Genomic DNA, 43,691 nt, shown 5'->3' with positions numbered 1-43,691 from the left:
ACGCCGGTTTAGCCGCGCCGGGCCATGGATGGCCCGTCGCGGCGGCCCGCGGAGTAATGCCGGAGTGAGGGCACACCGAGCCTAGGCGAGGTGCCGAGTGGTGGGGCAAGAGCGTTTTGGTTACTTTTGCGCTTTTCAAAAGTGACCCGCTGTAAGAGCGGAACCCATAGTCGCCATTACAAAAATAACGGATATGCCCCCGATTCATCGCGCCCACCCCGGCCTGCGCTTCTGCACAAACGCCTGAGTCCCCTCAACCCCTTCCTCACCACAAACCGCCTCGGCAAACCACTCGGCAGCCTGGTCCAACAACGGCCCCAACGCCAGCTCACCACTGGCCAGCAGCAACGCCTTGGTCCGCGCATTAGCCCCCGGAGCACACCGCAAAACCTGCCCCAACACCTCATCCAGCCGCTCCGCCAACGCCTGCGGATCGTGCTCCACAAAATGCACCAACCCCAACCGCAGCGCCTCAACCCCATCAAACCGCGCCGCCGTCAAAGCCAGCCGCCGCGCCTGGGTCAGCCCGATACGCTTCACCACGAACGGGGCAATCTGCGCCGGCAATAACCCAAGGCCGGTCTCCGGCAACCCAAACTGCGCCTGATGATCCGCAATCGCTACATCACTGACACACACCAACCCAAACCCACCGCCCAACACGGCACCCTCAAGCACCACAATCACCACCTGCGGCAGCGCCTCCACTTCCTGCAACAGCGTACCGAACGCCCGGTTCAACGCCTGCAAGCCACCCGCGGCTCCCGCGCGAGCCATGTCCTTCACATCGCCACCGGCCGAAAAATGCCCACCCGCGCCGCTGATAACCAACGCCCGCACGCTCTTGTCCCCAGCCACATCGGCCAGTACCGCACGCAGTTCGTTGACCATTTCCAGGCTCATGGCATTGCGGCTGTCCGGCCGATTGAGGGTCACATGCAGCACCCCGTTATGCGGTTCCAGCAACAACGTGTTCACGACTTCTTCCCCGGCAGGGTGCCCATCAATTTGCAGATGATCCCCAGCATGATCTCGTCCGCCCCACCACCAATCGACACCAGCCGCACATCGCGATAAGCCCGGGCCACCGGGTTGTCCCACATGAACCCCATGCCGCCCCAATATTGCAGGCAACTGTCGCTGACTTCCCGGCCCAGGCGGCCGGCCTTGAGCTTGGCCATGGAGGCCAGGCGCGTCACGTCCTGGCCCTTGATGTACTGCTCGGTGGCCTGGTACACCAGCGCCCGCAGGCATTCGATTTCGGTGGACAGTTCGGCCAGACGGAAGTGGATCACCTGGTTGTCGATCAGCGCCTTGCCGAAGGTCTTGCGTTCCTTGCAGTACTCGATGGTGCTGTCGATGCAGTACTCCAGGCCCTTGACCATATTGGCCGCGCCGAACAGCCGCTCTTCCTGGAACTGCAGCATCTGCATCATGAATCCCGCACCTTCATGGCCGATGCGGTTGCGCTGGGGGATGCGCACGTCGTCGAAAAACACCTGGGCGGTTTCCGAGCTGTGCATGCCGAGCTTTTCCAGGGGCGGGCTGACGCTGATGCCGGGGGTGTTCATCGGCACCATGATCAGCGACTTGTTGATGTGCGGCTTGTCGTCCGAGGTGTTGGCCAGCAGGCAGATGAAGTCGGCGCTCGGTGAGTTGGTGATCCACATCTTGCTGCCGTTGATCACGTAGTCAGTGCCGTCCTTGCGGGCATGGGTTTTCAGCCCGGCCACGTCGGAGCCGGCGCCGGTTTCCGAGACGCCGATGCAGCCCACCTGTTCGCCGCTGATGGCCGGGCGCAGGAATTCTTCGCGCAATTCATCGGAGCCGAAGCGGGCGAGGGCCGGGGTGCACATGTCGGTCTGCACGCCGATGGACATCGGGATGCCGCCGCAGCGAATGCTGCCGAACTCTTCGGCGGCGACGATCGAGTAGCTGTAGTCGAGGCCCATGCCACCGAATTTTTCCGGCTTGGAAATACCCAGCAAACCGAGGTCGCCGGCCTTGCGGAAGATCTCGTGGATCGGAAAGCGTCCGGCCTTTTCCCACTCATCCACATGCGGGTTGATCTCGCGCTCGACAAAGCTACGGACGGTGCGACGCAGTGCTTCGTGTTCCTGGGTGAAGATCATTTTTATTGTTCTCCCTATGGGGACGCGGGGCGTCCCGGGCTGCATTCCCACGCGGGGCGTGGGAACGATCATCAAAACCGCGCTGCACCAAAGCTGTTGGGCTGTAGTTGCCGCACCTCGGCCTCGTGGCAGATGTCCAGCAGAAACCCGAGCAAGGTCCGTGTATCCCGTGGGTCAATCAGCCCGTCGTCCCACAGGTTTGCGCTGCCATAGAGGGCGGTGGACTGGCTGTCGAGTTTCTGTGCGGTGACCTGTTCGAGCATGTCGAGCACCTTGGGGTCGGGCACCAGGCCGTCTTTCAGTTGCTTGGCTTCGGTGACGATCCGCAGCACCTTGCCCGCCTGGGCGCCGCCCATCACGGCGGTGCGGCTATTGGGCCAGGCGAAGATGAAACGCGGGTCGAGCCCACGGCCGCACATCGCATAGTTGCCGGCACCGTAGGAGCCGCCGACGACGATGGTCAGTTTCGGCACCCGGGCATTGGCCACCGCCTGGATCATCTTCGCGCCGTGCTTGATCACGCCTTGCTGTTCCGACTCGGTGCCCACCATGAAGCCGGTGGTGTTGTGGAAGAACAGCAGCGGTGTCTGGCTCTGGTCGCACAGCTGGATAAATTGCGCGGCCTTGCTCGCCCCCTTCGGGGTGATTGGCCCGTTGTTGCCGATAAAGCCGCAGGCCCGGCCCTGGATATGCAAGTGGCCGCAGACGGTGTGCGGGTCGAACTCGCCCTTGAATTCGAGGAAGTTGGAAGCGTCCGCCAACCGCGCGAGGATTTCGCGCACGTCGTAGGGCTTTTTCGGATCGTCGGGGATCAGCCCCAACAGCTCGTCAATCGGGTACAGCGGCTCGCTGTAAGCGCGCTTTGGCACAGGCGGCAAGCGGTCATCCCACGGCAACAGGCTGACAATCTCACGCACGATGCGCACGCCGTCAGCGTCGTTTTCCGCCAGGTATTCAGCGGTGCCGGCGGTTTGCGCATGCATCTCGGCGCCGCCCAGTTCTTCATCGGTGGCGACTTCGCCGGTGGCGGCCTTGAGCAGCGGCGGGCCGGCCAGGAACAGCTTGGCCTTGCCACGCACCACCACCACGTAATCCGAAAGACCCGGCTGATAAGCGCCGCCCGCCGTGGCCGAGCCATGCACCACGGTGATCTGCGGCAGGCCCATGGCCGACATCCGCGCCTGGTTGGCGAAGCTGCGGGCGCCTTCGACGAAAATCTCGGCGGCGTAGTTGAGGTTGGCGCCGCCGCTTTCTGCCAGCGTCACCACCGGCAGTTTGTTTTCCATGGCGATCTGTTGCAGGCGCAGGGATTTTTTCAGGCCCGAGGGGGAAATGGTCCCGCCCTTGATCGCGCTGTTGTTGGCCACCACCAGCATCCGCACGCCGCTGACGTAGCCGATGCCGGCGATCAACCCGCCCCCAGCGGCGCTGCCGTCTTTGTCATCGTGCAGTTTGTAGCCGGCCAGGCTCGCCAGTTCGAGGAACGGCGCGCCGGGGTCGAGCAATAAATTCAGGCGTTCCCGTGGCAGCAGTTGCCCGCGCTTGTCGAACCTGGCCTTGGCTTCGGCGGCCTTGCCCAGCAGGTTTTGCTCCAGCTGGCGCAATTGATTGACGCCCGTGAGCATCGCTTCGCGGTTCTGCGCGAATTGCGGGCTGTGGGCGTCGAGTTGCGAGTCGATCACCGGCATGGCTTATTTCTCCTCCTTGAGCACGTCCGGCAAGTAAGCCCGGTGGAAACCATTAAAGGACACGCTCGGCGGTTGCGCCTTGTGCAGCGGCCAGGCGCGGCTGCCCAGGCTGGCGGCGCCGTCGATGCGCAAGGTGCTGCCGCTGACGAACGCGGCGGCGGGGCTGAGCAAGAACACAATCGCCGCGCTGACTTCCGATTCGGTGCCGATGCGCTTGAGCGGAACATGCTCGCGCAAGGTCGGGATCACCGCCTTGAATGCGCCTTCGTAGGTGTCCATGCCGCTGGAGGCAATCCAGCCCGGCGCCACGGCGTTGACCCGCACCCCCGCGTAACCCCATTCAAAGGCGGCGGTCTTGGTGAAGTTGTCCATGCCCGAACGTGCCGCACCGGAGTGCCCCATGCCAGGCATGCCGCCCCACATGTCGGCGAGCATGTTGACGATGGATCCGCCGTGCTTGCTCATGCTCTGGTTGAACACTTCCCGGGCCATCAGGAAACCGCCCACCAGGTTGGTGCGCAACACGGTTTCAAAGCCCTTCTGGTTGATCGACGCGAGCGGCGAGGGGTACTGGCCACCGGCGTTGTTCACCAGGCCATGAATCGGGCCGTGCTCCTGCAGGACCTGGCCGACCAGCGCCTTGACCGCGTCTTCATCACGAATATCGCAGGCCTGCCAGCTGGCGCGACCGCCGTCCTCACTGATCTCCGCGGCTACCGTTTGCAGTTTTTCCGGCTTGCGCCCCACCAGGATCACATGGGCGCCGAGGGCTGCCAGCTCGTGGGCGGTGCAACGGCCAATGCCACTGCCGCCGCCGGTAACGATGATGGTCTGCCCCTGGAACAGGTCGGCTTTGAAGATCGAGTCGAAGGCCACGGCGCGGGTCCTTTAAGTGAATTGATCGGCAATGTGCTGCGGCACGGCAATCGGGATTTCCAGCAGTTGCTGGGCGAAGGCCTTGCCTTGGGGATCGATGCGCAGGCTGGCAATCCCGCCGCCACCCAGGGCGTTTTCCAGCAGGAAGTTCAGGCTGTGGCTGCCGGGCAAATACCAGCGCTCGACGCGGCCGTGGATCGGGTCGAGCACGTGGCTCATCCAGTCGACGATCACTTCGGGCGTCAGTGCCTCGGCGATCCACGGCAGGTACTCGGGCTCGCGGGCGATCACCCCGATGTTGCTGTGGTTGCCCTTGTCGCCGGATCGGGCCACGGCCAGCTTGACCAGCGGCACGTTGGCGTCGGCGCGGCCTTGGGGTTTGGGCGGGTCGATCAATGCGATCGAGGTGTTCAGCGGTTTGGTGACGGGCAATTCGCAGGCATGCCGTTCGCCAAGGAAGTCGACCTGCAATTGGCAGGCGCTTTTATCGATCAGGAATGAAAACAACCGAATCAGCGGGTACACCGTGGGTCGCCCGCCGACGATCCCGGTGAGCCCCGGCGCCATGCCGGTGGCCGCCTGGGCAATCTCCCGGGCGAACAGCACCAGCGCCTGTTTGCTGGGGTGACGCACCGCCAGTTTCACCACCACTTCGCGGCAGTCCTGGCGTTGGGCATGGGGGCCGTAGGTGGCTTCGCTGCCCAGCAGTTCGATGTTGATGTCGGTGTAGGGCGCCCAGCCGCGCTGGCTGAACAGCTCTGAGGTCTTGTTGATGATCGCCTGGCTGACCCGTTCGGCCTTGGCCACCGCGTCGATCCCGGCGATCAGGCAACTGGCGGTGCAGCGAAAACCATCCGGGTAGGTGGCGCTGATCTTGTACTGGTCGGTGGGCGGCAGGCCTTTGGCGCCGTGCAGGTGCACGCGGTTTTTGCCTTGTTGCCGGAGCTTGACCTGGCTGAAGTCGCAGATCACGTCGGGCAACAGGTAGGCGCGCGGGTCGCCGATTTCATACAGCAGTTGCTCGGCGACGCTCAGTTCGCTGATCAGTCCGCCGGTGCCCTCGACCTTGCTGACGGTGAACTGGCCGTCGGCACTGACCTCCACAATCGGGAAACCGATGTGTTCGTAGTCCGGCACCTCCCGCCAATCGGTGAAGTTGCCGCCGGTGCACTGCGCGCCGCATTCGATGATATGCCCGGCCAATGCCGCCTGGGCCAGACGGTCGTAGTCCTGCCAGGACCAGTTGAATTCATGCACCAGCGCTGCGCTGACCACTGCGCTGTCGACCACACGGCCGGTGATGACGATATCGGCGCCCAGCTTCAACGCCTGCACGATACCGGGCGCGCCGAGGTAGGCGTTGGTGGATACGCACATCGGCGGCAAGGGCGCGCCGCTGAACATGTCGGTGACGCCGTGCAGTTGCTTGAACTGCGGTTGCAGGTCATCCCCCAGCAGTACGGCGATCTTCAACGGGATTCGGGCCTGGTCGCAGGCCGCCTGCAGCGCGGCGGCGCAGGCCTGGGGGTTGATCCCGCCGGCGTTGCTGATCACGCGGATGCCCTGGCGCTGGATATCCGCCAGCAGCGGCGTCAGCACCTCGACGAAATCCGTGGCATAGCCGGCCTGGGGGTCTTTCATTCGCGCTCCGGCGAGGATCGACAGGGTGACTTCCGCCAGGTAGTCGAACACCAGGTAATCCAGCGTGCCGCCGTGCACCAACTGCGCAGCGGCGGTGCAGGTGTCGCCCCAGAAGGCGCTGGCGCAGCCGATGCGTACCGTCTTGTTCATGGGGCGTCCTTCCTCTGCTTTGCTGGCACCCACACTACCAAGCAAGCGCTTGGTTTGTAAACTCTGGTCATAACTTTGCCCCAAGCGCTTGCTTGGTTGGCTGCCACGGCCTAAATTGCCGCCCAAGACGTAACCAGAAGTTAAGGAGAGCAGCATGGATGAGCAAAAAGCCCTGCGGGTGATGCGCACCATGGTCGACGCCGGCCAATTGACCGACCCCGACAGTGCCCGTGGCAAGCTGCTGCAAACCGCGGCCCACCTGTTTCGCAACAAGGGTTTTGAGCGCACCACCGTGCGTGACCTGGCCGGCGCGGTCGGGATCCAGTCCGGCAGCATCTTTCATCACTTCAAGAGCAAGGACGAAATCCTGCGGGCGGTGATGGAGGAAACCATCCACTACAACACCGCCCTGATGCGCGCTTCCCTGGCCGAGGCGAGCAACGTGCGCGAGCGGGTGCTGGCGCTGATTCGTTGCGAATTGCAGTCGATCATGGGCGGCAGTGGCGAGGCCATGGCGGTGCTGGTGTATGAATGGCGTTCCCTGTCGGCCGAGGGCCAGGCCCAGGTGCTGGCCTTGCGCGATATCTACGAAGAGATCTGGTTGCAGGTGCTGGGGGAGGCGAAAAACGCCGGTTACATCAAGGGCGATGTGTTTATCACGCGGCGTTTCCTGACGGGCGCCTTGTCCTGGACCACCACCTGGTTTCGCGCCCAGGGCAGCATGACCCTGGAGCAACTGGCCGACGAAGCCTTGCTGATGGTGTTGAAAGCTGACTAGCCCTTTCGCGCAAGCTATTAATTGTGTGGCAGAAAGTTGTCTCGATAGACAAAAACGCCTAGCTTAGCGGGATCAAAGTTTTCGACGGTGTGTGCCTTGATGTTTTCGCCTTGGCGATTGGCTGCAGGACTCTCAATATGGGCACTTGGCGCACTGTGGCTGATGCCTGCCTCGGCCGCCCAACTGGTGAGGGTCGGTGCTGCGCATTTCCCGCCATACACCGTGCGCCCGGAGCAGGGCGCCGACACCGGGTTGCTGCCGCAACTGGTGGAAGCCTTGAACGCCCTGCAAACCGACTACCAGTTTGTGCTGGTACCCACCTCGATTCCCCGGCGTTTTCGCGACTTCCAGCAAGGTCGGGTGGACATGGCGATCTTCGAAAACCCCAAGTGGGGCTGGCAGGATATTGCCCACACCGATGTCGACATGGGCCTGGAGGATGCGGAAATCTTCGTGGCCCAGCAGGAGCCCGGTCGCGACCAATCGTATTTCGCCGACCTGACCGGCAAGCGCCTGGCGGTGTTCAGCGGTTATCACTACGCGTTCGCCAACTTCAACCCCGATCCCAAGTACATGGCGGAGCACTTCAACGCCACCTTGACCTATTCCCACGACAGCAACCTGCTGATGGTCGCCCGGGGCCGGGCCGACATCGCCCTGGTGACACGTTCCTACCTCAGTGATTTCCTGGTGCGCAATGCCGATACGGCGGCGCAGTTCCTGGTGTCCGAGCGGATCGACCAGGTGTACCACCACTATGCGTTGCTGCGGCCCAAGGCGCCGATCTCGGGGCCGGCGTTCGCCGGGCTGCTCAAGCAGCTGAGGGACAACGGCCAGTTGCTGAAGATCTTCGAGCCTTACCGCATCGATGTAATGCCGGTACCGTGATCGTCTAAATTTTTGCCCTCGGCTCACGTCACTTGTTGAACTGTCGACGATTCGTGAGCCCATCCCATGTCCTATCTGAATGACCTGTCAGTGCTGCCCTTGCCGGCGGGACCCGCCCTGAATGCTGATGAAACTGATAGCCGCCTGAGCCTCACCCTTGAGGGCCAGCCGCTGATTCGCCTGCGCCTTGAGCGGGGTGATGAGGTGCAGGTGCATTTGCAAGAGCCCGCCAGTGTGCCGGCTGCCCGTGCCTTGTGGGCGGCGTGTTATTGGCTGTTTGCCAGGGAGCCCGGGCGTCAGCGACTGGTCTGGTGTCTTGAGCATGCGCCGGAAGATGCCTTGCGCAGTGGGTTGCTGGTGGCGACCGGGGTTGCCGGGCAGTTTCATTGCGAGCGCACGTTGTTCTGGCAGTTGCCGCAACCGTGGCTGGGGCAATCTCTCACGGGGACTTATCCGCAGCAGATGATCATCAGCGGTGGCAAGCGTCATCCTGCCCGTGCGCCGAAGCCGCGGGGCGAGGTGTATCGACGGTTTGATGCGCGACTGGGGGCGTGGATTTCACTGCGTACGGTGGAGATTGATGTTGATCTGGCGCGCTTCAATCGTTGGCAGAACAGTGCGCGGGTGGCGAATTTCTGGCAGGAAACTGGCAGCCTGGAACAGCATCGGGAGTATCTGGACAAGCTGGAAGCGGATCCCCATGCGTTGACGTTGATTGGCTGTTTCGATGATGAGCCGTTTGCTTATTTCGAGGCGTATTGGGCGAAGGAGGATCGGATTGCGCCGTTTTATGATGCGGCGGATTACGATCGCGGGATTCATATGCTGGTGGGCGAAGAGCACCACCGTGGTCCGCACAAGGTAGCGAGCTGGTTGTCGGCGCTGGTGCATTACTTGTTTCTCGATGATCCGCGTACGCAGCGTGTGGTGGCTGAGCCTCGGGCGGATAACGGGAAGATGATTGGGCATATGCAGAATCAGTGTTTCCACTGTGAGAAGGAGTTTGATTTTCCTCATAAGCGGGCGGCGTTGATGATTCTGGGGCGGGAGCGGTTTTTTGAGCGGTGTGGGTTGGTTTGACTGAGCAAAAAATCTGAGTGCACGAAGATCAAATGTGGGAGCGGGCTTGCTCGCGAAAGCGCAGTGTCAGTCAATGCATGTGTGACTGATCCACCGCTTTCGCGAGCAAGCCCGCTCCCACATGGGATGTGTGGCGCGTCAGGCCCGCCGCGCAAACGTGTCGCTATGGGTCCCGGAAACCTTCCGGCAATGCACCAGCGCATCGCGAATCATAAAGTTCACCAACGTCGGTGAAACCCCCAGCTCCTTGGCAATATCCTTCTGCGGCACCCCGTGCAGCCGGTACATCTCAAACGCATAACGCGTGCGCTGAGGCAACTCGGTCAAGGCGTCGGCAATGTTCTCCAGCGTCGAAAAGTTGATGTGCGAGGTCTCAGGTGAAGCGCCGTGAATAACCACATTCAAGCCTTCCTCTTCCGTGCCGGAATATTTCAGCTCCAGCGCCTGCTTGCGGTAGTGATCAATAGCCAGGTTGCGCACGATCTGGAACAGGTAACTGAGCTGCGCCTTGAACGATGACGTGATGGTGGGGGCCGATTGCAACCGGAAGTAGGCGTCTTGCACCACGTCTTCGGCGCGGGATCGGCAGCCGGTAATACGCGCTGCGATCTTGACCAGGATCAGTCGATTGTCGACGAAGGCCTGGAGTAGGGGTGAGTCGCACCTGCCTGTGGATACTTGTTCCGTCATGGAAATCACCTTGTTGCAAGAGAAGGTTGGGGGAGGGCGTCCTTGCTGAGGCCTCCTACACATCGGGCAACAAATTATGCTTAATGATAATGATTGTCAAATGAGAAGACGAACTAATCTTATGCTTTATCGAGAGGTGTGAACGGCGTCTCGCTGACTAATTATTTCCCGGTGCCATCCGTTCTCATGGGTGAAAGGCCAGTTAACAAACCGGCCAAGGATCAGCGCCTGGAGGAGGACAAAATGGGTTTTTATCGTGTGAGCGGGAGTGGTCTGAAATGAACACGCCGGCTCGATTACGCCTGTTTTGCCTGCCTTACTCCGGCGCCAGCGCCATGGTCTACAGCCGCTGGCGACGGGCGCTGCCGGAGTGGTTGCAGGTGCGGCCGCTGGAGTTGCCGGGGCGCGGCATGCGCATGGACGAGCCGTTGCAGCGCGATATCAAAAAACTGGCCGGGCAACTGGCTGATGAGATCCGCGCCGAGCTGGACGGCCCCTACGCCTTGTTCGGCCACAGCCTCGGCGGCCTGCTGGCCTTCGAGCTGGCCCATGCCCTGCGCGAACGGGGTGCGCCGCCGCCATTGGCGCTGTTTGCCTCGGGTACCGCCGGCCCGGCCTGTCGCGATGTCAGCGAATACGCCATCGAGAAAAACGACGAGCAACTGATCGCCCGCCTGCGGGAACTCAAGGGCACGGGCGAAGACGTGCTGGCCAACGCCGAACTGATGCAGTTGATGCTGCCGATCCTGCGGGCCGACTTCCTGCTGTGCGGCAGTTTCGAATACGGCGAGCGTGAGCCGCTGAGCCTGCCCATCCATGTATTCGGCGGCAAGCAGGACACGGTGCGCGCCGATCAACTGCTGGACTGGCAGCAAGACACCGCCAGCGGTTTCTCCCTCGACATGTTCGACGGTCACCACTTCTTCCTGGTGCAGCACGAGAGTTCCGTACTGCGCTGTGTGCGGCGTTACGCCGACGAACACCTGGCCCGCTGGCGCAACGACGCCGCGCGGCAGATGGCCCGGGCGACCGGCTGAACAAGCCCCCGGCCACACATTCCCCGATTTCCCAGTAAGCCGATTTCAGGCAGGAACCCCATGATGGACGCCTTCGAACTTCCCCGCACCCTGGTTCAGTCCCTTCAACGCCGCGCCGCGCAAACCCCGGATCGACTGGCGTTGCGCTTCCTTGCCGAGACGGCCGAACAGAGCGTTGTCCTCAGTTACCGCGACCTCGACCTGCGCGCCCGCACCATTGCCGCCGCCTTACAGGCCGACGCCGGGCTGGGCGATCGTGCGGTGCTGCTGTTCCCCAGCGGGCCGGATTACGTCGCGGCGTTCTTTGGTTGCCTGTACGCCGGGGTTATCGCGGTGCCGGCCTACCCGCCGGAGTCCGCCCGCCGTCATCATCAGGAGCGGCTGCTGTCGATCATTGCAGACGCCGAGCCGCGGTTGCTGCTGACCACGTCTAGCCTCGGTGATTCGCTGGCGCAACTCGAAGGCGCGCCGCAGTTGCTGTGCGTCGACAGCCTCAATGCCGAAATCGCGAGCCATTGGGTTGCGCCCAACTTGCAAGACGATGACATCGCCTTCCTGCAGTACACCTCCGGCTCCACTGCGTTGCCCAAGGGCGTGCAAGTGACCCACGGCAACCTGGTGGCCAACGAGCTGCTGATTCGCCGGGGCTTCGGCATCGACCTGAACCCCGACGACGTGATCGTCAGCTGGTTGCCGCTGTACCACGACATGGGCCTGATCGGCGGGCTGCTGCAGCCGATCTTCAGCGGTGTGCCGTGCGTATTGATGTCGCCGGCGTACTTCCTTGGCCGGCCATTGCGCTGGCTCGAAGCGATCAGCGAATACGGCGGCACCATCAGCGGCGGGCCGGACTTCGCCTATCGCTTGTGCAGCGAGCGAGTCAGCGAATCGGCATTGGATCGCCTGGACCTGAGCAAATGGCGCGTGGCGTATTCCGGCTCCGAGCCGATCCGCCTCGACACCCTCGAACGCTTCGCCGAGAAGTTCGCCGCCTGCGGTTTTACCCCGAACAATTTCTTCGCCTCCTACGGCTTGGCGGAGGCCACCTTGTTCGTTGCCGGCGGCACTCGTGGCAAGGGCATCCCGGCCCTGCGCCTGGACGAACAGGCCCTCGCCGCCAACCGCGCCGAGCCCGGGCAGGGCGCGGCGATCATGAGTTGCGGCACCAGCCAGCCCGAGCACGCGGTGCTGATTGCCGACCCCGCCACCCTGGCGACGCTCCCCGACAATGCCGTCGGTGAAATCTGGGCCACCGGCCCGAGCATCGCCCACGGCTACTGGCGCAACCCTGAAGCCACCGCCAAAACTTTCGTTCAGCACGAAGGCCGTACCTGGCTGCGGACCGGCGACCTCGGGTTTATCCGCGAAGGTGAAGTGTTCATCACCGGCCGGCTGAAAGACCTGCTGATCGTGCGGGGCCACAACCTGTATCCCCAGGACATCGAGCAAGCCATCGAGCGCGAAGTGGAAGTGGTGCGCAAGGGCCGGGTCGCCGCGTTCGCGGTGAATGACCAGGGCCTGGAAGGCATTGGCATCGCCGCCGAAATCAGCCGCAGCGTGCAGAAAATCCTGCCGCCGGAAGCACTGATCAAGGCGATTCGCCAGGCGGTGGCCGAAGCCTGCCAGGAAGCGCCGAGCGTGGTGGTGCTGCTCAACCCCGGTGGCTTGCCGAAAACGTCCAGCGGCAAGGTGCAGCGCTCGGCCTGCCGCACACGGTTGGCGGATGGCAGCCTCGACAGTTATGCGCAGTTCCCCGGCGTGCAAGCGCAGGCGGGTGATGCGGTGCTGGCGTCCGAGCTGCAAAGCCGGATTGCCGCGATCTGGTGCGAGCAATTGCAGGTGACGCAGGTCGCCGCCGACGATCACTTCTTCCTGCTGGGGGGCAACTCCATCAGCGCCACCCAGGTCGTCGCCCGGCTGCGGGAAACCCTCGGCCTGGAACTGAACCTGCGCCTGTTGTTCGAAGCGCCCACCCTGGCTGCCTTCGCCACCAGCGTCGGGCAATTGCAGCAGGACGGCGGCGTGGCCCAAGGCGCAATCCATGGGTTGTCGCGCCAGGAAGACCTGCCGCAATCCCTCGCGCAAAACCGTCTGTGGATCACCTGGCAACTCGACCCGCACAGCAGCGCCTACACCATTCCCGGCGCCTTGCGGTTGCGCGGCGAGCTGGATGAAGACGCGGTGCGCTCAAGCTTCCAGCAATTGATCCAGCGCCACGAAGCCCTGCGCACGCGCTTCTTCGAGCGCGATGGCCAGGCCTTCCAGCGCGTCGACGCCAAGGCTGATTTCGACCTGCAAGTCATCGACCTCAGCGATTTGCCTGCCGCCGAGCGGGAAGCCCGTGCCAAGCGGATTCGTGAAGACGAAGCCCGCACCCAGTTCGACCTGGAGAAAGGCCCGCTGCTGTGGGTAACGCTGGTACGCCTGGATGACGAAGACCACCAATTGCTGGTGACGATGCACCACATCATCGCGGACGGCTGGTCGCTGAACGTGTTGATCGACGAATTCTCGCGACTGTACGCCGCTGCGTCCCAGGGCCAACCCCTGGAGCTGCCAGCGCTGGCCCTGCAATACGCCGACTACGGAAGTTGGCAGCGCCAGTGGCTGGCCGAAGGCGAGGGCCAGCGACAACTGGCTTACTGGAAACAACAACTGGGCGACGAGCACCCAACCCTGAGCCTGGCCACCGATCACCCGCGTTCGGCGCAGCACCTGCGCAGTGCCTCGCGTCACAGTGTGCGTGTGAGCGCGAGCCTCGGCGAAGCCATTCGCAAGACTGCCCAAAGCCACGAATCCACGCCGTTCATGCTGTTGCTCGCGGCGTTCCAGAGCCTGCTCTATCGCTACAGCGGCCAGCGCGATATCCGCATCGGTGTGCCCAACGCCAACCGTCCGCGCCAGGAAACCCAAGGCCTGATCGGGTTCTTTATCAACACCCTCGTACTGCGCGCCGAACTGGATGGGCGCCTGCCCTTCGCCGAGTTGCTGACGGCAACCCGCACCGCAGCGCTGGGCGCCCAGGCCCATCAGGACCTGCCTTTCGAACAGCTGCTGGAAGCCTTCCCCCAAGCCCGGGAACAAGGCCTGTTCCAGGTGATGTTCAACCACCAGCAACGTGACCTCGGCGCCTTGCGCCGCTTGCCGGGCCTGCTTGCCGACGAGCTGGCATGGCACAGCCGCGAAGCCAAGTTCGACCTGCAACTGCACACTGAAGAAGACCGCAACGGGCGCCTGAGCCTGTCCTTCGACTACGCCGATGAGCTGTTCGACGCCGCCACCATCGAACGCCTGGCCGGGCACTTCATCAACCTGCTGCAAGCCATTTGCGAGCAACCACAACAGGCCATCGGCGACCTGAAGCTGTTGCACGTCGACGAGCAGCGCCAACAACAGCAGTGGAGCGCTGCGCCGTGCACACCGGCGCAGCGCTGGCTGCCGGAACACCTCAACCAACACGTCTCGGAACGCACCGCAGTGGTGTGGCAGGACGGCAGCCTGACCTTCGCGCAATTGCACACCCAGGCCAACCGCCTGGCCCATTACCTGCGGGACAAGGGCGTGGGCCCGGACGTGTGCGTGGCCATCGCCGCCGAGCGTTCGCCGCAACTGCTGATCGGCCTGCTGGCAATCATCAAGGCCGGCGGCGCCTATGTGCCGCTGGACCCGGATTATCCCGCCGAACGCCTGGCCTACATGCTCAAGGACAGCGGCGTGCAACTGCTGCTGACCCAGACTTCACTGCTGGAACAACTGCCCACGGCGCAAGGCGTGTGCGTCATCGCCATGGACAGCCTCAAGCTCGACAGTTGGCCGACCCACGCGCCGGGTTTGCACCTCAATGGCGACAACCTCGCCTATGTGATCTACACCTCCGGCTCCACCGGCCAGCCCAAGGGCGTGGGCAACACCCATGCCGCGCTGGCCGAGCGCTTGCAGTGGATGCAAGCCACCTACCAATTGGATGAAACCGATGTGCTGATGCAAAAGGCGCCCATCAGTTTCGACGTGTCGGTGTGGGAGTGTTTCTGGCCGCTGATCACCGGTTGCCGCCTGGTGCTGGCCGGACCCGGCGAGCATCGCGATCCCCATCGCATCGCGCAGTTGGTGCAGGAGCACGGCGTGACCACCCTGCACTTTGTGCCGCCGCTGTTGCAGCTGTTTGTCGACGAACCGTTGGCTGCCGAATGCACCAGCCTGCGTCGCCTGTTCTCCGGCGGTGAAGCGCTGCCTGCCGAGTTGCGCAACCGGGTGCTGGCGCAGTTGCCGGCGGTGCAGTTGCACAATCGGTATGGCCCCACCGAAACCGCGATCAACGTGACGCACTGGCATTGCCAGGCCGAGGACGGCGAGCGTTCGCCGATTGGCCGGCCGCTGGGCAATGTGATTTGCCGGGTGCTGGATGATCAGTTCAAGCCGCTGCCGGCGGGTGTGCCGGGTGAGTTGTGCATCGGCGGCATCGGCCTGGCCCGGGGTTACCTCGGGCGGGCGGGGCTGACCGCCGAACGCTTTGTCGCCGACCCGCTGGGCGAGGCGGGCGCACGCCTGTATCGCACCGGTGACCGCGTGCGCTGGAGCACCGACGGTGTGCTGGAATACCTCGGGCGCCTGGATCAGCAGGTCAAACTGCGTGGCTTCCGTGTCGAGCCTGAAGAAATCGAAGCCCGCCTGCTGGCTCTCGACGGCATCGCCCAAGCGGTGGTGCTGGTGCGGGAAACCGCAGCCGGTGCGCAGTTGATCGGTTACTACACCGCCAGCGAACCGTTGGATGAACAGGACGTAAAAACCGCCCTGGCCGCCGAGCTGCCGGAGTACATGGTCCCGGCGCAGTTGATGCGCCTGGACGCGATGCCCCTGAGCCCAAGCGGCAAACTGGATCGCCGCGCCTTGCCGGAACCGGTGTGGCAGGTACGTGAGCACGTCGAACCTGAAACAGCGCTGGAACAGCAAATCGCCGCGATCTGGCGTGAAGTCCTGGCGCTGCCACGCATCGGCCTGCGGGACGACTTCTTCGCCCTTGGCGGCCATTCGTTGCTGGCCACGCAAATCATCTCCCGCACCCGCCAGGCCTGTGACGTCGAACTGCCGTTGCGCACGCTGTTCGACGCCAGCGAGCTGGGGGCTTTCGCCGAGCAGGTCCGGCTGATCCAGGCCGCCGGGCAACGTAACCAACAGCTGGCCATCGGCAAGGTCGACCGCAGCCAACCGGTGCCACTGTCCTATTCCCAGCAGCGCATGTGGTTCCTCTGGCAGATGGAGCCCGACAGCCCGGCGTATAACGTCGGCGGCATGGCGCGCTTTCGCGGGGTGCTGGACGTGGGCCGTTTCGAGGCGGCGTTGCAGGCCTTGATCATGCGTCATGAAACCCTGCGCACGACTTTCCCGAGCATCAATGGCGTGGCGCAACAGAAGGTTGCGGCGCAAACCGGCGTGCGCATGGATTGGCAGGATTTCTCGGCGTTCAGTGAGGCCGAGCGGCAACGGCGTGTGCAACAACTGGCCGACCATGAAGCCCACTCGCCGTTCAATCTGGAAACCGGCCCACTGCTGCGCGCCTGCCTGGTCAAGGCCGGCGAGCAGGAACATTACCTGGTGCTGACCCTGCACCATATCGTCACCGAAGGCTGGGCCATGGACATCTTTGCCCGTGAACTCAGCGCGCTGTACGAAGCCTTTATCGACGACCGCGAATCGCCACTGGCGCCACTGCCGGTGCAGTACCTCGACTACAGCGTGTGGCAGCGCCAGTGGCTGGAGGCCGGCGAACGCCAGCGCCAACTGGATTACTGGACCGCGCAACTGGGCACCGAACACCCGCTGCTGGAACTGCCGGGCGACCGGCCGCGTCCGCCGGTGCAAAGTCACCAGGGCGAGCTGTACCGTTTCGATTTGAGCGATGACCTCGCCGCCCGCGTGCGTGCCTTCAACGCCGAACGCGGCCTGACCCTGTTCATGACCATGACCGCCACCCTCGCGGTATTGCTCTACCGTTACAGCGGCCAGACCGACCTGCGCATCGGTGCGCCGGTGGCCAACCGGATTCGCCCGGAAAGCGAAGGGCTGATCGGCGCATTCCTCAACACCCAAGTGCTGCGTTGCCAGCTCAACGGGCAGATGAGTGTCGGCGAACTGTTTGACCAGGTTCGCCACACCGTGATCGAAGGCCAGTCCCATCAGGACCTGCCGTTCGACCATCTGGTGGAGGCCCTGCAACCACCCCGCAGCGCGGCGTACAACCCGCTGTTCCAGGTGATGTGCAACGTGCAGCGCTGGGAATTCCAGCAGAGCCGCACCCTGGCCGGGATGACCGTCGAATACCTGGCTAACGACGCCCGCGCCACCAAGTTCGACCTCAACCTGGAAGTCACTGACCTCGATCATCGCCTGGGTTGCTGCCTGACCTACAGCACCGACCTGTTCGACGAGCCGCGCATTGCGCGCATGGCGGCGCATTGGCAAAACCTGCTGGAAGCCTTGCTTGCCGATCCGCAACAGCGCCTGAGTGAGTTGCCGTTGCTGGAGGCTGGCGAACAGCGCGCCCTGCAAGACAGCCTCGGTATTGAAGCCGGCGAGCATCGCCTCGACCAGTGCATCCATCACCTGTTCAGCGAGCAGGCCCTGGCCCGTGCCGATGCACCGGCGTTGACCTTTGCCGGGCAGACCCTGAGCTACAGCGAACTCGACAGCCGTGCCAATCGCCTGGCCTGGATGCTCCGCGAGCGCGGCGTGGGCCCGCAGGTGCGGGTCGGCCTGGCGTTGCCGCGTTCGCTGGAAATGGTCGTCGGCCTGCTGGCAATCCTCAAGGCCGGTGGCGCCTATGTGCCGCTGGACCCGGAATACCCGCTGGACCGCCTGCACTACATGATCGAAGACAGTGGCATCGGCCTGTTGCTCAGCGATGCTGCGATGTTCGACGCATTGGGCGAACTGCCTGAGAGTGTCGGCCGCTGGTGCCTGGAAGATGACCTGCCGACCCTGGCGGACTACCCGGCGAGCGAGTTGCCTTTCATCAGCCTGCCGCAACATCAGGCCTACTTGATCTACACCTCCGGTTCTACCGGCAAGCCCAAGGGCGTGGTGGTGTCCCACGGCGAAATCGCCATGCATTGCCAGGCGGTGATCGAGCGCTTCGGCATGCGCCCGGATGACTGCGAGCTGCACTTCTATTCCATCAACTTTGACGCTGCCACCGAGCGTCTGCTGGTGCCGTTGCTCAGTGGTGCCCAGGTTGTGTTGCGGGCCCAGGGCCAGTGGGACGCGGAAGAAATCTGCGGGCTGATTCGTCGGCACCGCATCAATATCCTGGGCTTCACCCCAAGCTATGGCAGCCAGTTGGCGCAATGGCTGGCCACGCAAGACCAGACCCTGGCGGTGCGCATGTGCATCACCGGCGGTGAGGCCCTGACCGGCGAACACTTGCAGCGCATTCGCGCGGCATTCAAGCCGGCGCTGTTTTTCAACGCCTATGGTCCGACTGAAACCGTGGTGATGCCGTTGGCCAGCCTGGCCCCGGAAGCCTTGGAAGAGGGCGCCGGCAGCGTGCCGATCGGCAGCATCATCGGCGCGCGTGTGGCCTACATTCTGGATGCGGATCTGGCGCTGGTGCCGCAAGGCGCGACGGGTGAGTTGTACGTCGGCGGTGCCGGCCTGGCCCAGGGGTATCACCAGCGTCCGGGGATGACGGCGGAGCGGTTTGTCGCGGATCCGTTTGCCACGAACGGCGGTCGCCTGTATCGCACCGGCGACCTGGTGCGCCAGCGTGCCGATGGCCTGGTGGAATACCTCGGTCGTATCGACCATCAAGTGAAGATTCGCGGGTTCCGCATCGAGCTGGGGGAAATTGAAACCCGCCTGCTGGAACACCAGGCGGTGCGTGAAGCAGTGGTGTTGGCGCTGGATTCCCCGAGCGGCAAACAGTTGGTGGCCTACCTGATCAGCGACGAAGAGCACGGTGCACTGCGTGAATCCCTCAAGGCGCATTTGAAAGCGCAGCTGCCGGACTACATGGTGCCCGCGCACCTGATCTTCCTCGACAGCATGCCGCTGACCGCCAACGGCAAACTCGACCGCCGCGCCTTGCCGCAGCCGGACCCCGAGGCGAATCGTCAACAGTACGTGGCGCCGCGCAACGAGCTGGAGCAAACCCTGGCGGCCATCTGGTGCGCGGTACTGAACGTGCAACAGGTAGGCCTTGACGACAACTTCTTCGAGTTGGGCGGCGACTCGATCCTGTCGATCCAGGTGGTCAGCCGGGCCCGGCAGGCAGGGATTCATTTCAGCCCGCGTGATTTGTTCCAGCACCAGACCGTGCAAACCCTGGCCGCCGTGGCGACCCGCAGCGAGCAGGTCAGCGCCGAACAAGGCGTGTTGACCGGCGCGTCCGGGCTGACGCCGATCCAGCACTGGTTCTTCGACACCGACATCCCGGAGCGCCAACACTGGAACCAGGCATTGCTGCTGGAGCCGGTTCAGGCCCTGGAACCTCATCGCCTGGAGCAAGCGTTGCTGGCGGTGCTGGAACATCACGACGCCCTGCGCCTGAGCTTCACCCAGCGCGACGCCCAATGGCACGCCGAACACTTGGCGGTGCCGGAAGGCGGCCTGCTGTTGCAAGCCCAGGTAGCGGACATGGAGCAGTGCAGCGCGCTGTTCACCGACACCCAGCGCAGCCTCAACCTCGCCCATGGCCCGTTGTTGCGCGCGTTACTGGTGGACGGCCCGCAAGGCCAGCGCCGGCTGCTGATCGCGATCCATCACCTGGTGGTGGACGGCGTTTCCTGGCGGGTATTGCTCGAAGATTTGCAAACCGTGTATCGCCAGTTGAGCGACGGCCAGCCGGTCAACCTGCCGGCCAAGACCAGCGCCTTGCGCGACTGGGCGGCGCGGTTGCAGGCGTATGCCGGCAGCGAATCCCTGCGTGAGGAGCTGCACGTGTGGCAGCAACAGTTGGCCGGCCCTGCCGTTGAGTTGCCGGTGGATCGCCCACAGGGTTCGCTGCGCAATCGCGACGCCGATACCGTCAGCGTGCGCCTGGACGCCGAGCGCACCCGCCAGTTGTTGCAGCAGGCGCCAAGTGCCTACCGCACCCAGGTCAACGATTTGCTGCTGACCGCCCTGGCCCGTGTGCTGTGCCGCTGGAGTGGCCATGAATCGGCATTGATCCAGCTGGAAGGCCACGGCCGCGAACCGCTATTCGACGAGATCGACCTGACCCGCAGCGTCGGCTGGTTCACCAGCGCCTACCCGCTGCGCCTGACCCCGCTGCATATCGAAGAGGCCGCCGGGCAGGGCGCCTCGATCAAGGCGATCAAGGAGCAACTGCGCGGCGTGCCCCACAAAGGGTTGGGTTATGGCGTGCTGCGCTACCTGGCCGACGACCTGTGCCGCCAGACCATGGCCGCGTTGCCGACCGCCAGTATCACCTTCAACTACCTCGGCCAGTTCGATCAGAGCTTTGGCGCCGACGCACTGTTCCACCCGCTGGACGAGTCCGCCGGAATCGCCCACGACCCGGAGGCGCCGTTGCCCAACGCGCTGAGTGTCGACAGCCAGGTGTACGGCGGTGAGCTGGTGCTGCGCTGGACCTTCAGCCGCGAGCGTCACCACAGCCAGACCATCGCTGAACTGGCGGACGCTTACCTGGCGGAACTGCAAAGCCTGATCGAACATTGCCTCAAGGCAGACGCGGGTGGCCTTACGCCGTCGGACTTCCCGCTGGCGCACCTGACCCAGGGGCAACTCGATGCGCTGCCGGTGCCGGCCAATGCCATCGAAGACGTGTACCCGCTGACCCCGATGCAGGAAGGCTTGCTGCTGCACACCCTGCTGGAACCGGGCACCGGCCTCTACTACATGCAGGACCGCTACCGCATCAACAGCACCCTGGACCCCGAGCGTTTCGCCCAGGCCTGGCAGGCGGTGATCGCCCGTCATGAAGCCTTGCGCGCCTCGTTCTGCTGGAACGTCGGCGAAGACATGTTGCAGGTTATCCACAAGCCCGGCAGCACGCCGATCGAGTACCTCGACTGGAGCCAGGAGCCGGAAAGCGAGCAGGAACCGCGCCTGCAAGCGTTGCTGAAAAGCGAGCGTGAAGCCGGTTTCGATCTGCTTAACCAGGCGCCCTTCCACCTGCGGCTGATCCGCGTAGGCGAAGCCCGCTACTGGTTCATGATGAGCAACCACCACATCCTGATCGATGCGTGGTGCCGCTCGCTGCTGATGAACGATTTCTTCGACATCTACATGGCCCTCGGCGAAGGTCGCGAAGCGCAACTGGCGACGCCACCGCGTTACCGCGATTACATCGCCTGGCTGCAACGCCAGAACCTCGCCGAGGCGCGCCAGTGGTGGCAGCAGAACCTGCAAGGGTTCGAGCGCACCACACCGATTCCGAGCGACCGGCCGTTCCTGCGCGAGCATGCCGGCCACAGCGGCGGCATGGTGGTAGGCGACTGCTACACCCGCCTGGATGTGCGCGACGGCGCGCAATTGCGCGAGCTGGCCCAGGCTCATCAATTGACGGTGAACACCTTCGCCCAGGCGGCATGGGCCCTGGTGCTGCGGCGCTTGAGTGGCGATCGCGACGTGCTGTTCGGCGTCACCGTGGCCGGGCGCCCGGTAGAAATGCCCGAGATGCAGCGCACTGTCGGGCTGTTTATCAACAGTATCGCCTTGCGGGTCAAGCTGCCGGAGGACGATCAGCAGTGCAGCGTGCGCCAATGGTTGAGCGGCCTGCTCGACAGCAATATGCAACTGCGCGAGTACGAGTACCTGCCGCTGGTGACCATCCAGGAGCACAGCGAACTGCCGAAAGGCCAGCCGCTGTTCGACAGCCTGTTCGTGTTCGAGAACGCCCCGGTGGAAGTCTCGGTACTGGACCGTGCGCAAAGCCTGAATGCCACCTCGGATTCCGGTCGCACCCACACCAACTTCCCGCTGACGGCCGTGTGCTACCCGGGCGATGACCTGGGCTTGCACCTGTCCTACGACCAGCGTTATTTCGATGAAACCACCGTGCAAGGCATGCTCGCTGAATTCAAGCGGCTGCTGCTGGCGCTGGTGCAGGGCTTCCATGGCGACATGGCCGACTTGCCGCTGATTGGCGAGCAGGAGCGTGAGTTCCTGGTGGACGGCTGCAACCAGAGCGAGCATGAGTATCCGCTGGAGCGCAGTTACATCGAGCTGTTCGAAGCCCAGGTGGCACAGCATCCACAGCGGATTGCCGCCAGTTGCCTGGATCAGCAATGGACCTACTCTGAGCTGAACCGGCGCAGTAACCGCCTGGGTCATGCGCTGATTGCCGCGGGTGTCGGGCTGGACCAACCGGTGGCGTTGCTGGCTGAACGTAATCTGGATTTGCTGGGCATGATCATCGGCAGCTTCAAGGCCGGCGCGGGTTACTTGCCGCTGGATCCGGGGCTGCCGACCCAGCGCTTGAGCCGGATCATCGACCTCAGTCGTACGCCGTTGCTGGTGTGCACCGAGGCTTGTCGGGAACAGGCGGATCTGTTGCTGGAAGAGTTTGCCTGTGGCTCGCGACCGAGGCTGCTGGTGTGGGAGGAGCTGGTGGGTTCAGAGCAGAACCCGGGCATCTACAGTGCGCCGGATAACCTGGCCTACGTGATCTACACCTCGGGCTCCACTGGCCTGCCCAAGGGCGTGATGGTCGAACAGCGCGGCATGCTCAATAACCAGTTGAGCAAGGTGCCGTATCTGCAACTGACTGAGCACGATGTGATCGCCCAGACCGCCTCGCAAAGTTTCGATATCTCGGTGTGGCAGTTCCTCGCGGCGCCGCTGTTCGGGGCGCGGGTGGACATTGTGCCGAATACCATTGCCCATGATCCGCAAGGCTTGCTCGCTCACGTCCAGGCCCAGGGCATTACCGTGCTGGAAAGCGTGCCGTCACTGATCCAGGGCATGCTCGCCCAGGAGCGCATGAGCCTGGATGGCTTGCGCTGGATGCTGCCGACGGGTGAAGCGATGCCGCCGGAACTGGCGCACCAGTGGTTGCTGCGTTATCCGCAGATTGGCCTGGTCAACGCGTATGGCCCGGCGGAATGTTCGGACGACGTGGCGTTCTTCCGCGTCGACCTGGCGTCGACCCGTGGCACTTATCTGCCGATTGGTACGCCGACCGACAATAACCGGTTGTACCTGCTGGACGGTGCGCTGGAACTGGTGCCTCAAGGCGCCGTCGGCGAGTTGTGCGTGGCCGGGACGGGCGTGGGGCGTGGTTATGTCAGCGATCCGCTGCGCACGGCGCAAGCGTTTGTGCCGAATCCATTGGGTGCGGACCGGTTGTATCGAACAGGGGATTTGGCCCGCCGTCGCAGCGACGGTGTGTTGGAGTACGTCGGGCGCATCGACCATCAGGTGAAGATTCGCGGTTACCGGATCGAGCTGGGTGAAATCGAAGCGCGCCTGCATGAGCAGCCTGAAGTGCGGGATGCGGCGGTGGGCGTGCAGGAGGGCGTCAACGGCAAGCATCTGGTGGGCTACCTGGTGGCGGCGGATGCGCAGCTCAACCCGGGTGAGCGCCTCGATCGCATCAAGCAACGCCTGCGGGCCGAGCTGCCGGAATACATGGTGCCGTTGCATTGGTTGTGGCTCGACCGGTTGCCGCTGAACGCCAACGGCAAGCTGGACCGCAAGGCCTTGCCGGCACTGGAGATCGGCCAGTTGCACAGCCAGGAATATCTGGCGCCGCGCAATGAGCTGGAGCAGACGCTGGCCGGGATCTGGGCCGAGGTGCTCAAGGTCGAGCGCGTCGGCGTGCAGGACAACTTCTTCGAACTGGGCGGGCATTCGTTGCTGGCCACGCAGATAGCTTCACGGGTGCAGAAGACGCTGCAGCGGGATGTGCCGTTGCGGGCGATGTTCGAGTGCAGCACGGTGGAGGCGTTGGCGGGGTATATCGACGGGCTGGCGGCGAATGAGATCAGCGCCGAGAAGGTGGATCGGTTGAGTGATTTGATGGCGGAGCTGGAGGGTTTTTAACTCGGAGCGCAACGCGCCACTCGTCGGGTGGCGCGGTTGTTAAGGTTCGAACTGTGAATTCTGACAGTAGGCAAGGGGGGCATTTCGGCGTGTGATGGGCAACACCATCACTCGTTGAAATGGAGTTCTATCATGCCCAAGTCATCACCGTTGACCCTTGACCTGCCCAAGCCACAGTTGGTCGAAGCCGAGGGAGAGCCCCGGGTTGACCCGCTCCAGTTGCTGGAGGGGGCTACTGTCCGGGTGTTCTACGAAGGGATGCTCAGCACCGACAGTATTGTGTTGCGCTGGGAGTCGACACCGGGGGAATACGCGCCGATTGCCTCCCTGGATGGCGTCGAAGCGGGCTCGGTCGAGTTCCACGTACCCCCGTATTACGTAGGGCTGCGCATTGATAACTTCGCGCTGTTTTCCTATGTCGTTACCCGCGATGGCGAGGAACATCCTTCCCCCGTTGCCGACGTGTTCATCAAGTTGCCGTCCAATTTGCCGCAACTGCAGATCTTTCAAGCCTCAGGCGGTGTTCTGGACCTGTCCTTGTTGTGCGGTGAAGACCCGGTTCTGCATGTCGACGCCTGGCCGTTCATCGACCCGGTTCAAGTGGCTCAGGTCTATATCGGGGGGATTTACCCTGATGGGTCCAAGGCCAGTCTCTACCCTTATGAAGATGCACCGGTAACAGAGGAGGACGTGCGCCACGGCTGGACCCGAAAGTTGTCCCGTGCCGAGCTGGCCACGCTCAAGCACGACAGTGAGCTTTATATTGCGTTCTACGTTGAGTTTTTGCCGCGTGCGGATTCCAGGCCGGTGTATCGGCTGATTTCTGGTTTGGTGTTGACGTTGCTCATCGAGCCTCATTTGGATCTCGTAGCGCCCACGGTGGTGGAAGCCACGCAAATCACACCTGAAAATCTCGTATTGAATCCGGTCAATACCCGGGACGGTGCGACCATCCGGGTCAGCTATGAGCATATGTGCCCTTGCGACTGGGTTTGCGCCTTCTGGGAAGGGACTGCCGGGGCAGGCACTCCGGTACTCGAGTGCAAGCAGGCCGACAATCGGGACGTTGTTGATTTTAATGTGCCGGCGTCAGCCATCAGCGCCAATTTCAATAAGCAGGTGTCGGTCCGCTACACCGTCCGACGGGAAGGGCAAACCTGGTCGGCGCTGCCGCGACCGGTAAAAATCCTGAATATCTCCGGCCTGCCCAAGCCGCAGGTGGAACAGGCCACGGGCAGTACGCTGGACCTCAATACGTTCCAGGGGGACGCGCAACTGACGGTGGCGGCCTATGCCTACGGCGCCTTGGGGCAGCCCTGCTGGATGTGGGTAACCGGTGAGCGGGAAGATGGCGCGCCTTATCGCTTCGATGTGCTGGACGGCGAGCCGCTCTCCGAGGAATGGCTGCAGGAGGGCGTCAGTACGCTGCTGTCCCGCCGCGATCTGCAAAAGCTGGCCGATTGCAGCCGCTTTGACGTGCATTTTGCGGTGAACTTCGATGGCCGGTCCGACAGGGCCAGCGCCGAGCCGTTTCCTGTGCTGCACCTGGATATTCATCAGGAAGACCTGGTACTGAAACCCTTGACCATTCGGGAGGCCGTGGGCTCGCAGTTGACGGTATGGAATGGCCGTGATGGCGTGACGGCACGGGTGGAATATGACCACATCAGTGCTCATGACGAGATCAGCGTGTGTTGGACACAATCGGACGGTAGTTGCCTGCCGTTGCCACCCAAGCCGGGTAACACTGATCCGAAGTACGTTGACTTCACCATTCCCCGCGAGGCTGTAATCGCTGGAAGCGGCAAAACAGTGCCCGTCAGTTACAGCGTCGCGAGCGCATGCAAGCGCGTCACGTCAGCTGACCTGGAGCTACAGATCAGTGTCCCGCAGCGTTTGCCTGCGCCAGAGGTGCCGCAGGCCACTCAATTGCCCGGTGGCCAGGGGACACTGGACTTGCGCACCTTTACCGGGGATGCCGAGATTACGCTGCAAGCCTGGTGGTTCATCCTGGCGGGGCAAAAGGGCTGGCTGGAATGTACGGGAACCTTGCTCGACGGGTCGTCCCATACCCTCAAGCTGCTGGTCAATGAGCCGATCACGCAAGAGCAGGCAAACCATGGGTTGTCGCACGTTCTGCCTCGTGAGGAACTGGAAAAGTTTCGCCACAGGTCCGTATTGAACATCGTGTTCAAGGTTACGGCGGACGGCAGCTCCCATGTGAGCGAAGCAATTGTGTTCCCTGTGCTGATGCTGCTGTTGCGCAAGCAGTACAGAGACCTGACGGATTTCAACGATCAGACCTTGGGTTTATGGACCGTAGGGTCAGGCGCACCCGATGCCAGGGATATCAGCATTGAATATATGGGGACGGGACCTGACGGCAAGCCCGATTACGCAGTCAGGAATTTCACATTTACCAATAACAGTTTCGGCCCGATCCTGCAGCGGCGCTTCTTGGATTTGGAGAGCGGTTTTACTTACCGGTTTTCCGTACGGGTTCGACGGTACAGCGTTGCGTTCGCGACGCCCAAGTTATCGTTGCGCAAAGACTCCATTCAACAAACACCGGTGGAGGAGTTGGTTGATCTGAACTGGCACACACTGAGCTTCACCTTTACGCCAACCATCGCTCCCGTGCTGCTGGAAATCTATAGCCATGAAGGCGCTACGAGCGGCAACGATTGGTACATGGATGATTTCCTGGTCGAGGGGATTTAATCCGCGCTGAAAAGACAATGCCCGCTTCGATGCGGGCATTGTCTTTACAGGCTAGGGCTGATTATTTCGGACCGAGAATCTTCACCAGCTTATCCGGCGACGGCGCTCCTTGCTGTTGCTGCAATCCACCCTTGTCATCCAGATAGAAAATTGCCGGCGTGGCCGACAACTCCAGCTCGTCCATCAGCTTCATATTCGAATCAAGCTTGGCCTGGATATCCGCCGGGATCTTTTCCAGCGCCTGCAACTTGCTGCCTTTACCGGCCGACTCATGGGCTTCCAAGGCCTGTTGCGGGTCCTTGGCGGCAAACAGCGCGGCCGACTTGCCCGGGCTGTCTTCACGGATAATCCCCACCATGATGTGCCGCAACTGTACCTTGCCCGACTTCACCCACGGCCGTGCCTGTTCCCAGAACATGTTGCAGTACGGGCAGTTCGGGTCGCTGAACAGGTACACGATGCGCGGCGCGTCCTTGTTGCCGTCCTGGATCCAGTTGCTGTGTTCCATCTTGGCCCAGACTTCCTTGGCCATCGGCGCATACACCAGTTTCTCCAGCGGCGCGGTGCTCAGGTCATTGCCATCGGCGTCGTACAGGTTGCCGGCGATCACGCTTTTGCCGTCTGCGGTCAGGTACAGCGCCATGCCACGGTTCTGGTATTGCGCCGCGTAACCTGTGAGGCCGCTGGGCGCATCGAACTTGCCGATGATCTTGGCACCCTTGGCTTCGATGTTCTTGATCGGCGCCGGCCAGTCTTCGGCGTGGACCAGGCTGGCGGCCAGGGTCAGGGGCAGGAGTGTCAGCAGGTGGCGGAGGCGGAGCATGGCGAATTCCTTGTGGTGGCCGGCAAGGCCGGTTTGGCGGGGGTCGGCTCGAAGCGCTCCATGGCGCGGGCCAGGCTGGCCTGTGAGAGTTCGCCCAGGTGGCTGTTGATCAGGCGACCATCAGGTTGGTAGAAGAGGGTGGTGGGCAAGGCCATGGAGCCGACGGCCTGGCCGAGGCGGCCGCTGGCGTCGAACAGCACGTTGTCCAGGTTCAGGCCCTGGGTCGCCAGATAGGTGGCGACGCTTTGCATGCTTTCGGCCTGGTTGACGAACAGGAAGGTCACGTCCGGGCGCTGGCGCTGGGCACTTTCCAGTACCGGCATTTCGCGCCGGCACGGCGGGCACCAGGTGGCCCACAGGTTGATCACCAGCGGGCCGCCCTTGTAGTCGGCCAGTTGCACGGTTTCGCCATTGGCGTTGCGCAGGGCAATGTCCGGCAGGTGCGTGCCTTTTTCGTAGAGGGTCAGGGACAGGCTGGTCAAGGCCCAGAACGCCAGGCCGGTGATCACGCCGGCGCTCAGTGGCTTGCGCAGCAGCGGGCGGCGCCAGCCGTAGATCAGCGCGCCGATGATCAGCACGATCACGCCGGGCCAGGCGAGAAAACCGCCGTCGCGCAGGTCGACGATTTGCAGCGGGTCATTCTGGTAGTACGACCAGTACATCAGCACGAAGCTGACGCGTGCGGCGAGCATGCCCAGCAGAAACAGGGTGAACAGCACCGACTCGGGGTTCTCGCCGCCGCGCTTGGCCACCCGCCAGCCCACCAGGGTGGCGAGGATCAACGCCGTGATCAGCAGCAAGTGATTCAGGGCGATGGCGAAGGTGCCGATGGTCAGTGTCAGCATCAGAGGGCTTCCCGGGCTTGGGTCCAGCGTTGCAGGAAGGCGGCGGCGTCGACTTCGCCGGTGATGCGCTGGGCGCGGCGCTCTTCACCGTCGGGGCCGATCCAGACGAAGCTCGGCGGGCCGGGGACCTTGTAGCGGCCCAGCAGCTCGCGGCTGGCGGCGTTGTCGGCGGTGACGTCGAGGCGCAGCAGGCGCACATCCTTGAGGGCGTCCAGTACCTCGGGTTTGCCGAACACCTGTTTTTCCATGATCTTGCACGACACGCACCAGTCGGCGTAGTAGTCCACCAGCACCCATTGGCCCTGGGCCTTGGCACTGTCGAGCTGGCTTTGCAGTACGGCCGGGTCGTTGATGGTCATGAAGGCTTCGTGGGCGGTGGGAGCGCCAGCTGCCCGCGAGCCACTGTAGACCTTCAGCGGTTGCCACAGGTCGTCGCTGCCGCCGGCCGCGCCGATCACCAATACGCTGCCCCAGAGGCCCAGCACCAGCGAACCGGCACCGAACAGCATGGCGGTACGCCCGAAATCGTGGGCCAGGCGCCAGCCGCAGTAGGCCATGACCAGCGCCAGCACACCCCACAAGCCGAGCCACAGGGTTTCACCGACCACCGGGCGAATCATCAGCACGGCGGTGGCGAGGAACAGGAAGCCGAAGATGCCCTTGAGGATATTCATCCAGGTGCCAGGCTTGGGCAGGAAGCGGTTGCCCACGGTCACCAGCAGCAACAGTGGCACACCGATGCCGATGCCCATGGCAAACAGGATCAAGCCGCCGTGCAAGGCGTTGCCGCTTTGGGCGATGTAGAGCAGCGCGCCGGCCAGGGGCGCGGTCATGCACGGGCCCACCAGCAAGCCGGACAGGGCGCCGAGCACGCCGGCGCCTACCAGGCTGCCGCCGCTTTGGTTGCGGCTGACGTTGTCCAGGCGATCGCGCAGGAAGGCCGGCAGTTGCAGTTCAAAGAAGCCGAACATCGGCAGGGCGAGAATCACAAACAACGCAGCGAAGCTGCCGAGGATCCACGGGGTTTGCAGCAGGGCGGCGAGGTTGCCGCCGAGCAGCGCAGCCAATACACCGAGCGCGGCATACACCAGCGCCATGCACACCACGTAGCTGGCGGCCAGGGCAAAGCCGCGCCGTGGGCTGGCGCCGCTGCCGACCACAAGGCCGGCGAGGATCGGCAACATCGGCAGGGAACACGGGGCGAAGGCCAGCAGCAGGCCCAGGCCGAAGAACACCAGCAGGCTCCAGCCCAGGCTGCGTTGTTGCAGGCCGCTGGCCAGGCTTTGGTCCTGGGCCTGGCCGGTGGCGGCGACGGCAGGGTTGCCGCCCAGATCCACGGTGATCGATTGCGGCGGGTAGCACAGGCCGGCATCGGCGCAGCCTTGCCAGCCGAGCTTGACCTGGCCGGTGGCGCCAGCGGGAATCTTCACTTCCAGGCCCTGACGATAGACTTGCTGCTCGCCAAAGAACTCGTCGCTGTGGGCTTCGCCCTGGGGCAACGTCGGCTTTTCGGCCAGGCCATCGAATTTCATGCGCTGCTGGTACAGGTAGTAACCGTCGGCAATCTGCCAATACAACTGGGTTTCGCCGGAGGCCAGACGCTCGGAGGTAAAGGTGAAGGCTTTGCCCACCGGGAGGAAGTCGGGTTTGGTCTCGAATGGATTGTTGCCAGGCGCGGCCTGGGCGAATCCAGCAAACACTACCAGCAGAAAGATAAACAGATGCCGCATGATCAAGCCTTAGTTCGAAGCAAGTGGGACACACAATGTGTGGCGTTGATTAACCGATGATTAACCGGGCTATCCTAGAAAGAAGCGATTATCCGGGATTCTTGGCGTTGGCGGCATAATGCACGCTTAATCCACTGCCTTTTTAATCACCCTCACATTTTGCAAAGGGTTCACCATGCACGTACTGGTCTGTGAAGACGACGAGCTGATCGCCAGCGGCATTGTTGCCGGGCTCAGCGCCCAGGGCCTGACGGTCGAGCGCGTCGGCACGGCTGCGGCTGCCCGGGCGATGCTCAAGGTGGCGGAATTCGACGTGATGGTACTCGACCTCGGCCTGCCGGATGAAGACGGCTTGAAGCTGTTGCAGCAACTGCGCAGCCAGGGCCTGGAGATTCCAGTGCTGATCCTGACCGCACGGGATTCGGTGACCAACCGCGTCGACGGCCTGCAGGCCGGTGCCGACGACTACCTGCTCAAACCCTTCGACCTGCGCGAACTCGCCGCACGCCTGCACACCCTGTTGCGCCGGGTGGCTGGGCGCAGCGTCAACCTGATCGAGCACGGGCGCCTGACCTACAACCCCAGCAGCCGCGAAACGTTGCTGGGCGGTGAGTCGGTGGACCTGTCCCGCCGCGAGCAGGCGCTGTTACAGGCCCTGTTGCAGAACCGCGGCCGGGTGCTCTCCAGCGAGCAACTCAAGGACAGCGTCTACGGCCTGAACGACGAACTGGAAAGCAACGCCCTCAACGTGCACATCCACCACCTGCGGCGCAAACTCGGCAACGGCATCGTCGAAACCGTGCGCGGCCTGGGCTATCGCCTGGGCCCGGCTGACGGTGGAGAGGACGCTTCGTGATGAGCCTGCGCCTGCGGCTGACCTTCAAGCTCGGCGCAGCTTTCGTGCTGATCTGGGTCCTGGCCGCCGCGTGGATGCTCAACGACCTGCGCAACCAGATGATGTTTTCCCTCGACCAGCGCCTGGTGGCGTCGGCACGCATGGTGGCGGGCCTGATGGAGCAAATGCCCGGCCTCTCCAGCACGGGGGAGGGGGCGCACTTCAGCGCCGAACAATTGAATGTGCCAGGCGGTATGGCGTGCCAGGTCAGTTCCTTGCGCGGCGTGGTTTTGGCCCGCAGCCACACCACGCCGGACCAGGGCCTGGAGTCGCGCAAGAGCGGCTTTCGCGACCAGATGATTGATGGCGTGGGCTGGCGCAGCTTTACCCTGTCCCGTGGCGATTTGTTTATCACCACCGCCGACCGGCAGGTGGAGCGTGAAGCGTTGAACCTGTCGATCCTGCTGGCCGCCTCGGTGCCGGTGGGCGTGGCATTGTTGGGCTGCCTGTGCCTGTTGTGGCTGGGGATCGGCCAGAGCCTGTTGCCGCTCAACCGCATGCGTGACGCCTTGATGCGCCGCAGTGCCGACTCCCTCGAACCGTTGCAGATCAGCCCGCTGCCCAGCGAACTCAAGCCACTGCTCGACACCCAGAACCAGTTGCTGCAACGCATCGCCAAGACCATCGAACGCGAACGCCGCTTGACCGGTGACGCGGCCCACGAACTGCGCAGCCCGTTGACTGCGATCAAGACCCACCTGCAAGTGGCGCGCATGACCGAAGGCGCCGCCCGTGACCAGTCCCTGGCCCACGCTGAAGAGGGCGCCGACCGCTTGCACCGCACCCTTGAGCAGTTACTGCTGCTGGCGCGGGTCGAAGGCAGCCTGTCGTTTGATGACGGCCTGCAATCGAGTGCCGAGCAAGTTGCGCAACTGGCGATCCAGGATGCCAACGGCGGCGACAATCAGCGTATTGACCTGATCCTGGCAGACGGTTTGTCCGAAAAACCTTTGGAAATGCCGGTGGGCCTGGCCGTCGCCGCCCTGCGCAACCTGCTGGACAACGCGTTGCGCCACACCCCGGCCGATACCCGGGTGGAGCTGAGTGTGTCCAGCGCTGGCGACAATGTGGTGTTCCGGGTGCGTGACCATGGCGCGCCGATTTCCAGCGAAGACTTGCAACACTTGACCCAGCGCTTCTGGCGCAACGGCAATAGCCCGGGTTGCGGCCTGGGGTTGGCGATCGTCCAGGCCATCGTGCAGCGCTGCTCGTGCTCCCTGAAATTCGACAGCCAGGCCGATGGCATGCGCGTCGACCTGGGCATGCCGTTGCGGCGCTGAAACCTTCTTTTCACAGCACACATAGCTACCGCCATCCTCAAGCGCAACGCTTCAGGATGGCGGTCATTTTTTTGTGTTTGAACCGGCTGAATGACTCGGCCTGTGTTGAAAAGGACAGCCCCTATGTTGGTTATCGATTCCACGTATCCCGCAAACGACTTCAATGAGCGCAATGGCCAAGCCGTGCGCCAGGTGATTGTGCATTACACCGCCGCGCCCTTTGCCTCGTCATTGCGTGCACTGACCCGCGACGGTTTCAGTGCCCACTACCTGTTGGCCGACCCCCATGACGCCAGCTACCGCGCCGCCGGCTATGACGAGTTGCGGGTATTTCGCCTGGTGGACGAAGCGCAACGCGCCTGGCACGCCGGCACCAGCCACTGGGCCGGGCGCGATAACCTCAACAGCCGCTCCATCGGCATTGAGATCGTCAACCAGGCCCGGGATGACGCCGGTGTGTTGACCTTCCCGGCCTATGGCGCAGAGCAGATTGACGTGTTGATCGCCTTGATTCGTGACATTCAGGTGCGTTACCCGGCGATCGGTCCTACCGACATCCTCGGGCATTCCGACATTGCCTATTGGCGCAAGAGCGACCCCGGCCCCCGCTTGCCATGGCGCTGCCTGTTCGAGGCGGGCGTGGGGGCCTGGTATGAAGAGGTGGCCAAGATGGCCTATCAACGTCGGTTCGACATCGGCCTGCCGCCAGAGGTTGAGGTGGAGCGGGCGTTCCAGCGCTACGGTTATGCCCCGGCGAAAAATCGCCTGGGTTTCCAGCAACGTGTCCGTGCGTTCCAGATGCATTTTCGGCCCTCTGACTACAGTGGGCGGCTGGATGCGCAGACCTGCGCGATCCTGTATGCGTTGAATGAAAAATACACCGGGGTGGCCGGGTAAATCCGCTAAAGCTGTTTTTAACGACCACAGGTGTAAATCCTCCCTTCGCTGATGCGTTTCCAGAACAGGAAATCCGTGCGCGGCCCTTGGGCCTGGCGCCAACGGGTGGGCAGTTTGGTCACCATCATCAGCGTATTGAGGGATCGAGAGATGTCAGTCGCTACCAGCCGTATCGAAGAGACCCAGGCGGTCCCTGCGGAAACGCTTTACCAGTTCGATGAAACCCCGCTGCTGGCCCGCCAGCGCCAGCAGGAATCCAATGCCCGCAGCTACCCACGGCGCATTCCCCTGGCGCTCAAGCGCGCCCGAGGGATCTATGTCGAGGACGTCGAAGGCCGCAGCTTTATCGATTGCCTGGCCGGTGCCGGCACCCTGGCGCTGGGGCACAACCACCCGGTGGTGATCGATGCCATTCGCCAGGTGCTGAGCGATGAATTGCCGTTGCACACCCTGGACCTGACCACGCCGGTCAAGGACCAATTCGTGCAGGACCTGTTCGGCCTGCTGCCGCCGGCGCTGGCGCAGGAAGCCAAGATCCAGTTCTGCGGCCCCACCGGCACCGATGCGGTGGAGGCCGCGCTGAAACTGGTGCGCACCGCCACCGGGCGGAGCACGGTGTTGTCATTCCAGGGCGGTTATCACGGCATGAGCCAAGGCGCCCTGAGCCTGATGGGCAGCCTGGGGCCGAAGAAACCACTGGGCGCGTTGCTCGGCAATGGCGTGCAATTCCTGCCATTCCCGTACGACTACCGTTGCCCGTTCGGGCTGGGCGGCGCGGAAGGGGTGAAGGTCAACCTGCATTATCTGGAAAACCTGCTCAACGATCCCGAGGCCGGTGTATTGCTGCCGGCGGCGGTGATCGTCGAGGTGGTGCAAGGCGAGGGCGGCGTGATCCCGGCTGATCTCGACTGGCTGCGCGGCCTGCGGCGCATTACCGAGCAGGCTGGTGTGGCGTTGATTGTCGACGAAATCCAGAGCGGCTTTGGTCGCACCGGCAAGATGTTTGCCTTCGAACATGCCGGCATTGTCCCGGACGTGGTCGTGCTGTCCAAAGCCATCGGCGGCAGCCTGCCGCTGGCGGTGGTGGTGTATCGCGACTGGCTCGACACCTGGTTGCCGGGCGCCCATGCCGGGACCTTCCGCGGTAATCAGATGGCCATGGCGGCCGGCTCGGCGGTGATGCGTTACCTCAAGGACCACGACATTCCCGCCCACGCGGCCGCCATGGGCGAGCGCCTCGGCGAACACCTGCGCATCCTGCAGCGCGACTTCCCGCAGTTGGGAGACATTCGTGGCCGTGGGCTGATGCTCGGTGTGGAACTGGTGGACCCCGCCGGTGCGCCTGATGCCCAGGGCCACCCGCCGGTGCATCGCCAACTGGCGCCGCTGGTGCAGCGTGAATGCCTCAAGCGCGGCTTGATTCTCGAACTGGGCGGGCGACACGGCAGCGTCGTGCGTTTCCTGCCACCGCTGGTGATTACTGCCGCAGAAATCGACCGTGTGGCCGAGATTTTTGGTCGCGCCCTGGCGGCGTCGGTCACCAGCCTCTAATTTTTTATCGGGCTGGCACGTTCCTTCTTACATCAGCTGTGCGTGGTGCGCAGCCAGCCTTACCCCACGGAGAACAGCAATGACCTCAGTATTCGACCGCGAAGACATCCTGTTTCAGGTAGTGGTCAACCATGAAGAACAATATTCCATCTGGCCCGACTACAAGGCCGTGCCGGAAGGCTGGCGCACCGTGGGCAAGAGCGGGATGAAGAAAGAGTGCCTGGCCTACATCGAAGAAGTGTGGACCGACATGCGTCCGCTGAGCTTGCGCCAGAAGATGGATAGCCAGGCACTTGCCGGCTGACCCGGACCTCGGGCATAACACCGACTCAAATGTGGGAGCGGGCTTGCTCGCGAAGGCGTTGTTTCAGTCACCGTATGTGTTGACTGTCACACCGCATTCGCGAGCAAGCCCGCTCCCACATTTACTGTGTTTCGCCGGTGAGAGGCGCGTTACAGCGCCTTGATCACCTGATCCACATTGCCTTCCAGTTCCGCCACCGGGTCGGCGCCATCGGTGCCCAGCACCAGCAACTTCGCCCCGCCCGCCGTGACCGCCGCCTGCACTGCATCGCTTGGCTTGCGGTGATGCAGCACCACGGCCACCTCATTCTCCTTCAAGCCTTCGCTCAGTTGCTGCAACGCCTCGGGTGTCCACTCGGTATCCGCCCTTGCATCGGTGCTGACCAGTTCCAGGTTCAAGCCACTGACGAGATAACCAAAGTGATCGCTCAAGCTGGCCACCGTCAGGTTATCGGCCTTGGCCAGTCGCGCTTCGCTGTCGGCGGTGAGCTTGAGCAGGCGTTGCTTGAGCGCGGCCAGGTTGGCTTCGATCTGCGGCTTGGCCTCGGGCGCCAGGCGGCTCAGGTCGGCGGCCATCACATCGGCCATGCGCCCCATGTTGTTGCTGGCTTGCCACGGCTGGCTGTTCAGGCCGTCGGTGGCGCCCGGCTGCACGGCAATCCCCGGCAAGCCGCCGTCCACCGGGCGCGCGGCGTCGACTTCGACGATGCGGATATTGCTGCGCCGGGCCACCGGGTACAGCGGGTCGTCGGGCCACAGCGAGCGCAGGCCGATGGCTGCATCGGCGTCCAGCGCCAGGGTGTTCAGCGCCTGCGCACCGCGCCCGGTGAAATAGGCGACTTGCCGCGAGCCGGGCAGGTTGGCCGGTGCCGCGCGCTCAAGCTGCACATCAGTGCCTTTGAGCAACACCTGCGCCAAGCCATAGGTGATCGGCAAGGCGGCGAGGACTTTCACCGGTTTTGTCGCCTTGGCCTGGTTCAAGGCAGCATGGCCAACGCCTTGGTTGGCGGTGATCTGTAGTGGCTTGACGCCGTCGGCGGCGAATGCCGGTGTGGCGATGGCCAGGGCCAGAAGCAGTGGTCGAAACATCGGGCGCATTATCCAAGATTCCCTTTCAGGCTGGGGACCGTGCCGCGGGCGATGGCGGCGAGGGCGAAGGCGATACCGGCTACCAGGATGATCGCGGCACCGGACGGAATCGGCAGGTCGAAGATGATCGGCAGCAGGATCCCGCACAGGGTGCTGACGGTGGCGATCACCACCGAGATCCAGAAGAAGCCCTTGAGCGACTGGCTCAACAGGCGTGCGGCGGCCGCCGGAATCACCAGCAACGCACCCACCAGGATCGCGCCGATGACCTTGACCGCCGCCACGGTGATCAGGGTCACCAGGATCACGAACAGGTAGTCCAGGGTCTTCACCGCCACCCCGCGCACCGCCGCCAACTGCGGGTTGAAGCTGGCGAGCATGATGCGGTTGTACAGTGGCAGGGCCAGGGCCATCACCAGCGCGCCGACAATCGCCAGCACCAACAGGTCATTGCCGTTGACGGTCAGCACCGAGCCGAACAGCACGTTTTCGAGAATGTGCACGTTGATCTTGCCCGCCAGAATGAGCAGCAGGCTCGCGCCCAGGGCCAGGGACACCGAGAGGAATACGCCGATCAGCGTGTCCGGCGCCAGGCCGGTGCGGTTGCGCAAGTAGTTGAGCAGGATCCCGAACAGCAGGCAGTAGCCGAACAGGCTGCCGTAAGGCCCGGTATACGGTTCCCCCAGCAGAATGCCCACGGCCACGCCGGTCAGTGCGGCATGGCCCACGGCTTCGGAAAAGAACGCAAAGCGCTTGACCACCACCAGGGTGCCCAAACCACCCAGCACCGGGCCGATCAGCAGGCCGGCGAGCAGGGCGTTGACTACAAATCCATAGGCCAGCGCTTCCGGCAGATACCCGGAAGACGCCCAGCCCTGGACCATCAGACGAAAGGCTTCATAGCTCATAAGGCCGGGCTCCGTGGGTGGGTGGAGAACAGGGTCAGCAGGCGGTCCGGGGTCAGTGCCTCTTTCGGCGTGGCGTCGAACAGCACACGGCGGTTCAGGCCGGTGACGCGATCGGCCAGGCGGCCGACGGCTTCCAGGTCGTGTTCGATCCACAGCACGGTGATCCCGGCCTGGCGCCAGTCGTTCAGCAGCCGCTCGAACACCTGGATCCCGGCTTCGTCCAGCGCCGACATCGGTTCGTCCAGCACCAGCAATTGCGGTGCCGGGATCAAGCCCTGGGCCAACAGCACCCGCTGGCGTTCACCGCCAGACAGCGCACCCATGCGCCGCTTGCGCTTGTCCTGCATGCCGACCCGTTCCAGTGCGTCGCCAATCGCGGCGGCGTAATGTTTGGACAGCCCGAGAAACGCCGGACGCCGCTGGCACATCGCGGCCATGAAATCGTCGACGGTCATCGGCAAGCCCCGGTCGAACTCCAGCGCCTGGGGCACGTAGCCGATGGTGCCGGGTGCATCCGGCCAATGCAGGCTCAACTGGCCCTGGTGCGGCGTTTGCCCCAGCAGGGTCTTGATCAGCGAGCTTTTGCCGCCGCCGTTGGGGCCCACCAGCGCATGGATGCTGCCGGGCTGCACCTGGAAACTCACTGCATCGAGGATCACCGTACGGCCCAGGGTCAGCGCGACGTTATCGAAGTCGACGGTCGGGCCAACGCTGGCCACACTCAGGTGTTCAGCCGCCGTCATGCCCCGGACTCCTGAATCGCCCGCACCACGGTGTTGAGGTTGCCGGTCATTTCCACTTCGTATTTTTCCGCGCTGTAGTCGCCATAGGAAATATGCGACAGCGGGTACAGCTTCACCCCGGATTCACGCTGGATGGTGTCGACGTAGCTGGACGGGAAATCCATCTCCGAGAAGATCACTTTCACGTCCAGTTCCCGCAGTTGGTCGATGGTCTTCTTCAACTGGCTGGGGCTCGGCTCGATGCCGTGGGCCGGTTCCACCACGGCGGTGACTTCCAGGCCGAATTCCCGCAGCAGGTAGTCATATGCCGCGTGCACGGTGGCCACCCGCAGGTCGGGGTTGGGCGCGCTGGTGAGCTTGGCCAGGGCGTCGGCGCGCATCTGGCGCAGGCGCTTGCCGTAGGCGCGGGCGTTCTGGGTGTAGGTCTTGGCGTTGTCCGGGTCGAGTTTGCCCAGTTCCCGGGCAATGTTGTTCACCTGGGCAATCGAGGCGCTGATGGACAGGAAGGTGTGCGGGTTGACCACCTTGCCCGCACCGCGCGCAGCGTTGCCGGTGGCGGCCAGCAGCGGCACGTTGGCGTTGGCCTCGATCACCGGGATGTCCGGGCGCTCGCTGGTGGCGATCATGCGGTCGGCGAAATCGTCATGGCCGACGCCGTTGAGCACGATCACATCAAGGGTGCCGATGCGTTTGATGTCTTCGGCGCGGGGTTCGTAGGCATGGGGATTGAAACCGGCCGGGATCAGCGGGACAACTTCAGCCTTGTCGCCGACGATATTGGCGACGTAGCTGTAATACGGGTGCAGGGTGATGCCGATGCGCAGGCGCTTTGCCGGGTCGGCACTGGCGAACGGGGCCAGCAGCACGGTGATCAGGCCGACCAGCACCAGACGTAATAATGGAGATGAAATAGACATGGTCTTCTCTCGGCTGCAACGTGAATTCAGTGACGATGCTGGCGGGTGACACCGGCATCGAATTGCGCGACTACCTGCTGCCAGCCCGCGCTGATCAGCGCCTGGTCAGTGAGGTCGGTGGGGGCGGTGAGGTGGGCGCTGCGGTTGAGCCAGATATCCGGCTCGGCGCCGCGGATGCGCATCAACAGCGAACCGCTGAGGTCCGGCGTCTGGCTCAGGCCCAGATAGGCCGCGTCCAGCAACTGCCAGCGGTGGTCGCCACGGCTCACCGAACTGGCGTCCTGGGCGAAGGGCGCGAAGCCCTCTTCGGCCAGCTGTTCAGGCGTCGGCAGGGCGCTGTGTTCCTCCTGCAGCAAGTGGATTTCATCCAGGGTCACCCGCAGGTCGGCGTAGATGCCTTGCTCGGCGGCGCTGAGGTCGCGGCGGGCGTCCAGTTGGTGGCTGGGCACGGCGGCGATCTCCTGGCTTTCACCGCGCAAGGCCACCACCGTGCCGGCAACGGCGAGGATGATCAGGCACAACAGCAGGACATACAGGGTTTCGTGCCCGGCACCGGCCGGGCGCACGACTTGGGTTGTACGGCTCATTGGGGCTGGATATCCGCTTGGTCGATTTCCACCACGTGGCCGGGGCCGGCATCAAACAACACGTAGAACTCGGCGGAGGGTTTCTTGAAGGTCAGCTTCGAGTCTTCTCCCAGCTTGCCTGGCACCAGGATGGTCTCGTCGTAGCCGATCACATCCAGGGTCACGCCGGGGGCACCGCTGCCATCGGAGAAACCACCGGTGCACTGGATCTGCTCGCCGGCGATTTCCTTGCATTCGCACATCGGGTTGTGGGCGAGGGCGACGGTACTGAAACCGGCACTGAGGATCAGCGCGCCAACGGTGCGGGCCAGTTGCGGCAAAGTCATGGTTTAACTCCTCGTTTTTTCAGCCAGTCGATGGTGGCCGGCGATGCCTGGCTCAAGGGAATGGAGGCCTGGTGCATGGCGCCGTCCCAGCCTTCCATGGTGATCCACACTTCGGCGTCCAGCGGGGTGCGCTCAGGGATCGGCAACGCGGCGCCCATGCGGTATGGGGTGCCGAAGAAAATCACCCCGGCCGCCCGCAGGCTGCGAGGCTTGCCGATACGCAGGTAGGTCGCCTTGACCTGGTCGATGCACGTGGCACACAGGGCAGCGTTGAAGGATTTCATCGGGCCTGCCGGGTCCGGGCGCGGCGGCTCGTTGCGTAGCTCGGCGAGCTTCAGGCTCCAGGGGCCGACCTGTACTTCGCCGATCTCCCGTTCGCCCAGGCCGCTGTCGCCGCGAAACAGGGCCGCGTCGGCAAAGTACTTGGGCATGAAGCCCAGGGGCACCAGCAACAGCAGGATATTGATGTGGAAGCGCCATTTGAGCCAGAAGGCCCGCAGGGGCGAGGGGGGTTGAACCGTCATGGCCTTGTTCATGGGGTGGCCTCCGTGGTCTCAGCCTGCAAGGCCTGGGTTTTCGCCGGTTGACGGGCTGCCTTGGCTTCGCGTTTCAGCGCATTGAGGGTGGCCAGGGCCGTGCGTTTGGTCCAGATCAGCAAGCCGCTCAAGACCATCATGCTCAGCACCAGGCCGAAGAAGGCCCAGATAAGCTTGATCCAGATCCCGCCAAAGTCCCCGGTGTGCAACGGGCGCATGGATTCGGTGACGAACTCCAGGGCCGAACGGTCGGACAGCAGGTGCGAGGCGGCGATTTCGCCGTTGTACGGGTTGATTTCCGCGGTCTGGAACATCAGCGGGTACCAGCCACGCCCGCCGATGCGCAGGTGGCTGTAGGCGTTGCTGGGCAGGCTCACGAAGCTGGCCTCAAGCCCGGGAATGCGCTGGGTGGCGATGTTGATCGCCTCGTCCAGGGGAATCATGGGCGCCGGTACGCCCGGGGCGGACATCGGCACTTTGTCGCGGGCAATCGCCGGGACGATCGGCTCGCTGGAAATGGTGATCTGGTTATCACCCAGGATCGCCTGGATCAGGAACCAGGTGCCTGTGATGGAAATCACCGCGATAAACCAGATCGACCAGATGCCGCTCAACCGGTGGAAGTCGCCCCAGAAAATCCGCGCACCGTGACGAATGCGCAGGGTCGGCCTGAAAAAACCTTTCCAGAAACGCTTGTAGACCACGAGGCCGGTGACCAGCGAGGCCAGCAGCGGCAAGCCCAGCAGCGAGACCAGGTACCAGCCCCAGCTGTAGCCATTGGTGAAAGGCACCAGCCACCAGCCATGCAGGGCACGGGTAAATTGCTGGAAGTTGAACGATGGGCTGATGCCCTGGATCACCCCGGTGTATGGGTTGACGTAGACCTCCAGCGAGCGCCCGTCGGGGTAGCTGAGGTCGGCGCTGAGGGCGAAGTGCGATTCGTCCGGGCGGCTCAGGGATTCGACGATCACCTGGGGTTCGGCGCGCTTGATGGCGCCGATCACCTGGTCGTAGGTGAGCGGTTCGGCATCGTCCGACGGCTTGCTGGCGCGGATGTCCGGGTTGGCCAGCCAGACGATCTCCTGGCTGACCACCGCCAGGGTGCCGGTGACGCAGACGATCAGCACAAAGAACCAGATGGGCAATGCCAGCCAGCTGTGCACGAGAAACCAGAGTTTTGAGCGTGACTTCTTCGACATGTGAATGAGGGTCTTGATCGGAGGGAGGCGGTAAAGGCCCGGAAAACGCCACCCGTAGCTTTTGCTGACGCGAGCGGCTGTATCTAAGTTAAGACGGATGAGAAACACAAAACCCTAAGGCGGATATGAAAGTAAATGTTTCAAATACGCATTCATGCAACACGAAACATGTTCCGAGCCATCACCAAGGCGGGATTGATGGGGCGGGGGCGCTGCCTATGATGGGGTCATACCGTTGAGCGAGCCCCATAATGACTTCTGCCAGAACCCTCTACGACAAACACATCGATTCCCACACGGTGTGCCGCCTGGATGACCAGGGCCATGTGCTGCTGTACATCGACCGCCAGGTGATCAATGAATACACCAGCCCGCAAGCTTTCAGCGGCTTGCGCGAGGCGGGCCGTGGTGTGTGGCGGCCCGGTACGGCGCTGGCGGTGGTCGACCATGTGAACCCCACCACGCCCAAGCGCATCGCGACCATGCCGGATGCGGGCGGTGCGCGCCAGGTGTCGTACCTGGCGGAAAACTGCCGGGATTTCGGGATCGAGCTGTTGGATATCCTCGACAAGCGCCAGGGCATCGAACATGTGATCGCCCCGGAACAGGGTTTTATCCTGCCGGGCATGGTGATCGCCGCCGGCGACAGCCACACCACCACCTACGGGGCCTTGGGCGCGTTCGGCTTTGGCATTGGCACTTCGGAAATCGAGCATTTGCTGGCCTCGCAAACCCTGGTCTACAAGCGTTTGAAAAGCCTGCGTGTGACCGTGGACGGCGAACTGGCCCGTGGGCTGACCTCCAAGGACGTGATCATGGCGCTGATCGGCAAGATCGGTGCCTCGGGTGCCACCGGCTACGCCATTGAGTTTTGTGGGTCGACCATCGATGCCCTGAGCGTCGAGGCGCGCATGACCATCTGCAACATGGCGGTGGAAGCCGGTGCACGTGGAGCCTTCATGGCGCCGGACGAAAAGGTCTTCGCCTACCTCAAGGGCAAGCCACGCGCGCCGAAGGGCGAGTTGTGGGAACGCGCCCTGGTGGGCTGGCGCCAACTGCACTCGGATGCCGACGCGGTGTTCGACCTCGAAGTGCAGCTGGATGCCAGCGCCCTTGAGCCGATGGTCACCTGGGGCACCAGCCCCGACCAGGCCGCGCCCATCGGTACCCGCGTGCCGGACCCGCAAGACATCAGCGACCTGATCCTGCGCCAGGACATGCGCCGTGCCTTGAACTACATGGGCCTGGAAGCGGGCATGCCGTTGAGCGACATTGTGATCAGCCACGCGTTTATCGGCTCCTGCACCAACGCCCGCATCGAAGACCTGCGCGACGCCGCCAGCGTGGTGCGCGGCAAGCACGTGGCCGACCATGTGCGGGCGATGATCGTGCCGGGCTCCACCGAAGTGCGTGACCAGGCCGAAGCCGAAGGCCTTGCCGCGATCTTTATCGACGCCGGGTTTGAATGGCGCCAGTCGGGCTGCTCGATGTGCCTGGCGATGAACGACGACGTGCTGGAGCCGGGCGACCGCTGCGCCTCCAGCACCAACCGCAATTTCGAAGGCCGCCAGGGCGCGGGTGCCCGCACGCACCTGATGAGCCCGGCCATGGTCGCCGCTGCGGCCATCACTGGCCGGCTGACAGATATTCGCCACTTTGGAGACCGCACATGAGCTTGCAACCCTTCACTCGGATCACCGGCAAGGCGGCGCCGATGCTGGCGGCCAATATCGACACCGACGTGATCATGCCCAAGCAGTTTCTCAAGGGCATCGACCGCAACGGGCTGGATCGCGGGTTGTTCTTTGATTTGCGCTTTTTGCCCTCGGGTGAGCCTGACCCGCAATTTGTGCTGAACCAGCCGGCCTGGCAGGGCGCGAGCTTTATGGTGGTGGGGCCGAACTTCGGCTGTGGGTCCAGCCGGGAGCATGCGGTGTGGGGCCTGAAGCAGATGGGCATTCGCGCGTTGATCGGCAGCAGCTTTGCGGGGATTTTCTATGACAACTGCCAGCGTAACGGGGTGTTGTTGATCACGCTGGAGGAGGCGGTGTTGCAGCGGTTGGGGCAGATGGTGAGTCAGCCTGAGCAGGCGCAGATCAGTGTGGACCTGGAGGCGCAGGAGATCCTTTTGGCGGACGGGCAGGTGATTGCGTTCCAGATCGATACGTTGCGCAAGACTGCGTTGTTGTTGGGGTTGGATGCTATTGGCACGACGTTGCAGCGCAGTGAGCAGATCAAGGCGTTTGAGCGTGAGCATTTGGCGGCCAATCCCTGGCTCGGGTGATGGGGCTGTAGTTACAGGTTGGCTGCTGCGCACTGCCTGCGTTCGGCCTCGGGCTGGATGGGGCAGTCAGATCAAAATCAAGAGCACAGCGGCCTCCC

General features: G+C 63.4%; 30 protein-coding genes. 13 read left to right on the top strand and 17 right to left on the bottom strand.

Annotated features, from left to right (window positions below; genetic code table 11):
• Positions 1-204: 204 nt before the first annotated feature.
• The 5 genes from HX805_RS19795 to HX805_RS19775 form a co-directional block, all read right to left on the bottom strand.
• Positions 205-978 (bottom strand): enoyl-CoA hydratase-related protein, encoded by a 774-nt coding sequence (locus tag HX805_RS19795; protein WP_177117223.1) that lies wholly within the window; start codon positions 976-978, stop codon positions 205-207.
• The gene (gene atuD / locus HX805_RS19790) at positions 975-2,132 is read right to left on the bottom strand and encodes a citronellyl-CoA dehydrogenase (protein ID WP_177117222.1); all 1,158 of its coding nucleotides are present in this window, start codon (positions 2,130-2,132) and stop codon (positions 975-977) included. The genes HX805_RS19795 and atuD overlap by 4 nt, the downstream gene beginning before the upstream one ends.
• Before the next feature lie 71 nt (positions 2,133-2,203).
• Positions 2,204-3,820, bottom strand: a complete 1,617-nt coding sequence (gene atuC, locus HX805_RS19785; RefSeq protein WP_008431693.1) for a geranyl-CoA carboxylase subunit beta — start codon at positions 3,818-3,820, stop codon at positions 2,204-2,206.
• Between the two features lie 3 nt (positions 3,821-3,823).
• Entirely contained in the window at positions 3,824-4,696 is an 873-nt protein-coding gene (locus HX805_RS19780; RefSeq protein ID WP_177117221.1) for an SDR family oxidoreductase, read from the bottom strand.
• A gap of 12 nt (positions 4,697-4,708) precedes the next feature.
• Positions 4,709-6,487: an acyclic terpene utilization AtuA family protein gene (locus tag HX805_RS19775; protein WP_177117220.1), complete on the bottom strand. Its 1,779-nt coding sequence runs from the start codon at positions 6,485-6,487 to the stop codon at positions 4,709-4,711.
• Positions 6,488-6,641: 154 nt separating this feature from the next.
• Between HX805_RS19775 and HX805_RS19770 the strand changes: the two genes are divergently transcribed.
• The 3 genes from HX805_RS19770 to HX805_RS19760 all read left to right on the top strand — a co-directional run bounded on the left by HX805_RS19770 (position 6,642) and on the right by HX805_RS19760 (position 9,233).
• Positions 6,642-7,265, top strand: coding sequence for a TetR/AcrR family transcriptional regulator (locus HX805_RS19770; protein WP_087695088.1), 624 nt, complete (start codon positions 6,642-6,644; stop codon positions 7,263-7,265).
• Between the two features lie 99 nt (positions 7,266-7,364).
• Positions 7,365-8,153 carry an ABC transporter substrate-binding protein gene (locus HX805_RS19765; protein WP_102369610.1) on the top strand — a complete coding sequence of 263 codons (789 nt, stop codon included), beginning with the start codon at positions 7,365-7,367 and terminating at the stop codon, positions 8,151-8,153.
• 66 nt (positions 8,154-8,219) lie between these two features.
• Entirely contained in the window at positions 8,220-9,233 is a 1,014-nt protein-coding gene (locus HX805_RS19760) for a GNAT family N-acetyltransferase (RefSeq protein ID WP_177023349.1), read from the top strand.
• A gap of 138 nt (positions 9,234-9,371) precedes the next feature.
• On the opposite strand, the gene HX805_RS19755 is transcribed toward HX805_RS19760, so the two are convergent.
• Positions 9,372-9,923: an RNA polymerase factor sigma-70 gene (locus HX805_RS19755; RefSeq protein WP_003209024.1), complete on the bottom strand. Its 552-nt coding sequence runs from the start codon at positions 9,921-9,923 to the stop codon at positions 9,372-9,374.
• Between the two features lie 278 nt (positions 9,924-10,201).
• On the opposite strand from HX805_RS19755, the gene HX805_RS19750 reads away from it, so the two are divergent.
• The 3 genes from HX805_RS19750 (at position 10,202) to HX805_RS19740 (ending at position 26,680) form a co-directional block, all read left to right on the top strand.
• Positions 10,202-10,960 (top strand): thioesterase II family protein, encoded by a 759-nt coding sequence (locus HX805_RS19750; RefSeq protein WP_177023348.1) that lies wholly within the window; start codon positions 10,202-10,204, stop codon positions 10,958-10,960.
• A gap of 60 nt (positions 10,961-11,020) precedes the next feature.
• The gene (locus tag HX805_RS19745) at positions 11,021-23,959 is read left to right on the top strand and encodes a non-ribosomal peptide synthetase (RefSeq protein WP_177081323.1); all 12,939 of its coding nucleotides are present in this window, start codon (positions 11,021-11,023) and stop codon (positions 23,957-23,959) included.
• Positions 23,960-24,091: 132 nt separating this feature from the next.
• The gene (locus HX805_RS19740; protein ID WP_177117219.1) at positions 24,092-26,680 is read left to right on the top strand and encodes a hypothetical protein; all 2,589 of its coding nucleotides are present in this window, start codon (positions 24,092-24,094) and stop codon (positions 26,678-26,680) included.
• 61 nt (positions 26,681-26,741) lie between these two features.
• Here HX805_RS19740 and dsbG read toward each other — a convergent pair whose 3' ends face one another.
• Genes dsbG through dsbD form a run of 3 tightly spaced genes read right to left on the bottom strand, consistent with a single transcriptional unit; the run spans position 26,742 to position 30,078 of the window.
• Positions 26,742-27,503, bottom strand: coding sequence for a thiol:disulfide interchange protein DsbG (dsbG, locus tag HX805_RS19735; protein ID WP_003209017.1), 762 nt, complete (start codon positions 27,501-27,503; stop codon positions 26,742-26,744).
• Entirely contained in the window at positions 27,479-28,348 is an 870-nt protein-coding gene (locus HX805_RS19730) for a TlpA disulfide reductase family protein (RefSeq protein WP_087695093.1), read from the bottom strand. The genes dsbG and HX805_RS19730 overlap by 25 nt, the downstream gene beginning before the upstream one ends.
• The gene (gene dsbD / locus HX805_RS19725) at positions 28,348-30,078 is read right to left on the bottom strand and encodes a protein-disulfide reductase DsbD (protein WP_177081327.1); all 1,731 of its coding nucleotides are present in this window, start codon (positions 30,076-30,078) and stop codon (positions 28,348-28,350) included. The genes HX805_RS19730 and dsbD overlap by 1 nt, the downstream gene beginning before the upstream one ends.
• A 175-nt stretch (positions 30,079-30,253) precedes the next feature.
• Here dsbD and HX805_RS19720 point away from each other — a divergent pair, with 175 nt between their 5' ends.
• From HX805_RS19720 to HX805_RS19700, 5 genes are all read left to right on the top strand, one after another.
• Positions 30,254-30,934 (top strand): response regulator, encoded by a 681-nt coding sequence (locus tag HX805_RS19720; RefSeq protein WP_003209011.1) that lies wholly within the window; start codon positions 30,254-30,256, stop codon positions 30,932-30,934.
• Positions 30,934-32,253: an ATP-binding protein gene (locus HX805_RS19715; protein ID WP_008431673.1), complete on the top strand. Its 1,320-nt coding sequence runs from the start codon at positions 30,934-30,936 to the stop codon at positions 32,251-32,253. Before HX805_RS19720 ends, HX805_RS19715 begins: the two co-directional genes overlap by 1 nt.
• Before the next feature lie 123 nt (positions 32,254-32,376).
• Positions 32,377-33,150, top strand: a complete 774-nt coding sequence (locus HX805_RS19710) for an N-acetylmuramoyl-L-alanine amidase (protein ID WP_003209007.1) — start codon at positions 32,377-32,379, stop codon at positions 33,148-33,150.
• Between the two features lie 150 nt (positions 33,151-33,300).
• Positions 33,301-34,701: an aspartate aminotransferase family protein gene (locus HX805_RS19705; protein WP_087695097.1), complete on the top strand. Its 1,401-nt coding sequence runs from the start codon at positions 33,301-33,303 to the stop codon at positions 34,699-34,701.
• 79 nt (positions 34,702-34,780) lie between these two features.
• Positions 34,781-35,005, top strand: a complete 225-nt coding sequence (locus tag HX805_RS19700) for an MbtH family protein (protein WP_003209001.1) — start codon at positions 34,781-34,783, stop codon at positions 35,003-35,005.
• 149 nt (positions 35,006-35,154) lie between these two features.
• Here HX805_RS19700 and HX805_RS19695 read toward each other — a convergent pair whose 3' ends face one another.
• The 8 genes from HX805_RS19695 to HX805_RS19660 are packed head-to-tail and all read right to left on the bottom strand — an operon-like array spanning position 35,155 to position 41,309.
• On the bottom strand, positions 35,155-36,102 hold the full coding sequence (locus HX805_RS19695) for a metal ABC transporter solute-binding protein, Zn/Mn family (RefSeq protein ID WP_003208999.1): 948 nt from the start codon (positions 36,100-36,102) through the stop codon (positions 35,155-35,157).
• Positions 36,102-37,001, bottom strand: a complete 900-nt coding sequence (locus HX805_RS19690) for a metal ABC transporter permease (RefSeq protein ID WP_003208998.1) — start codon at positions 36,999-37,001, stop codon at positions 36,102-36,104. The genes HX805_RS19695 and HX805_RS19690 overlap by 1 nt, the downstream gene beginning before the upstream one ends.
• Complete coding sequence (locus HX805_RS19685; RefSeq protein WP_177028808.1) at positions 36,998-37,744, bottom strand: metal ABC transporter ATP-binding protein; 747 nt, start codon at positions 37,742-37,744, stop codon at positions 36,998-37,000. Before HX805_RS19685 ends, HX805_RS19690 begins: the two co-directional genes overlap by 4 nt.
• On the bottom strand, positions 37,741-38,661 hold the full coding sequence (locus tag HX805_RS19680; protein ID WP_023659272.1) for a metal ABC transporter substrate-binding protein: 921 nt from the start codon (positions 38,659-38,661) through the stop codon (positions 37,741-37,743). The genes HX805_RS19685 and HX805_RS19680 overlap by 4 nt, the downstream gene beginning before the upstream one ends.
• 26 nt (positions 38,662-38,687) lie before the next feature.
• A complete protein-coding gene (locus HX805_RS19675; RefSeq protein ID WP_102605703.1) occupies positions 38,688-39,248 on the bottom strand; it encodes a DUF6162 family protein in 561 nt (186 codons plus the stop codon).
• Complete coding sequence (locus tag HX805_RS19670) at positions 39,245-39,574, bottom strand: hypothetical protein (protein WP_003208992.1); 330 nt, start codon at positions 39,572-39,574, stop codon at positions 39,245-39,247. Before HX805_RS19670 ends, HX805_RS19675 begins: the two co-directional genes overlap by 4 nt.
• Positions 39,571-40,110 carry a hypothetical protein gene (locus HX805_RS19665; RefSeq protein ID WP_008431660.1) on the bottom strand — a complete coding sequence of 180 codons (540 nt, stop codon included), beginning with the start codon at positions 40,108-40,110 and terminating at the stop codon, positions 39,571-39,573. Before HX805_RS19665 ends, HX805_RS19670 begins: the two co-directional genes overlap by 4 nt.
• Complete coding sequence (locus HX805_RS19660) at positions 40,107-41,309, bottom strand: PepSY domain-containing protein (protein WP_008431658.1); 1,203 nt, start codon at positions 41,307-41,309, stop codon at positions 40,107-40,109. The genes HX805_RS19665 and HX805_RS19660 overlap by 4 nt, the downstream gene beginning before the upstream one ends.
• A 251-nt stretch (positions 41,310-41,560) precedes the next feature.
• On the opposite strand from HX805_RS19660, the gene leuC reads away from it, so the two are divergent.
• The gene (gene leuC / locus HX805_RS19655) at positions 41,561-42,982 is read left to right on the top strand and encodes a 3-isopropylmalate dehydratase large subunit (RefSeq protein ID WP_177008987.1); all 1,422 of its coding nucleotides are present in this window, start codon (positions 41,561-41,563) and stop codon (positions 42,980-42,982) included.
• Positions 42,979-43,593 carry a 3-isopropylmalate dehydratase small subunit gene (leuD, locus tag HX805_RS19650; protein ID WP_003208984.1) on the top strand — a complete coding sequence of 205 codons (615 nt, stop codon included), beginning with the start codon at positions 42,979-42,981 and terminating at the stop codon, positions 43,591-43,593. The genes leuC and leuD overlap by 4 nt, the downstream gene beginning before the upstream one ends.
• The last annotated feature ends 98 nt before the right edge of the window (positions 43,594-43,691 follow it).

It is taken from the genome of Pseudomonas sp. G5001 (assembly GCF_013385475.1).
Classification (GTDB): Bacteria; Pseudomonadota; Gammaproteobacteria; order Pseudomonadales; family Pseudomonadaceae; genus Aquipseudomonas.
This window is presented reverse-complemented; position numbering and strand designations above follow the sequence as displayed.

What these genes read in the sequence shown, in the direction of transcription:
- atuD (WP_177117222.1), bottom strand. Translation starts at nt 2,132, where the DNA reads ATGATCTTCACCCAGGAACACGAAGCACTGCGTCGCACCGTCCGTAGC.
- atuC (WP_008431693.1), bottom strand. Translation starts at nt 3,820, where the DNA reads ATGCCGGTGATCGACTCGCAACTCGACGCCCACAGCCCGCAATTCGCG.
- HX805_RS19775 (WP_177117220.1), bottom strand. Translation starts at nt 6,487, where the DNA reads ATGAACAAGACGGTACGCATCGGCTGCGCCAGCGCCTTCTGGGGCGAC.
- HX805_RS19770 (WP_087695088.1), top strand. Translation starts at nt 6,642, where the DNA reads ATGGATGAGCAAAAAGCCCTGCGGGTGATGCGCACCATGGTCGACGCC.
- HX805_RS19765 (WP_102369610.1), top strand. Translation starts at nt 7,365, where the DNA reads ATGTTTTCGCCTTGGCGATTGGCTGCAGGACTCTCAATATGGGCACTT.
- HX805_RS19760 (WP_177023349.1), top strand. Translation starts at nt 8,220, where the DNA reads ATGTCCTATCTGAATGACCTGTCAGTGCTGCCCTTGCCGGCGGGACCC.
- HX805_RS19755 (WP_003209024.1), bottom strand. Translation starts at nt 9,923, where the DNA reads ATGACGGAACAAGTATCCACAGGCAGGTGCGACTCACCCCTACTCCAG.
- HX805_RS19750 (WP_177023348.1), top strand. Translation starts at nt 10,202, where the DNA reads ATGAACACGCCGGCTCGATTACGCCTGTTTTGCCTGCCTTACTCCGGC.
- HX805_RS19745 (WP_177081323.1), top strand. Translation starts at nt 11,021, where the DNA reads ATGATGGACGCCTTCGAACTTCCCCGCACCCTGGTTCAGTCCCTTCAA.
- HX805_RS19740 (WP_177117219.1), top strand. Translation starts at nt 24,092, where the DNA reads ATGCCCAAGTCATCACCGTTGACCCTTGACCTGCCCAAGCCACAGTTG.
- dsbG (WP_003209017.1), bottom strand. Translation starts at nt 27,503, where the DNA reads ATGCTCCGCCTCCGCCACCTGCTGACACTCCTGCCCCTGACCCTGGCC.
- HX805_RS19730 (WP_087695093.1), bottom strand. Translation starts at nt 28,348, where the DNA reads ATGCTGACACTGACCATCGGCACCTTCGCCATCGCCCTGAATCACTTG.
- dsbD (WP_177081327.1), bottom strand. Translation starts at nt 30,078, where the DNA reads ATGCGGCATCTGTTTATCTTTCTGCTGGTAGTGTTTGCTGGATTCGCC.
- HX805_RS19720 (WP_003209011.1), top strand. Translation starts at nt 30,254, where the DNA reads ATGCACGTACTGGTCTGTGAAGACGACGAGCTGATCGCCAGCGGCATT.
- HX805_RS19715 (WP_008431673.1), top strand. Translation starts at nt 30,934, where the DNA reads ATGAGCCTGCGCCTGCGGCTGACCTTCAAGCTCGGCGCAGCTTTCGTG.
- HX805_RS19710 (WP_003209007.1), top strand. Translation starts at nt 32,377, where the DNA reads ATGTTGGTTATCGATTCCACGTATCCCGCAAACGACTTCAATGAGCGC.
- HX805_RS19705 (WP_087695097.1), top strand. Translation starts at nt 33,301, where the DNA reads ATGTCAGTCGCTACCAGCCGTATCGAAGAGACCCAGGCGGTCCCTGCG.
- HX805_RS19700 (WP_003209001.1), top strand. Translation starts at nt 34,781, where the DNA reads ATGACCTCAGTATTCGACCGCGAAGACATCCTGTTTCAGGTAGTGGTC.
- HX805_RS19695 (WP_003208999.1), bottom strand. Translation starts at nt 36,102, where the DNA reads ATGCGCCCGATGTTTCGACCACTGCTTCTGGCCCTGGCCATCGCCACA.
- HX805_RS19690 (WP_003208998.1), bottom strand. Translation starts at nt 37,001, where the DNA reads ATGAGCTATGAAGCCTTTCGTCTGATGGTCCAGGGCTGGGCGTCTTCC.
- HX805_RS19685 (WP_177028808.1), bottom strand. Translation starts at nt 37,744, where the DNA reads ATGACGGCGGCTGAACACCTGAGTGTGGCCAGCGTTGGCCCGACCGTC.
- HX805_RS19680 (WP_023659272.1), bottom strand. Translation starts at nt 38,661, where the DNA reads ATGTCTATTTCATCTCCATTATTACGTCTGGTGCTGGTCGGCCTGATC.
- HX805_RS19675 (WP_102605703.1), bottom strand. Translation starts at nt 39,248, where the DNA reads ATGAGCCGTACAACCCAAGTCGTGCGCCCGGCCGGTGCCGGGCACGAA.
- HX805_RS19670 (WP_003208992.1), bottom strand. Translation starts at nt 39,574, where the DNA reads ATGACTTTGCCGCAACTGGCCCGCACCGTTGGCGCGCTGATCCTCAGT.
- HX805_RS19665 (WP_008431660.1), bottom strand. Translation starts at nt 40,110, where the DNA reads ATGAACAAGGCCATGACGGTTCAACCCCCCTCGCCCCTGCGGGCCTTC.
- HX805_RS19660 (WP_008431658.1), bottom strand. Translation starts at nt 41,309, where the DNA reads ATGTCGAAGAAGTCACGCTCAAAACTCTGGTTTCTCGTGCACAGCTGG.
- leuC (WP_177008987.1), top strand. Translation starts at nt 41,561, where the DNA reads ATGACTTCTGCCAGAACCCTCTACGACAAACACATCGATTCCCACACG.
- leuD (WP_003208984.1), top strand. Translation starts at nt 42,979, where the DNA reads ATGAGCTTGCAACCCTTCACTCGGATCACCGGCAAGGCGGCGCCGATG.